Raw genomic sequence first — 49,038 nt, 5'->3', positions numbered from 1 at the left:
CGCCTACACCGCCAACGACCTGATGGTGTCGCTCGGCACGGTGACCCAGCGCACCGACGGCGCGGACGGCTCCGAGCTCCGCTTCGAGATGGAGCATCAGATGGCGCTCGCCGTCGTCCGCGTGCCCTCGACGGAATATACCTACTCCGAAACCGTCTCCGGCATCGAAACGAAAAAGAGCTACCGCCTCTACACCGGAATGAACACAGGGGGGGCTGCTGGCAGGAAAACAGCCATACGGCACGCCGCCTTGTGAATCCGCAACACGAAGCTAAACTCCTAAATGGTTATTATTACACAGCCGAATCTAAAAAGTGCTGGTTCAGCGTAACGACAGTCGGGCGAGGTGACGGCACCCCCGGCACCTACCGCCTCTACACCATCGACGGCGGATGTTACGGAACGCCCCCTCAAGGAAGGCGACTTCTACATGCGCGACGGCAGCGTGCTGCCCCAAGAGGCCGCCGAAGGCAGAGACCTGCCCTACGACGTGCAGAAGGACTGCCTCGGCGTAGTGTTCTGGGTGGGCGAGAACGAGGGGCGCCACTGGACGCAGACCAAGTACTTTTACGGCGACTACCTGCTGATGCGCGACCACCCGGAGTGCACGCGCGGCATGGCGGTGGCGCTGCGCGATGCCTCTCAAGGGGCGGCGTGGGCCACCGGAGAGGGGGCGGGTACGTACTTATACGACTGGGGCAAGGGTTTCAGCGGCTTCACCCACGCAGAGCAGGCTGATTGGGAGGCAATAGATGCCTCCGGTGCCGGCTATGGTTATTGTAGATCCCGTTTGATGAAACTGTACGGTGCCCATTATCCCGCCACCACTTTCCCGGCTTACAACCAGATAGACACGTATGCCGCCGCGCATCCCGCGCCGGACGGCAGCGGGTGGTTCTTTCCCGGCCAGAGAGAGCTTGCCATGATGTGCTACGGCATGACGGGCAATTTTTCGGAAAAACCGACAACCCGGCGGAATTTGCTCAACGGCTTGTTCCCGAAAGCCGGGGGAGAGGCATTCGATGGAAGATACTGGAGTAATTTCGAGGACGGAACTAATGCGTGGACTATTGATTTTGCGGGCAGCACGGCGTATGGCAATGAATCCAAATCCGATACCCATAAAGTGCGCGCCGTGATTGCCTTCTGAGCCGTGCGGCCTGCGGAAAATTCGAAGATAATAAATTATCACCCCCCGTCCGGCAAAGAAAGGAGGATATATGAACAGGACGGTGTTACTAAAAATGAGTATAAACTTTAATAATAAACAATTATGGCACAAAAAGACATTTTTGAAGGTTGGGCTACCCCCGTAAATTTACCAATACCTTTAGTAGCCGAGATTGCAGATCATACATTTGTATATTGCACAAATCAGAATTCATTTTTTAAGTGTTTTGGAAGTAGCGACAGATACGCTGAAGATGCAAAATGTTGTGTGACTTCCACTGGTAAAAAGGCATTTTGCAAAGCCGATAAATACAGATGTGGAATACCCGGATTACCCGATGGTCCCGGTATATCTTATCTGTCAACCGGAGTATGCCATCAGGCAGCGAATCGGTTCCTGTATGCTTCTGAAACATATACATCTTTCCCGATGGGAAAGGAGCGTCCACGCGGCTATTTTGCCACCTGCCTGATTTATGGTACATGGGGAAAGCTTTTTTCGGTCTTTCTTGCTACTCTATATGCGCAAGCCTACACGCGTTGTATGTTTGCCCACATGGGGCATACAGCCATACAAGGACTCGACCCTGATTCTTTGGATTATAAACTATTAGATTATTATCAGATGCAACATGTAACAGAAAATAATCCGAAGCATCCGGTTGCTGATGAATTGGAAATCGTAATCCGCCACACCTTAGGTATAGATGAACCGGCGGAGTTGAAACAAGCTCATGCCAGAATATTGGACGAGGTGGAAAATGCCTTGGCCGAGTATTCACTAACCGCTACCCCCGACGGAGAGCCATCTGTACGCTTATCGGCTGATGATGTTCACCGGTTGGTAGAGAGGGTAAACAATTATTCGCTCGAAATGCAGAAGGAAGTGAAGAAAGCATTGGGAGATGAAGCCTTTATTCAGTTGAACGGTGATGATAAGTTTTATCTGCCTGTCAATCCGGAAGTAGCTTTGAGCGCCTTAGGTGAATAAAAGTTTCTACTATTTTCACATGCCGCCGCTCTCGTGTTTTTTCAAGTTGGCGACAAGCCGTTCTCGAGTCAGCGACAAGACCACCCCGAGTCGGCGACAAGAGAAACCCGCTCCGGTGACGGCATGTATCGGTTCTCGATAATAATAACAATTAAAACAATTAGAATTATGCCATTTTGGAAAAAGATGCTTAATCAGAAACAAGCAGTTTATTACCCTCGCGCCATCGTGCAGGGTAAACCCGTTGAAACGGAGACCATTGCCAAAGACCTGGCAAAAATCTCCACAGTGAGTAATTCCGACGTTCAGGCCGTGCTGGGCGACATTGCAGGTGTGATGCACACCCGCATGGCGCAGGGCAAGAGCGTCCATATCAAGAATCTGGGATACTTCCGCTATGTGCTCGACACCACGGGCGTGAAGGATCTCAAGGACTTCAACTTCGAGAAACAGGTGAAGGCCGTGCGCGTGGAGTTTGTGCCCGAACGCACGCGCCTGAGCAGCGGTGCCTACACCCGCGCTCTGGTGGACAGTGAGCAGCTGGAGTGGATAGAACTATCGCCCAACACCGAAGACCAGGACCCGGCGCAAGGCGGTGGCAGCGGCGGTGACGGCGGCCTGGACGAGAATCCGCTGGGGTAGGACAGAAGAAGAGTCCGGAACCGCTCCGGACTCTTCTTCATTTTGCATTTATAACTTTGAGTTCAGATAAGAGCTGTATTCATTATTCAAAAATTCATCGGAATTCTTTAGGCTTACAATGTAATTTAGTTGGTTTTGCTCCTGAAGTTGGTCAAATACCTTTGCAAACGTTTGATCTTTTCTCAGTAAATCTTTAGAGATAAACGTCTTGAACATAAAAATACGTTCTTTCCGGCTAATGATGTCTCCGATTGCATATCCGTCTTGAAAACTTAATGCGCATTTATCTTCTCCCGTTCCTAAAACGAGCATAATGCCTATATAACTGTTTTTTATATATTGATTAATAAGCTCTTGCTTGTCAATTGCGTCACCCTTTAAAAACCTTGAATGATAGCGGGAGAAAAAATGAGGTGGAAAAACATAGATGTTATGCTCACGGGCAACAATATATTCGTAAACATAAGTTCCTTCTTCGGTTTGAACCTGGGTTACAGCAATACATGCAGCATCTGCGGCCAACTTTTTGGTTAGTGCATAGTAAAATATAGACCAATCATTATTTGTTTTCTTACTGAAGTAATGAATCGGATTGAATATCATTGGCAAATGAAGGCTTTTAATAATAGCCCTACGTATTTTTGAATCATAATTTCTTTTGAGATAAGGAACTATATTTCCAAATATATCATTTTGCATCTCCCTTCTAAGCGCGGAAGGGCTCATTGTCCTTGTTATCATTTTTTTAGTGATTGATATTGCGGGCACAAAGGTAAGCAAAACAAACTGTAATTAATAGATTAAAATGAATTTCAACTATAGGAACTTTTCTTATCTTTGTGTCGTTATGCGCCATAAAGCCATACGGATTAACTTAAAAAAACAGCAGGAGGACAGCAAATGGATCCATTGAAATACATAGTACCCGGCAGAAAGAGACTTCCCTACGGCATGATGAACTTCGCGGATATCCGCAAAGAAGATTATTATTATGTGGACAAAACCCACTTCATTCCCATGATAGAGGAGGCTGACCGCTTCTTCTTCTTTATCCGTCCGCGCCGCTTCGGCAAGAGCCTGACGCTGAACCTGCTGCAACACTACTACGACGTGCGCACCCGCAACAAGTTCGAAGAGCTCTTCGGCGACCTTTACATCGGGAAGCACCCCACGGCGAGCCGCAACAGCTATCTGGTGCTCTATCTCAACTTCTCCGGCATTAGCGGCCAACTGAATGACTACCGTAAAGGGCTGGACGCGCATTGCCAAATCTGTTTCGACTACTTCTGCGAGGTCTATGCCGACCTTCTGCCGGAAGGCATCAGAGAAAAACTGAACGAAAAGGATGGGGCTGTCAACCAGTTCGACTACCTCTATCATGAGTGCGAACGTGCCGGGCAGGACATCTATCTCTTCATCGACGAGTACGACCACTTCACCAACGCCATCTTCGCCGACCCCGAAAGCCTGCACCGCTATACCAACGAAACGCATGGCGAAGGTTACCTGCGTGCTTTCTTCAACAAGGTGAAAGCGGGAACTTACTCCAGTATCAAGCGTTGCTTCATCACCGGTGTAAGCCCCGTGACGATGGACGACCTCACCAGTGGATTCAACATCGGAACCAACTATTCCCTCACGCCGGAGTTCAACCAGATGATGGGATTCACGGAAGAGGAAGTGCGGGAAATGCTGACCTACTATTCAACCACCAGCCCCTTCAATCACACCGTTGACGAGTTGATAGAAATCATGAAGCCGTGGTATGACAACTATTGCTTCGCACAGGAGTGTTACGGTGAAACCACGATGTATAATTCAAACATGGTGCTCTACTTCGTTAAAAATTATATAATGCGTGGCAAGGCACCACAAAATATGGTGGAAGATAACATTCGCATCGACTACGAGAAACTGCGCATGCTCATTCGCAAGGACAAGGAGTTTGCCCACGATGCTTCCGTCATTCAGACGCTGGTGAGTCAGAGCTATATCACCGGTGAACTGAAGAGTGGCTTCCCCGCCTCCAGCATCACCAACCCCGACAACTTCGTGAGCTTGCTCTACTATTTCGGTATGCTCACCATCAGCGGAATGCATAGAGGAAAAACCAAACTGACCATCCCCAATCTGGTGGTTCAGGAGCAACTCTATACCTATCTTTTAAACACTTACAACGATGCAGACCTGAGTTTCAGCAGCTATGAAAAGAGTGAACTGGCAAGCCAACTCGCTTATGATGGCGACTGGCAAGCCTACTTCGGCTACATTGCCGACTGCCTGAAGACGTATGCCTCGCAACGCGACAAGCAGAAGGGCGAGTTCTTTGTTCACGGCTTCACCCTTGCCATGACCGCGCAGAACCGCTTCTACCGCCCCATCTCCGAACAGGATACGCAAGCGGGCTATGTAGACATCTTCCTCTGCCCGATGCTGGACATCTACTCCGACATGACGCACAGCTACATCGTGGAACTGAAATATGCCAAGTACAAAGACCCCGAAACCCTTGTGGAAAAACTCCGTCAGGAAGCCATCGCCCAAGCCAACCGCTACGCCGATACAGATACGGTGAAGCGTGCCATCGGCAACACCCAGTTGCACAAGATTGTGGTTGTATATAAAGGTATGGAAATGCGGGTGTGCGAAGAAGTTATTTAATCAGCCGTTATGGATCAGGTATTATTCCGAAATGAAGTGTATAGCGTAGTCGCCTCCATCCCTTCGGGGCGCGTACTGACATACGGGCAAATCGCCTATCTTGTAGGCCGCCCCCAGTGCTCCCGCATGGTGGGACAGGCTATGCACAATGCTTCCGAAGAGCGGAATCTCCCTTGCCACCGGGTGGTAAACAGCCAGGGAAGACTGGCTCCTTGCTGGACGGAACAACGCGAACTATTGGAAAAGGAAGGTGTCGCTTTCAGAAAAAACGGATGCGTCGACCTCAAGGCATGTGGCTGGGAAATACTGAAAGAATCTATTTCTTAGCAAAGATATTGATAATCAACGAGCAACTCGTCAGTAAAATACCTGTCCCTATCACTCCCGTCCAGCCGAAATATTGCCACGAAGTTCCGGCAAGGAAAGTTCCCGTGGAACCTCCGATGAAGTAAGTAGTCATAAAAATCGTATTGATGCGGTTGGAGGCTTGCGGACAAAGGGCGAATGCACTTGTCTGGTTGCTAAGCTGAATGCATTGCATCCCTATATCTATCAATAATATACCGGCTATGATGCCTACATAGCTGTATTGCCCCACATACAGGGTGATCCATGCACTGATAATCAGTGTACAACCTATGTAAGTAAGCCGTTTCACTCCGAGAATATGTATATATCTGCCGATGGACGATGCCGTCAGTGCTCCGGCTATGCCGCAAAGGCCTAACATACCTATGATATTGTTTCCCGCAAAGAAAGGTGCTTGCTCCATCTTGAAGGCCAGACAACTCCACATGGCAAGGAAGGAACCGAATGAAAAACCTGCACGTAGCGAAACGATGCGTAGTTGGGGGTATTTCCTGACTAAGGAGAACAGGGATTTCATCAAGCCGAAGTATGTCCCCTGGAAGTTGGAAGGGAGGTCCGGAAGTATCCTGATGATGACGATGAGGCAGACAATCATCAGTCCGGCGGCAACGAAGTAGATGAAACGCCAGCCCATGTATTCGCCTACGATACCGCTCACTACGCGCGAAGCCAGAATACCGGTCAGCAATCCCGAAAGGATGATGCCCACATTCTTCCCTTTGGTTTCGGGAGTGGAGTATTGCGCCGCAAGAGGCATGAACACTTGCGGAATGACGGAACATGCACCTGTCAGCAGGGAGGCAAAAAGTATCAGGTGGATATTGGGAGCCAGGGCAATGGTGAGCAGGGAGACCACCAGCACGGAGATATTCACAAGGATGATGTTCCTTCGGCGGTATAAGTCTCCCAATGGAATGATGAAAAGCAATCCGAGCGCATAGCCTATCTGCGAGAACATGGCTATCAGATTGGCGGTGAACTCGCTGATGTTCAGATCACGGCTGATACGGTTCAGTAAGGGTTGATTGTAGTATATGTTGGCCACCGTTACTCCTGAAATGATGGCGAGTGTCCAAAGTAAGGACGACGGTATTCCCTGATTTTCCTTTAGTTCTTGTTTCATGCCGCAAAGGTAACTATTTCATGAAAAACGAACGCATATATTATCAATGATTCATATAGAAAGGCATCAGGCGGTGATAGGCTTTCAGGTATTTCTTCAATCTGCTGATTTCTTTTTCCCCTATGCAGGGCATACGACGGACGTCCATATTATCCGTCAGGTCGTGAATCTTAACGGCAATCGCGAGGGGATTGGTAGCACATCTTCCGATGTATTCCTCGTAGTCTTCTTCATCGGATAGCTTCGTGACGCACCGCACGGCTTCGATGATTTCATCCGGGAAACCCTCTTTCTTCAGGTCTTCGCACGTCCATTCCGTGTCTTCCACCACGTCGTGGAGGATGCCAACAATCTTTTCTTTCAGATCACGTCCCATATTCATGACGCGGATGGGGTGGTGCAGGTACTCCTGTCCGTATTTATCTTTTTGTCCTTTATGAGCCTCGGTGGCGAGGGCGATGGCGTGAGAGAGAAGATGATTGTCCATAAGATTTTTTTTAGAAGTGTTCGATACAAAGTTACTGAAATCTGTTATTTAATATAGAGAGTCTTGTTATTTATTTATTCACCCAATAAAGGAAACAGATTATGAATATAGAACATTATCCCGAGAAAAAAGTTTTTCAGACAACGGTGGATGGGGAAACTGCCCGTCTGATGTATCATGTCACTGATGGTGCGCTGGATGTGCGCCATACGATTGTTCCCGATGAAATCAGCGGGAGAGGCATTGCCTCTGCTTTGGTAAAGGCGGCCTATGACTATGCTTTGGCCAACGGATTAGTGCCGGTGGCAACCTGCTCTTATGCCGTGGTTTGGCTGGAAAGACATCCCGAATATAATGGAAAGACAGGAAAGGATTATGCCGGAGAAGGGACGTGTGCACTTTAAATTAATTTTGCCGTCTTCGGATTTTTCTCTATCTTGCTTCCGTTTTTAATCATCATATAAAGAACAGATATGAAAAAATATATTGGAGCGCACGTAAGTGCAAGTGGTGGAGTAGAAATAGCTCCCGTTAATGCCCATGAGATAGGTGCGAATGCATTCGCCTTGTTCACAAAGAATCAACGGCAATGGGTAGCCAAACCGTTGACGGAGGAAAGCATCTGCGAGTTCAAGGGCAATTGTGAGAAATTCTCTTTTGATGCCCGCTATATCCTGCCCCATGATAGTTATCTGATTAATCTGGGGCATCCGGAAGAAGAAGGATTGGAGAAAAGCCGTGCCGCATTTCTGGATGAGATGCAACGTTGTGAGCAATTAGGCTTGCAACTCCTGAACTTCCATCCGGGAAGCCATCTCAATAAGATTTCGGTGGAGGAATGTTTGGATAAGGTTGCCGAGTCCATCAACATTACATTGAGCAAAACGAAAGGGGTACCGGCCGTTATTGAAAATACGGCAGGGCAGGGTAGCAATGTAGGTAATGAGTTTTGGCAATTGAAGCATATCATCGACCGGGTAGAAGATAAATCACGTGTAGGGGTATGCCTGGATACTTGCCACACCTATTCGGCAGGTTATGATATTGTAGGGGAATATGATAAAGTATTCCGTGAGTTCGACGAGGTGGTTGGCTTCAATTATTTGCGGGGCATTCACTTGAATGATACGAAGAAAGCGTTGGGTAGCCATGTAGACCGCCATGATAGCATCGGGAAAGGCTTGTTGGGGATTGATTTCTTCAAGCGTTTTATGAAAGACGAACGTTTCGACAACATGCCTGTTATTCTGGAAACACCGGATGAAACGCTTTGGGCGGAAGAAATAAAGTTGTTGCGTAGCTTTGAATAGCGTGTAGAATAATATAGATACGCGGACGACGCGGAATAAACGGACGAACACGGATTTTTCATTATGAACTAAAATCCGTGTTCGTCCGTTTATTCCGCGTCGTCCGCGTATCCTTTATTGATTCACCTTCACATTATCCCATTCAAACGATGAGATCACCGACTTATCGCAATCTCCATTCTTCGCCTTGATATTCAGATTCTCGAACTTGAAGTTCGATAATTTGTATTGTTCGGATGCACTTACGTTGAAGAATACATCACAATCGAAATCAATATTACGCATCGTCACATGGTCTGAGTAGGACATCGGAGCATCCTTCCGGTCCTTGAGGTCAAAGAATTGTGTCCACGGCTTGACGTAGAGGAAACTCTTGGCATTTCCTTTGATGTCTTCAACGAGGATATACTCGTAATTCTGAGGAGTGTCGGCACGCATTTTCAACCATAGCAAGCGGCTTGCCTGATTGATTGTGCAACGGCGGAGGATAATATTACGGTTATGAATAGATTCGCTACCACAAGTCAGTGCACTATGGCAGAAACCGTACGTACAATCTTCTATAATAATATTAGTGTTGCTTCCGTTGTTAGAATCCTTATCAGCCCAGGGGCCTTTTCCACCTTTAAGAGCAATAGCATCATCGTTTACAGAGAGATAGCAGTTCTTAACCAGCACATTATTGCATACATCAATATCTATGGCATCCGTGCTGGGTGCCTTAACAGGAGCAGCCGGAGAGAAAATATATAGGCCTAATAGCTTCACATTGTTACATTTGTAAATGTGTGTCGTCCAGAAAGGAGAGTTGATGAGGCGTACACCGGAAAGCTGTACATCATTGCTATTGGAAATGTGTACTAGGCGCGGACGCAACTCATCCATATTCGTGCATTTCGGAATAACGGTGCGGCGCAACCAGAAAGATTTCCAATAGCGTAGTCCGTTGCCATTGATGGTTCCCTTACCGGAAATGGTGAAACCATCTACTTTGTCGGCATTAACCAATGCGGCAAAGTATTTGAGTGATTGCCCCTCTATCCGGGTATTGATTATAGGGAAGTTGCTGATATCATCGCTACCTTTCAAAACAGCTCCTTCTTCCAGGTAAAGGTGCGTTTTAGGCTTGAAAAAGAGTGCACCGCTCAGATAAGTACCTTTCGGGATGATGATCACACCGCCATCTTTGGATGATGCCTGGTCGATAACCGCCTGAATTTTCTCTGTTTGAAGTAAGGTGCTGTCATTCACCACACCATGATCAGTAATCTTATATTTACCGCCAAGGGTTTCGATATTTACAATTTCGTTCTGTCTGAACCAGTCGGGAATAAGGGTACCATCGGGGAATTTCTCTTGTGCAAAGGATGGCAGGCAGAAAAGCAAACTACATACTAAAGTTACGAATTTCATGGTCTTTATCATTAATTGAGTTAATAGTGTCTGATCGGATAGATTTATCCGTTTGCAAAAATAGGGATTAAAATTCGGATATGATGGGAATGAAAAGGTTCAATTCCTAAGCTATTTGTCAGTTTATATAGGCTTTTTGACTCTCTCTTGTGGAAGGAGAAAAAGAGAAGAAGCAATCATCAGAAGTCAGCCTTTTCCGTGATACGGATGACCCGTCCGTCGGCGGGATGGGTAAATTCGATGGACTCGGCATGCAGGTAGAGGCGTTTATCCTTTCTCCCGTAAAGCTCGTCGCCTATGATGGGACAATGTAGACCTGACGGATGTGCGGCATGTACACGGAGCTGATGAGTGCGCCCTGTATGCGGATGAAAAGCTATGCGTGTGCATTTGTCCCTCCGCTCAAGAACCTGATAATAAGTGATGGCGGGTTTGCCATATTCCATGTCCACCACCTGCCGGGGGCGGTCCAGCGGATCCGGGCAAATGGGAAGCTCGATGGTTCCCTCGTCTTGGGGAATGATGCCGTCGAGCAGGGCTATATACATTTTTCGGATGGTGTGATTCTTGAACTGGGCTTGCACGTGTTGATGCACCTTTTTATTCTTGGCAACGATTAAAAGTCCCGATGTAGCCATGTCCAGCCGGTGCACAATCATCGGCCCGTCGGCTTCCGGATAGAGTTGCCTTGCCAGACTATATACGGACTCCTTTTCACCCTTACCGGGCACGGAGAGCATTCCGGAAGGCTTGTTGACTACCAATAACCATTCGTCTTCATAGACTATTTTTAATTTCCCGTAGCCCTGTTCCGGAAGTTGTAGCATAGGATTTTCTTCTACTTCCAACCCTTGAAGCATGTGTTGCAAGATAGGCTCGCACTTACCTTTACAAGCGGGATAATAATAACCATGATGGCGGATTTCGGCTTTGGGAGAGTTGCCCCACCAGAACTCTGCCATAGCAATGGGTTTCCAACCATGCAGATAGGCTTGTTGCAATAATTTAGGGGCGGCACATTCTCCGGCACCGGCGGGAGGAGTTTTGTGCACGGTTTGGCTGAATATATCACACAAGGTTTTCACCTCCTTCCGGTAGTTCAACATTCTGAATTGCCCGAATAATTGTTGTTGCAGCGTGGCGGAACGGCTTTTGCGTTCCACCTTCAACTCTTGAATTTGTTCTTCCCGGTTATTGATTTCCACTTGCAAAGCGGCTATCTTTTCTTTCCAGGAACGTTCCAGCCGTTTGTATTCCGCTTTTTGAAATTGGCTTTCGCGTATCAGGGCGGCTTCTTCTTCGGTAGTGAGTCCGGCTTCCTTTCTACGCAATTCTCTTTTCTCTTTCGCTTCTTTTAATTGTTGTTTGGCTATGTCCAGTGCTTCCCGGGCTTGTTGGTGGGTTCGGGTGAGCTCGGACAACAAAGAAGTGTATTCCTTGTCCTCTTCCAATTGCTTGATGCGCCGGTTGATGGCGGAGATGTTTTCCTCTTCGACTTTGAAGAAACCTTGCGGTTGCAACAAGTCATATACGGGCGGAACGAAGTAGGAGTGTTGGTTCTTCCCCGCCAATATGCCCGAAAACGCGGCCAGGTAACCAACCTCCCCATTTCCGATCTGCACCACCAGCACTCCGAACATCTTCCCCCGACTTAGTTCTTCTTTCCATTCATGTTGCCGGTTGAGATAGTGTTGCACCTCTTCCGCCGCCATCACGCATAATGGATGGGGAGTGTAGCAGAAAGGATAAGTAAACCTTTCCGGAAGTGGAGTATTTGCTATGGAAGTCTTGAAACGGTGCAACATAATGGCGCAAAGATACTCATTTCTTATAATAAGCGTATCATGGTGCCGTGCTTTCTGATTATATATTATCCGACGGAGAAAAGTTCTTCACTCTCATTATGGTAGGGTAGGGTGAAGGTGAACCGGCTTCCCTTTCCGGCCTCGGAGCTAACGGAGATTTTTCCACCCAGCTTTTCAGCTATGACCATGCTTATGGAAAGCCCCAGGCCGGTGCCTTGAACAAATTCGTCCTGCTTGTAGAAACGTTCGAATATCATCTGTTGTTCTTCTTTCGGAATGCCTTTTCCGCTATCTTCCACATAGATGGAGATTTTGTATTCCGAGAAATCAATTTCATATCCCAATTTGATATACCCTGATTGGGTGAATTTGGCGGCATTATTCAGGAAGTTGGTAATAATTTGACTTAACCGGTTCACATCCGTATGGATGAAGAAGGTGGCATCAGGCACTTCCTTTATGAATTCAATCTCCTTGGGTATCAATAGGGAATGAGTCATGTACATATTATCAATCCAACTATTCAGATTGCAAGTTGAAAAGGAGAAAGCCATTTTGCCAGACTCGATACGGGATAATTCCAATATGTCGTTTATGAGTTTTAGAAGAAGTTCACAATTGCTATTGATGGTATTTATAAAGTCCGCCTTCTCGTCATCGGACAAGTCGTCTTCACTGACCAGTAGGTTGGAGAAACCTACGATTGCATTGAGCGGTGTGCGTATTTCATGACTCATATTGGCAAGGAATGATTGTTTAAGCTCTGCTTCTATCGCCAGGTCTTTGGCCTTCATTAACTCTTCTTCTTTATCTTTGAAGTGCTGTATATTGGTAATCAGACCTATGATGGAGGCGGATTCTGACATTGTTTCCGTAGGATTGGCATAGCGTAGTTCATACCAGATGTAACCTTTACCATTAAAGTTATATCGGCATTGAGTATGTGTTTTGGAGTCCGGCTGGGTTTTTATGCGGTAGAAAGTAGCCAGGACGTCTGTCCGGTCTTCCGGGTGTATGGCTTCTGTCATTTCTTGTAAAGTGAAAGTTCGGAAAGGCATGTCCAGATGCTCAAAGAACTCTTTATCACATGAGAAAGTATTTGTGGATTCCACATATTTCCAGGTATAGATATCGCTTTTTTCGAGTAATAATGATAGCAATTCCTTTTCCCTGATTAATTCTCTTTGGGTGGCACGTTTCCGTTTGGACTCCCTGAAATAGAGGAACAACGGATATAGGATGAAAAAACAAATGGCGGAAGCGATCAGAAGTTTTTCCGCACTGATTTCCAATTTCGGGATATTGTTCGTCGGCACTTTTTGCGCATGCATTTTGGTGAATAGAACAAAGAGAATTAAAATGACGGATACCCTTTTGAGTACCCAATATCGTTTTTTCATAGAGTCATTTTTTTTGAGCTATATTATTTGTCATAAAAACACGTACGTATGTCCGTTACCAGTGGAGATCTTAAAGAAAATCCCATTCGCAAAGTTACACGATTATTTTGAATTCCCACACAAATGGATAAAAATGTGAGAATTAACTTCGTTTGTATCGTAACGCTGAATTTATGATGTCTTAAAAAAAGACTATATGAATGTAAATCTTATTTTTCCCTTTTATAGACTCATTTTTGATGTTCCGGATTTGTCAGGTAATAGCATTGATGGTCATATACATGTCCGTCATAAGTCACTTCGGCCTGATGAAGCGTACCCTCATGCACAAAGCCCTGGCGTTTCAATACTTGTTGAGAGCGCTCGTTATGGGGGTAACAGTTAGCGGTGATAAGACTTAGTTTTAGCGTGCCGAAACCGTAGTTTAGTACCGCTTTTACCGCCTCCGTCATATACCCTTTTCCCCATTGAGCCTCGTCGAGCCAATATCCCAGCATACGTACTTGCGGGTTTTCGCGTCTGGGGTCGGCGATGATGCCGATGGAGCCAATCAATTGCCCGTTGTCTTTCAGGGTAATGGCCCATACCCCTTTCTGGGATAAGAATACGGAACGAAGTACTTCCCGTGATTCCTCCAGGCTTGCGTGAGGTTGCCAACCCGCATTGTTCCCTATGTTGGGGTTTCGGCAACAGGCAAAGAGAGCCTCTGCATCGCTCTCCACGAAGGGGCGTAGTAGCAACCGTTCTGTTTCAATTGGGGCGTCGGGTTCTTCTGAAGTTTCTTCTTTCCGATAGACACATTCTACGCGGTTACCGTCAGGATCAAGAATGACGCTTTCGAAATAACCATCGCCTGAAGTGTGCGGTTCTCTGGCTATGGTATAACCGTCTGCCCGGAGTTGTTCAGTAGTCTTGAGCACATCTTCTTTGCTTTGAAAGGCAAGGGCAAAGTGGGTGAGCCCTAACCTGTTTTCTTCTATCAGAGTGTTTTGCACGTCCGTGCGGCTCATTAATTCTAATGACGGACCTTCATCAAAGTAGATGAAGTATGATTCGAAACCTTTCTTGGGGTTGATATATTTTTCGTTGCTCTTTCCGCTAAAATACCGGATATAGAAGTTCCTTAATTCCTCCAGGCGGAAGGTCCAGATGGCGATGTGATGTACTCTCATGATTCCTTTTTCATGCAAATATAGTGATAATTCCCTGTAAAATCGTACCTTTGTGCCGTAATAAAAAGAAATGATGACATTTAAACAGATGAATATTTCGGAGCCGGTGTGCCGTGCGCTCCTCGAAAAAAACTATTCTACCCCTACACTTATCCAAGAACAAGCTATACCCGAAGCCCTGACTGGGCGTGATTTGTTGGGACTGGCGCAAACCGGAACCGGCAAAACCGCCGCTTTCGCCGTACCCATCATCGAGCAATTGCTTGCCGCTCCTATGCCCCAACGCAAAGGTGCTCCGCGTAGCATCCGTGCGCTTATCCTGACTCCAACCCGGGAGTTGGCGATTCAGATTGATGAATCGTTGGCGGACTATACACGCTATACGACCTTGCGCCACACGGTTATCTTCGGCGGAGTGAAACAAAAGTCGCAAACCGATGAACTTCGTGCCGGGACGGACGTCCTGACGGCTACTCCCGGACGTTTGCTTGACCTGATATCGCAAGGCTTTATCCGCCTCGACGATGTTCGCCACTTCGTTCTTGATGAGGCCGACCGTATGCTCGACATGGGATTTATCCATGACGTCAAACGCCTCTTGCCCAAGCTCCCGCCCAAGAAGCAAACCCTTTTCTTCTCGGCCACCATGCCCGATAGTATCGACCGTCTTGCCAAGAGTTTGTTGCACAATCCGGCGCGTGTGGAAGTAACTCCGGCATCCAGTGTTGTGGAGATTATCAGCCAGTCCGTCTACCGGGTAGAGAAACCTCAGAAGAAAGAATTGTTGGCTCAATTGTTGCTCGGAGAGGCAGGCCATCAGGTGCTGGTTTTCTCCCGTACCAAGCATGGGGCGGATAACATTGCCCGCTACCTGTCTCGTCGTGGCATTGCTTGCGAAAGCATACATGGAGACAAGTCACAGAATGCCCGCCAACGTGCGTTGAGCAACTTTAAGGAAGGGCGCTCCAATGTGATTATTGCTACGGATATTGCTGCCCGGGGCATCGATATAAAAGGTCTGGACCTGGTTCTCAATTTTGATTTACCTGATGTTCCGGAGACCTACGTGCACCGTATCGGACGTACTGGACGTGCGGGTTGCGAAGGACGTGCCATTGCTTTTTGCTCAAGCGAAGAAGCCCCCATGTTACGTGAGATAGAGAAACTTACGGGTATAAAGCTGGTGCAACAAAAGCACAATTTACCTTCTTTGGGAGAGCCTGCCGCTTCTCCTACTACTTCTTCTGCTACCCAAAACGTTGCATCGAAATCGCAAAGCCGCACTCAGGGAGGAAAATCTCAGAACAATAGGAGGCGGGAGGACAGAAAGAGACCGGTCGAACCAACCGGAAGCACTCAAAAGGCGGTGGTATCTGCCGAAAAGCCCAAGCGAAATAATAACCGTCCCGAAAGACCTCGACCTGTCCAGCAATCCGGGCAGAAGAAGTCGGGTTCAGGGAAGCCGGAGCCGTCACCTAAAAGTTCGGCAAAGTTGCGTTCGCGCTACGAAAACTATGATTGAAAGTTGTATATGCTTTTGAAGTACTTGTAAAATAAAATAGGTTTCCCTTTATCTTACTTTGTGTGAAAAGGAAAATATTTAATATTTAAAAACTTGGTAAAAAATGCTCTATTGTCTTTAAAAGTTTGTATATTAGCGGCTTGAATGCTTGGAGGAAAAAACGAGAATTCGTTCCGAGTAGTCTAAACTTAAGGAACTAAAGACTATATGACCAAAAGCAAGGAAAGTTTAAGTGTATTTCTACTTCAGTTTTTAGAACGGTTGAATGACCATGAATCTATTGAAAGGAAAATCACGAAGTCGTTGATAGACATTTGTAATTACTATGGATTCAAGAAAGGGTTTGTTTATCAAACGGATGGCTTCCGCTATTTCTTTTTGAAGGAAACCATCGGAAATGAAGGTGGCACCCTGAGGTCTCGTTTTGAAATGGGAGAGATGACCACACAACATTCTGATCGTATAGAGGCTGGAAAGAAACCCTTTTATACACGTAAGGGTGGGAATATATCTTTGTCCGATATGGATATTTTGGATTTTTATGGAGTGGATTCTTTGCTAATCAGGCAATTCGAAGATTCCGAAGGCAAGATTATCGGATTTATCGGGTTTGCGGATAGGGAAGAAGCCTCGATACCTTTCGCCGAAGACGAGCTCCAGATGATTCATCTGATATTGGGCTCGCTCTCCAAGGAGATAGCGGTCAGGGAATATAAGGAAAGAGAAGTGCGGGCAAGCAACACGCTGGGTAGCATTATGAACAATATGGGAGTGGACATTTATGTGAACTCTTTCGATTCTCATGACATGCTATATGCCAATGCGTCTATGGCCGCCCCGTATGGCGGCATCAGGCATTTTGAGGGGAAGAAGTGCTGGCAAGCGCTCTACACCGATAAAACGGGTGAGTGTGAGTTCTGCCCTAAAAGGCACTTGATTGATGAAAACGGCCAGCCCACCAGGGTTTACTCCTGGGACTATCAACGCCCGTTCGACAAATGCTGGTTTCGCGTGTTCAGTGCCGCATTCCCCTGGATAGACGGACAGATGGCGCACGTCATCACCAGTGTCGACATCGACCATCAGAAAAAGATAGAAGAAGAATTAAGGATAGCCAAGGAGAAGGCGGAGAATCTGGACCGCCTGAAGTCGGCTTTCCTGGCCAATATGAGTCATGAAATCCGTACTCCGTTGAATGCGATTGTCGGTTTTGCAAGTATACTCGTTGAGGAGGAGGATAAAGAAGAACGTCAGGGGTATATTGAAATCATGCAGGAGAACACAGAGTTGCTCTTGCAATTGATATCCGATATTCTGGATTTGTCGAAGATAGAGGCGGGGACGCTCGACTTCAATATGGGGTATCTGAACATCAAAGACTTTTGTGAGGACATACTTCGTGGTTACGACATCAAGGAAGATAAACTTGTGCCGGTGTTGCTGGCTTCTAATTTGCCCGATTATCGTATTTATACGGACAAGAAGCGTTTGATGCAGGTTATCACAAACTTTATCAATAATGCCCTTAAGTTTACGAGCGAAGGGCAAATCACTCTCGAGTATCACTTTAAGGAGGATACCAATGAGATAGAATTCTCCGTAACAGATACGGGTATCGGTATTGCTCCGGATGCGGTGGGGCAGGTGTTCGACCGCTTTGTGAAACTTAATACTTTTTCCAAAGGCACCGGTCTGGGATTGTCCATCTGCCGGAGTATTATCGAGCATCTTGGCGGCACTATCGGGCTTGAGTCTGAGGTAGGCGTCGGTAGCCGTTTCTGGTTTACGCATCCTTGTGCCGAGTCGGCATAATCAAAACTATTATTCATGAACTAAAAAATTAGTAGGCCAATGAAGAACAAAACATGGAAATATTGGGTTGTTGCATCAGTTGCATTGTTGCTGGTAGGTTGTGGCGGCGGTGCAAAGAAACAAACTAATGAGGAAGCAAGTATGGATAGTACAACTATGACATGTGACGGTTTGAAAACCTTACAACTGGATGGAGTGAAGGTCACCTGGATACAGGATAATGCAAAAGAGCGTCTTATGGAGAGGACGCTTTTCGCCGATGCCAGTGATGAGCTGATAGATAGCTTGAAGTTGGCGGATGGGATACCTTCGTCTATGAGCACTTTTCTGGTAAAAACGGATGGTGTCCGGATTTTGTTTGATACGGGAATGGGAGCGCCGGATAGCCGTTTATTGTCGGGGTTGGCCTCTTTGGGAGTAACCCCCGCTGATATCAAGTATCTGTATCTCACCCACTTCCACGGTGACCACATCGGAGGGATGATGAAGGGAGATAGCATTGTCTTCCCTAATGCCGAGGTGTATGCATCGAAAGTGGAGTATGATGCCTGGCTCAAGATGCCTTCCGATAGGAATGCGCAAGTGGTGAAGACCATGAACGCTTATAAGGACCGTTTGCACCTGTTTGAATTTGGTGAAACCTTACCGGGGAATGTGGTTGCCATGAATGCGGAAGGGCACACTCCCGGCCATACGGTGTACCAGGCGGGCAAGCTATTGGTGATAGCCGATTTGATTCACGGAGCCGCTCTTCAATTGGAACATCCCGAAATCTGTGCTGCGTATGATATGGATAAGGATGCGGCGGTGAAGTCACGTAAACACTTCCTCCGGTATGCCAAGGAAAATGGATTGACAATGGCGGGAATGCATTTGCCGCCTCCGGGATTTAAATAGTATATCAAATATTGAAAGTGTCCCTCAAAGTTAGATACTATAACTTTTTGAGGGACACTTTTAGGTTAGAAAAACTGTGTAAAGTTGATTAATAAATAAGTTTGGTCTTTGGGCCGATATCTTTTGCCTCTGATATTGGAATAAGAGTAAAACCCCAATTATACTCTTTATCTGAATAAATGGTAGCATCGTCAGTTGGTCTTGCCCCCCAACTGTTATATCCGCCTACTCCCTGTTGTTTCCAGTCGAGGCAAATTTCAATGAAATTCCGTGGAGTAAGTTCATGTGCATGGGTCTGTTTGGGCAATACATCTTTGGCTTCCGTCTCATTCCTGTTGGCAATTTCTGTTGCCGAGAAGTTTTTCCATTGATAAGGAGCATCGGCTTCCTGAGAATCCAAATCTTCTACGGTGTAACGTAATGCATTGAACCCGATCAGGCTATCTGCCTGTATTAACAGCCCTTTGTTTTTTTTATTCATAATAGCCAGCCAGCGAGTATCTGTGTGATGCCCGTTTTCTTGCGGACGAACATAAGGATGATATAAATCATCTGCGTGGGTGCGATATAAGTTGACTAATGTCCCCTTAAAACGGTCACAATAGTTTTCTTCCGGCCCACGTCCGAAGTATTGAATATTTTGCATGGCAAGAGGAACCCGGAAACGTACTCCAATGCGAGGAACTTCCAGAATATTCCTTCTCTCCATATCCGATCTGGCCTGCGGACTATAAGTTGCCGTCAATTCAGCCTCAGATTTGCTTATCGTTGCCTCGTTCTGATGTATAGGAGTGAACCTGGCAGAAACATGGATGACTCCGTTTGGATAAACACGATAAGATACGATGTAGTTGTTGCCGGCAGGTAAGGCATAATTTACGGTAAGGGTTACAGAGTGTTTGCCTTTCTTGATATCATAAGCTTTCACACTGAAATTCTTGCTGGAGTCTTTCCATATTTGCAGACGCTTGGGGGCACCGTTTCCATAATCATTATCGTTGGGAGCTCTCCAGAAATTAGGTTGAATCCCGAAATTCTCACTGAAATATTCGGTGCCATCCACCTGATAACTTGTTGGAATACCCCTGACTTTATCGAACACGAACGTGAACCCGGGAGATGAGAGACTGATGGACTGCATCTGGTCATTAACCTGAATATCTGTATTTTTAGCCGGTATATAGGCTTTCTTCTTTGCAGAAACAGGCAGTTCAAACTGGTCGTAGGCGATGATATGATTGGCAGGAACCAATGGCTCTGCCTGTTTGGTTCTGACTTCAAAGTTTATGAAATACTCAACACCGGGCTCTGCCTTAAGCTTGCCTACCGGAAGAGTTATGGTTCTACTTTCCTGCGGGGCGAGTGAAAGGGGGAGTGTTGCTTTCTTTATTATTTTATGATTGGCTTTGATTTGATATTCTACCAGATACCTGGACAAATCAGTGAAGTAAAAGCGGTTGGTAATCCGTATTTCTCCTTTATCCAGATCTATGGCTTCAAAACCTACGTTCTGGTGAGTATATTTCACTTCCGCCATTCCCGGATGAGGTTTCTGGTCCGGACCGATGATGCCGTCAGCTACGAAATTGCCATCGGATGGGAGATTCGTACCATAATCACCTCCATACGTCCAGTATGGGTTACCCTTATCATCATAGGCAAGTAGAGAGTGGTCTATCCATTCCCACAAATACCCCCCTTGCAGATGCGGATATTTATATATCGCCTGCCACTGACCATATAAATCTCCCGTAGAGTTTCCCATGGCATGAGCATATTCCGACGGCACTACGGGACGGTCTGCACCTTCTTTGCCTATTTCCTCAAGCCAGGCGGCAGACGGGTATTGCGGCACATACATGTCGGTGTTCCATTCCCAAAGCGCCCGTTCATAGCATACCGGACGGTTCATTAGTTGCTTGGCTTTTTCTTTAAGAAACAGATAAGCCTGATAAAAGTTATATCCGTTTCCGGCCTCGTTGCCAAGCGACCAGATGGTGACGGACGGGTAATTCTTGTTTCTTTCGAACATATTCTCCACGCGATACAAATGATTGGCCAGCCATGCAGGATTATTTCCCAATGTTCCTCCTTTTTTGAGATTATAGTACATCCCGTGCGACTCTATGTTAGCTTCATCATAAACATACAATCCATACCGGTCGCACATTTCATAGAATTTACGGTCTTGCGGATAATGACTCAGGCGTACCGAGTTAATGCCGTTTTGTTTCATTAACTCGAAGTTCCTCTTCATCTCTGCGGGACTTACATAATGCCCGGTGTATTGACTCACTTCATGAATATTGACACCTTTCAATTTGATGGGCTGTCCGTTTACATAAAAGAGGTTCAGTTTCTTTCCATTGATTTCTATATCGCTTTCTTTAATTTCAATCCGGCGGAAGCCAACATGAAAAGGTATTACTTCTTCTTTCCCGTTGTGGGCTACGGCAATCAGTAACTTATATAAATTGGGATGTTCTGAAGTCCAGGTGGCTACATGGTCTATTTCAGTTCCGAAGTTTAGAGTTTGTCCTCCGGCAGGTATGTGGGCAGTCCGGGCAGAGGTACTTACCACCTTTCCTTTCGAATCCAGCAATTCATAGCGCACGGTTGCCGGAGACGGATTCTTCGATAGAGTATTCTTTACATCCACTTCCAGCTTGAAAATACCCTTTTCATATTTATCGTCAAGCGTAGAGATTACCCGGAAATCATTTACTGCCACGCGAGCCTGAGACCAAAGAAATACATCCCGCTCGATGCCACTGATTCGCCAAAAGTCCTGGCATTCCAGAAAGGAAGCGGTGCTCCATCGGTATATTTTAACCGACAGCACGTTATTTCCATCGCGAAGATACGGATTGATAAGGAATTCGGCCGGATTCTTGGAATCCTCGCTGTATCCTATTTCCTTGCCGTTGATATAAACATAGGTTGCTGACCGCGCTCCACCGATGTGCAGATAGATATCCCTGTCTTTCCAGTCCGACGGAATTTCTATATTCCGACGATACACACCCATAGGACTGTAGTCCGGCAAATGTGGTGGATTGGGATTCCTGGGTTGGAATTCATACCCATGATTAATGTAGATGGGGGAACCGAAACCCTGTACTTCCCAGTTGCCGGGAACTTTGATATCTGCCCATCCTGAGGTGTCCGTGTCTGCATCCGTGATGTTCTTCGGTGCGTTCCGGTCGTCTTCGATATAATAGAATTTCCAGGTGCCATTCAAGAGCTGATAGAACTTGCTTTGTTCATACTCTCCGGTCAGTGCGGCTGCCCGGTCATTATAGGTCATGAAGGTGGTGTGTGGTTTCTCTTTATTCACTTGCAGCACATTCATATCACGCCAATACGGTATCTTTTCGTTTTGAGAAGAAGCGGTATGCACTGCCGTGACGGATAGTGTTGTGAGTAGTAATAAACCTTTTATATTCATCATTTTATTCTAATGGATTTAATGGTTGTTTTATATATGCCTTGGACTTGCACATTTGAGGCTTCCAGTATGATGCGGGTCAGTTCATTGCCCCATACACGGGTTAAACGCGGGTCTTTGACTTCCAGTGTCTCAATGGTAGCGTTCAGTTGCAGTGGGTTATAGGTCAATTCTACAATTTCATTGTTACTATTGATCCGGATAGTTCCCGGTTGAATGATTTTTGCGTCACCCCATACGATGAAGTGCTGCCGATTGGGAACTGACGGGTTATCCAGTTGGAAATCGTCTTCAATATGCAGCGTGTTGGCTGCCAACCGATAAGTACGTTGCCATTTCTCTATGCCCGCTTTTGGGGGATATGCACCTGCTATGTCCATCGAGAAGGTTTTCTTATCAGGATTCGCTTCCACCTGTCTGGCTTTGTATGCCCGTCCATATTCTTGTTGCTGTCCATTGATTTGCGGCAGGTTATGGTAATCACTTTGCATGGTCCATATCGTATACCGGTCTTTACTGAAAGTCTTACCGGTGTAAGTCTCCACACCGATGTCTACAATGACAGGTTGGTTGTTTACATATAGATTGAATGTCCCTACATCGTTATGATTATGGCTCTCGTCATTGTACCCGGCTTTAGCTGCCAGAAACAGAGTCTTATTGGCGAGATAACAAAATTGAGTTTCCGGATAATAAGTATATGGAATGTGCGGATGGGCCGGAGGGTAAGAGCCTATTTCCCGGTCATAGCGGAAACTCTCAAGGGTACGTAACATATCCCTTTCAATAGTTACGGGGCGATAATGCTGTTTTTTGAGATAAGCGGAAAATTCTTTCAGCTCTTTACTATCCACTTTGTCGCCGTAACGGGCTATGAGATGATAATCCAACTGTTCTCTGGCAGATGCATCGGCAAAGTTTACCACCCAACCGTTTCCGACATAAGAACGCGAAATATATTCTCCCATATTTTTGATTATCGGATTGCTGAAAAGGGAAATCTTGCCATTGGTCGCATTGTATATCAGGTGCAGATAGTCGAATAGTTTTCCTGCGGAGTGTCCCCAATAGGACGGTCCCTCTTCGCAGGCACCATCGCTTTTGGTGTAGTTGATATATTTATCTACGGACACCATGCTGCGATATACGGCTTTTGCCAGTTTTTCCCGGTCGTTTTCCAACAACAGGAAGCATTGCAGGATATTCGAATTGCACCATGTGTTCCAATTATTCACGAAACCCTTGTCCCCGTCCACATTGAACGCCATCCACCAGAAACGGTCTTCTTTCATATAAGGTATAAGGATGCGCTCCCTGATTTCCTCGCGAAGCCGTTCGGAGAAATGGGGAGCGACTTTGTCGAATTCTTCATGCAGGAAATAATGAATCCAGGAAAGAGTAGCCGCTACATCAGTGGACACGAGTGCAAGCACATGGTCGTTTTTCACAGGAAAGGAGCCGCCTGCCCGTTGTGAAACCACGTGTGCCGAAATGGCCCAGGAAGTCATCTCGCAGATTTGGAACACCCCGTTCAACAACCCATCCACGAAACGTCCCTTTCCCTCCGCCAGTTCTGCCATGAACAGGCTGGTGATGGCATAGATGTTGGCATTGTAGATGTCCGCCATCTGATTACGGTTTCCGGTACGTGTATATTCCAGATAGTCTGTGGCTTTCACTAACTGCCATTGATAAGAGAGATATTTCTCTCCTTGCTCAATGCAATACGCTGCATTATCTCCCAGAAATGATGCCCAGCCCTCACGATTATTATAATCAGGATAAGGTATCCATTTCTGGTTGGGTACAAGCCATTCTGTGAGGGTCTGCACATTCGCTTGTTTCTGAAGCAAGTTGCGTTCCTGATATGCTTCTGCCGACAGGGTTATCAGCAGAAGCATACAGCATAAATAGATTTTAGGTCGCATATAAGTTATTGGGCGAATTTCAGTCCGTTAAGTTTGTTCCAGCCGCCACGGGTGAAGTCCGGTATTTCCACGGGGGCGCTGTTGTTATCCAATGAAATCTCCGTTAGCGGGATGAGGCAGCACCATTCTGCCAGGTCATATACGTCCATGTCCAGTGGCAAGCCGTTTTGCAGGCAGTAAATCAGGCGGTAATCCATGATGAAGTCCATGCCGCCGTGTCCTCCCACTTGTTTGGCTAACTCTTCGATGTCCTTCACGATGGGATGTTTGTATTTCTCCATCAGAGCCTCTTTCACTTCTTCGGGTACGAAGTCGTGTGCATTCAGGTTTTCGTGGTTGGCGGCAATTTCAGGATCAATCTCTCCGCCGTCGAGGGCATAACCGGAAACCGGATACTTATTGGCAAACCCTTTGGTTCCGGTGAGCTGATACATCCGGTTGTAGGGGCGTGGCGAGGTAACATTGTGTTCTATCAGGATGCTCTTTCCTTTTTCAGTGCCAATCAGCGTGCAGGTGTGTTCGCCATTGCGGAAATCAGTCACTTCTTCGCCTGTTTTTTCTTTGATGAACGCCGGGTTGCCTACCGCTTTAGTATCTATTGATACCAGATAATTCATTTTGTCGCCCCGATGGATGTTCATTGCCTGGCATACGGGCCCCAGTCCGTGGGTGGGATACACATCTCCGCGGTGTTTACGGTTATAGTCCATACGCCAGTTATTCCAGTATTGCTCCCAATAAGGTTGCAGACCATGAATATAGGCGCCTTCACCATGCAGAACTTCACCGAACAGCCCTTGCTGTGCCATGTTCAGCGTGGTCAGTTCAAAGAAGTCATATACGCAATTCTCCAGTTGCATGCAGTGCTTGCGTGTTTCTTCCGAGGTGTTGATGAGGCCCCAGATTTCGTCCATATTCATTGCGGCAGGCACTTCGATGGCCACATGCTTTCCGTCCTTCATGGCCTGTATTCCCATTTTAGCATGGCTCTTCCAGTCCGTAGCAATATAAATAAGGTCTACATTGGGCAAAGCGGTGATTTTTCTCCATACGGAAGTGTCTCCGTAGAATTCCTGCGCTTTGGGCAGGCCGCGTTCTTCCAGTATTTTATTGGCACGTTTTGTATTTTCCTGTTCCACATCGCACAAGGCTATGATTTCTACTCCCGGTATGTGAGTCATGCGACTCACCGCTCCGGGGCCTCGCATCCCCAATCCGATAAAGGCTACACGCACAATGGGAATAGGGGCGCAAGCTAACTCCAGCACATCAGTCTGTCCTGCCGGACGTTCGGGAGTGGGAGTGGGGATGACTCTGTTACATTCTTGGGTCTGGCAGCCGTATAAGCACAAGGCGGCTGCAACAATCATCAGAAGATACTTTTTCATGTTCATTTATTTTTTTAAGTTAATGCTTGCTGGTATTGATTTTTATCATTCCTGTTGTCTTCCAGTTCTATTACGATGACAAAAGGCTGGTCGGGCGTAAATCCTTTGGGAATGGCGATCTGATAGAGCAGGTCGTTTTTCTTATTTCTTCCGCCGTCGATGATGTCCATTTCCCGTTTATCTGCCAACAGATAAGCTTTCCTGATTTTGACGGTACCTTTGGGCACTTCAAATTTCACCCGGTTATTTATCGGACGGTTGAAGACCGTAAGATAGAGTTTATTCTCTTTTTGGGTGAAATATCCCCAACCTTGCGGTTTGAGCTCGGATGCAGTGCAGGCATAGATGGCTTCGTTGTTGGTTTTCATCCATTTTCCTATCTCTCCGGCAATCCGGGTTTCTTCCGGGCGGATATTTCCTTTGCTGTCGGGACCGAAGTTCAGCACGAAATTGCCATCCATCGATACAGACTTGACCAGCATCTCTATCAGGTCGTAAGCTGTCTTGACATATCCCTTCCACTCAGAGTGATATCCCCATTGGTTTTCGGGGATGGTCATTACGCAGTCCCAGTCGTTGCCATAGAGTTCTTCCTTTGAGTTGGGCAAATCACGTTCCCAGCCCTGTTCATAATCACCCATGAGGTCACCGTTAGAGTCAGTGCCGCGTTTACCGTAGTCGTCGGGGCGGAAGCGGCTTCCGATAATGAGATCGGGCTTGAGGATGCGCAGTTCTTTCTCAAGGTTATCGGCAAACTCAGCTTCTTGTTTCCAGGCAGCGTGCCAGGTACCATCGAACCAAAGCCCTTTCAGTGTAGGATAGTTGGTGACGAGTTCGAGCAACTGGTTGCGGGTGAACTGTTTGAACCGTTCGTTCGCCAGGCTGTCTTCGGGGTTGTTGATACTGCCCCGGAAGTCCGGGTGATGCCAGTCCATGATGGAGAAATAGAGAATAACGTCTATGCCTTCGCGGTTATAAGCGTCTACCACTTGCTTTACGATATCTTTCTTATACGGACTGTTTGCAATGGTGAAATCAGTGTATTTGCTGGGCCACATGCAAAAGCCATCGTGGTGTTTGGTGGTAAAAATCAGGTAACGGGCACCCATTTCCTTTGCCTGGCGTGCCCATTTGCGAGCATCGAAGGCTGTAGGGTTAAACTCATTGCAGAGGTTGTCATACTCTTCATTGGGCACGAGGTCCCAAGAACGTATTTGTTCGGCGGCATAGTCATAATACTGTCCTTTCCAGAATCCTCCGGGAATGGAATACAATCCCCAATGTATGAATTGTCCCAGTCCGTGCTCGCGCCAACGCTGCATTTCAGGGTCTGTGCGTTTACCGATGCGGTGGGCACCGTGTTTCAGCGGGATGGAGGAGCGCTTTTCCTGTGCGTGAATCTCGGCGGAAAAGCAGATACATAAGCCGATTAGAAATAATGTAATTTTCTTCATAATCCGGTGTGTTCTTTTTCTTTTATTAGTATGGTTTGATTTTCAGTTTCATTTTCAGGATGATAGTACCAGACGATGCAATCCTGAATTACGCTGTCTTTCTGTTGCACCTTCGCTTCCAGGATGTTTTCGCCGAGTGCCAGTTTCACATTATCAAAGATGAAATGAACGGAAGTGGTTCCTTGCCTGGGGCTTCCCGCTTTCTTCCCGTTGATGTAGAGAGCAGGTTCGCCCTGGTTGGAGTAGACGGTGACGGAAGTGTCGGCACGATAGCGGTTTCTGTTTCTCCGGCCGGTGATGTACACCACGGGGGCTTTACTCCAGTTGGCCTTGTACCAGTAGAAGGGATCTTTCCGGACTTTCCGGTCAAACGTAACCATCCCTTTCATGTTTCGGGCTTCGACTTCTCCCTGCGATGACATGGGGGTGCAGAAGTCGAACATGTTCCAAAGGTAAGAGGCTGCCAGATAAGGGCAGTTGGCTATATATCCCCATTGTTCCTCATGGAGGCGTGTGGCGAAAGCTTCGTTATACTTTCTGGTGAATCCGCAGCAGTCACCCGCATCCCCTGTTACTTCATTTTGCTGGTCGATGTTGGCTTCGGCGCCGTATTCCGCCAGCATGATGTGGTGTCCGGGGTAATTCCGTTCCAGACTTTCAAGCCAGGGCTTGAGGTCCTGCATTTTGCGTTCATACCATCCGAAGTAGCGGTTGATGCCCTGAATGTCCGCTTGCATATTGACGGGATGTCCGGCATCTCCGTAGCCGTTGACGCTTACGGTGTACCGTCCCGGGTCTTCCGACTTTGCCAGGTCGTGCAGTTCGGCGGTAAGTTCAGCGGTGTAGTTGTGGGGGATATATACTTCATTGTGCAGCCCCCATACGTAGATGGACGGATGATTGTAATTCTGGCGAATCAGTTCGACTAATTGCTGGCGGGCATTGCCGGCCTCTTGCATGGTGACACGGTTGACGAATGGAATCTCAGCCCACACCAGGAAGCCAATGCTGTCGCATCGGGCATAGACGTATTCCGCTTGCTGATAATGTGCCAGCCGAATAGTAGCAGCTCCTATTTCGCGGATAAGGGAGAGGTCTTCGTCATGATGTGCATTTGTCAGGGCACTTCCCACGCCTAAGCGGTCCTGATGGCGGCATACGCCGTACATCGGTACGTGCTTTCCGTTCAGATAGAGGCCGTCTCCCTGCCGTAGCTCTATGTGGCGCACGCCAAGCGGCTGCGTCACTTCATCTATGATTCGTCCTTGGCGGTCTGCCAGTTGTGTGACGACTTTATACAGATAGGGGTCTTCCAGTCCCTGCCATAAGTGCGGGCGTTGCAATGTGAGTGGTTGCTCAAATGCCTGGCGTCCCTGGGGGGAAAGGGCTATGTCGTTTTGTAGTTTACTTTTCACACGGCCGTCTGTTTCGTAGATAGTGGTGGTTAACCGCAAGTCCAGCGTGTGATTGTATTTGTTTTCAAGTTTGGTGAGTATGCGTATGTCGGCGGATTTCCGGCTGACTTGTTTCTGCGTGATATAAATGCCCGGTGAGGCGTGGTCGGTAATGGCGATATGGGCTTTTTCGGTAATGACGAGTGACCCCGGGCGGTAGATGCCGCCGTATACGCCGAACAGGTTGTGATTCACAGGTATTACGTCCGGGCGTGAAGCATTGTCGGCGCAAACCAGTATCTCGTTCGGCTTTCCGAAGTTCAACAGAGGAGATATTTCGATGGCAAAAGCGGAGTATCCCCCTTCGTGTTTCCCCGCCAATGTGCCGTTGACGTAAACGCTTGCCGTGCTTGCCACGCCTTCGAAGCGCAGAAAGATGCGACGGTCCTTCAGTGAAATGCCGGGGGTATAGGTTTTCCGGTAACAGGCTTCTCCGGCATAGAAGTTGTTTTTGTCTGTTTGCATATCCGTGGCGTTCCAGGTGTGCGGAACGTCTACGGTTTGCCACTTCTGATTGCTGAATCCCCCTGTGATGGACTCGTCCGGAGAAAAGGGACTGGCGGCTGCCAGTATCGGATTCTGTTCGAAAGGTCCCTGCCTGAACGACCAGTCTTTGTTGAAGGGGAGGACGATTCTGCCTCCCGGTGCGGATGCCGCCTGATTGTCGGTGTCCGACGGGCTGTCGAGGCGGATAACTTCTGTTCCAGCGAGCAATAAGGCACCGGGCCCATACACGGAGGTCATGTCACGGGTTACGGTTTTAGGGTCTGCACCGATAGGTTGCACCCATCCCAGCCGGCCATCTCCGTCTATGGCGGAGGTGAGTGCGCTCCATGCCCTGACGATGGTGGGGTAGAAGGTCTTTCTCTCCAGCAAACCGTGGTTTACGCCATAGGCAAGTGCATAGGTGATGAGGGAAGTGGCGCTTGTTTCCGGCGAAGGATAGGCTGCGGAGTCGAGCAGGCTGGCATGCCAGAAGCCATCAGCGCTTTGCAGCCGGGCAAGGCGGGTGCATAGCTGCGCGAACAAGGCTTCGTAGAAGGAGCGGTGCTCAGACGACCGAGGCAGTACTTTGAGGATATTCACGAGTCCGGCGGCTACCCAACCGTTTCCTCTGCCCCAGAATATTTTTGCTCCATTCTGTTCCGTTCGGTCGAAGTAGCTTCCATCGCGATAGAACAGGCTGTCTGCGGGACTGTACAGATGATTGCAGGTGTTTCGGAACTGTTGGTCCATGAAGTCGGTGTACTTGCTTTCCTTCGTGATTGCTGCCATCCGGGCGTAAACGGGCGGTGCCATGAACAGGGCATCGCACCAGGTCCACGCCTGTTTGTTCAGGTAGCTCATATCCGGTTTTGGCGGATTGGCGATGATGGCATCCAGACGTTGCCGGGTGTCTTCCATCATTTTTTTGTCCTGATAGCAGTCGTACATGGCAAGATAGAATTGCCCTATGCACAATTCGTCGGCATGATACATGCCGTATTGGGGATGATGGATGAAGTTGCGCGGAAGCTGCCAGTTCATCTGTTCTCCTTTCTCGCGAAGCCATTCGCGGTAGGGTTCCGGTTCCCGGGCTATTGAACTCCATTCGGCCAGTCCGAGGAAGAACGTGGCGTTTGTCCAGGCATCGATACCATAGTCGTGCAGATGGAAAGCGTTGCCTTTGGCGGAATAGTGGAAATCGGCCATTTGCCTGTCTGTTACATTTTGCAGCGTATGGCGTATTTCTGCCTTTGGGGGCAGCGCTTCTCCGCCTTGGGCAACGCACGGATATGGAGAACCTATTGATAATATAAGGGATAGGACGCCGGTGGTGATGCAATTTTTCATGTTAATATTCAGCATACATTAAAGTCGTTAATAAACAGTTTTTTCGATGCACAAAAATAAGAGGCGTGCATGCTTTTCATGTTGCTGAAATGACTATTTGTTTTGCTCTAATCGGCTGCAGGGATGTTTGTAGGGGCGAAATGGAAAGATTTTATGTTTTGTCTGGAAACGAAAGCGCAGGCATCCGAAAATGCTTGCGCTTCCGTTTAAAAATGCTTGCGCTTCCATTTTTAACTCCTTGCGCAAGCATTTTTCCGACGGTTTTATGGGGGATAAAACGCCTTGTCTTTGGTGTTTCCTTTCGGGGTGTTTCTGACGGAGGAGAGGTGGCAGGCGGTTTCTATTTATTGATTCCCTTTCTTCCTCTTTTCAGCGTGCCTTTTGGCAAATGCAGTAGGTGTTTCGTCAAATTCCTTTTTGAATGTCGCAGTGAAATAAGACTGGCTTTCGATGCCCACCTGTTCCATGATTTCGCGTATGGACATGTCTTCCTCCACCAATAGCCGGGCAGCTTTTCGCAGGCGATATTGCAGGATGAACTCAACGATTGACTTATTGGTCAGACTCTTCACTTTATTATAGAGTTTGGAACGACTGATAGATAGTTCGGAAGCGATATAATTGACATCCATCTCCGATTGGTCGATGTTTTTCTCTACCACTGCGATGAACTGTTTCAGAAACTCCCTGTCCTGGCGGCTGCCCGCAAGCTCGGATGTATCGGCAAAGTAGTTCTTGGCATAATATTCCTGCAACTTCCGGCGTGTATTGAAGATGTTCTGCACCGAGGCACGCAGCAACTTAGAGTCGACGGGTTTCTCGAAATAAAGGTCGGCTCCCGAGTCCACACCCTCCAGTTTACTTTCCAGTCCGGTTTTGGCTGTGAGCAGGACGAACGGGATATGTGAGAGGTTTATATCGTTTTTCACTTCACGGCATAGTGTGATGCCATCTTTCACGGGCATCATAATATCACTGATAACCAGGTCGAAAGGATCTTTCCGTAATGCCTCGGCCGCCAATGCACCGTTGGCTGCCTCGGTCACTTCATAGTCTGCGGCAAGCGATTCTGCAATCAGCCCTCTCAGGTCGTCGTTATCCTCTACCAGTAGGATGTGTTTCTTTTCCGAAAGCAGCTTTTCGCTCGACTCGTCCAGCTCTGTTATGGCAACGGGGGAATCCGCTTCCTCCGTCTTCCTGTCTTCAAGGGCGTAGAAATGGTTCGATTTGGATAAGGCAACCACTATGTCCGTGCCCGATTCGCGTTCGCTGTATATCGTCAGTACACCTTTGTGCAACAATACTAAACTTTTCACCAGCGCCAGCCCGATGCCTGTGCCCAGGTGTGCATCGGCTTGGTCCGTATTGACTTTATAGAAACGTTCGAAAACGCTGGCTATCGAATCTTTGGATATGCCGATACCCGTGTCGCGCACCACAATGAGGAAAGCATCTTCCGGAATGACATCTCCTTGAACTGTGAAGTGATTGGCGTGTGAGGAACGGAAGCTCTCCACGTCATTGTATGTTTCTATGGAGATATGCCCTCCTTGCCGGGTATATTTGAAGGCATTGTTCAGTAAGTTGAGCAAAATCTTTTCCAGTATGTGCTTATCCGCATGAATGGGTATGGGCAACTCGTCGCATTTCACTTCAAAAGTCATTTCCTTCTGTAATGCATAGTTGCGGAAGTCGTAGGCGATGGCATTCACCATATGGTTCACATCCAACGGGGTTACCTGTAAAGGCATCTTGCCGTTTTCGATGGTGCGGAAGTCCATCAGCTCATTTACCAGGTTGAGAAGGCGTTGGGCGTTGTTGTCCAGAATGCGGTAATAGTCCGTTCGCCATCCTGTCTCCTGAAGCTTCTCCAGCACTGCGATTATCAGGAAAAGCGGGGTGCGGAAGTCGTGGGAGATGTTGGTGAAGAAGCGCAGTTGCGACTGGTGAATCTCCTCTTTCTTCTGTTTGTCCACAGCTTCCATGTAGAGTTGCAGCTTCATCTGTTTGCGGATGTTGTAATGGCGCAGGACGAAAAAGAGGATGCTTCCTGCAATCAGCATATAAACAATATAGGCAGGCAGGCTCAGCCAGGGGGCGGGCAGGCGTTTGATCTGTATCGCGTAAGGTGTGGAATTCCATACCCCGTTATTGTTGGCTGCCATGACTTCAAAAGTGTATTTGCCCGCCGGCACTTTCGTGTAGGAGGCAAGGCGCCCTGTCCCGCTGACTTCTGTCCAGCGGTCATCATATCCGCGCAGGCGGTAGCGGAAGAGGTTTTTATTGGGATTGAGATAGTTGTCCGAGGTAAAAGTGAAGCCGAATGTGGACTGGTTATGATTCAGTACGATGCTTCGGGGAAACCAGGCTGTATCGTTCTTAGCATCTCCCCCGGTAGGAATAGCCGGAACATTGTCTATCAGAAGATTGAGGATAATCAGGTTAGGCTGGCGCATATTGCGGCTTAATAGTTTGGGATTGAGCTTTGTGAAACCGTTTGTTCCGCCGAAGTAGAGTTCGCCCGTGCGACTTTTGAATGTGGATAGCGGATAAAACACCTGTCCCTGGGCACCGTCTTGCTTATCGAAGCGCAGATACTCATTGGAGGCCGTCTCGTAGCGGAACAGACCGTTGTCCGTGCCCAGCCAGAGATTGTTTTCATCATCAGTGCACAGACTGAGTATGGAGTAGACATTCCGTTGCAGGATTTCATCATGTATCCGGAACTCTTTGGTGCGTGTATTGAATCTGATTAATCCTTGCCCGACCGTACCGATCCATAAATCGCCGTTTCCATCGAAGCAGGCTGACTGGCAATTGAGCAAGCGGTTGTCCACCGAGAAACTTTCTGCGTGTCTGGAAGCTATGTCGAACATGTAAAGTCTTTCGGATACCAGCCAGAGCCGGTTGTTGTTCAGGCAGAAGTCGTGTATAAATTCATTTTTCTCGGATAGCGTATAGTGGGTGAACTTCTTTCGTGCAAACGAGTAAAAGGATATTTTCAGTTTGTTCAGTTGGTAGGCAATCCACAATCCGTTTTCACCATCGAGGATGATTTTTCGCAGGTCGTTTGTGAGTAACGAGTTGTCATTTCCCGGTTCGTGGCGGAAGTGGGTAAATTGCCGGGTTCGTGTGTCATAGCAATCCAGTCCGCCCCTGAACATGGCAATCCACAACCGTTGTTCCGAATCGTAGACGATGGATTTTGTGTTATCATATGCCAGACTGTTTGGGCTGCCGTTGTTTTTCAGGTAGGTGAATTCGCCGGTTTGCTTGTTCATCCGGTTTATGCCGCCCCCTTCGGTGGCAATCAGCAGATGAGTGTCATCTTCGGCAAATCCGCTTATCAGATTGTGATTTAATGGGCTGACCAGAGGGGTGAAACTTTTCAGCCAGACATTTTCGTCGAGATTGACATAGCAAAGACCGCCGGAATATGTACCTATCCACATATTTTCTTGCCTGTCCTTTGTAATGCACCAGATGGAGTTGTTCGGCAGGCTGAACGGGTCGGTTTCGGAATGCATGTAGCGTGTGTATTGCCCGGTTTCAGGGTTGAGGATATATAATCCTTTTTGGGTGGCGATCCAGACGGAATGTTTTTTATCGATGCTAATCATTTTGGTCAGTACGTTTCCGCCATTGTCCAGGTGGAAGAAATCGTAGAATTGCTCTACCGCTGCCGTCGGGATGTCGATGCGGAACAAGCCCCGGTCGGTAATCAGTACCCATAGTTTATTCCGGTCACGTGCCATGCTTTGTATCTCCATTCCTTTCTCGAAAGAGTAAAAAAGGGAGTATTTGTCCGAGTCGTAGCTATACCGGTAGATGGCATGGGCTGTGCTGACGAATAAGCTTGCTTCATCTCCGGTGTAGGATGTGCTCCACGAAAGCGGTTTCTTCCCGTAAAGCGGGGTGTGCAGCGAACCGTCCGGATGGCGGAAACTGATTTCACCGTCTCTGGTCATCCAGAGGTTATCATGTGCGTCTATATGTAAGTTTGCGATGGCTTGTTCGTTGACCTTGCAGAATGTATCGGCTCTCTTTTCATATATATAGAGTCCGCTGTTCGTCCCGGCATATATGTTGCCTTTGTCGTCCGTGCTGATGCTGTTGAACTGGGGTGTTTGGCCTAAATTCCGGCTTGTATCGGAAGAAAACACTTTGTGATAATTCTTGTGTGTATATCCGTCAAAGCGGTAGAGGTCGTTGTCTATGATGAACCAGACCAGTCCATCTTTATTCTGCACGATGGAGTTGATTCCGTTGTAGTAAAAACCACCTTCGGGTGAGAACGTATGAAAGCGATAAGGTTGCTTTCCGGCAGTGTTGCCGGTGATGGATAATAGCATGAAAATCCATCCGATGATAAATAGCTGTCTGTTTTTCATAAGCGTATGATTCTATGCAAATATAGCAGATAAGGAAGTCTCCCCTATCAGTTTTTCTTCTTTTTTAAGTTTATAGTCATTAGAGCAAGATTAATCGCCATTAGAGCAAAGAAAGCAAGCCTTTGCAGTGGGAAAAGTGGGGTAGGGACTGTCCGTGATGGGGTTTGTTGAAGATGAAAAAATAGTGATATGCTGAAATGCGCAAAAAATATAATGGAACCGGCAAGCTGCATAGCCAATAAGTCGCTAAGTTTGCATCACCAATTTATGATCGATCATTTAATTAAATTACTAACAAACAAAAGGTGAAGAATAATACCTTGAAAAATCTATTGCTTATGAAACAATTTCTATTATTGTTGTTCTTCGGCGTTATATCTTTTACGGCCGGTGCGCAGGTAACTGTCAGCGGTGTAGTCACTGACGCAATGAATGAACCATTGCCGGGTATAACGGTTGCTGTGGAAAACACCGCTTCGGGAACTATTACAGATCAGGATGGTAAATATAATATTACCGTACCCGATAAGAATTCAACCCTCCTCTTTTCTTTTATAGGATTTGCGACACAAAAGATTACGGTGAATGGCCGTAGTGTGATAAATGTAACTCTTCTCGAAGATGTCGCTATGCTCGACGAGGTGGTAGTGGTGGGATATGGCACGCAAAAGAAAGTGAACGTGACCGGAGCCGTATCTTCTATAAACTTTGAAGACCAGGCTGTGTCCCGCCCCATAACAAGTGTATCCGCTTCGCTGGCCGGACTGAGTGCGGGTTTGTCTGTAAGTCAAGGCTCCGGACAACCCGGTTCGGATGGTGCGACGTTGCGTATCCGTGGTGTAGGTACACTGAATGATAACAGCCCCCTCATCCTGATAGACGGAATGATAGGCTCGATTGATGATGTGAATCCCAATGACATTGCTTCTATCTCCATCCTTAAGGACGGAGCTTCCGCGGCAATCTATGGTGCACGTGCCGGTGCGGGTGTAATTCTCATCACTACCAAGAACGGCAATAAGGAAGGGAAAACAACGATTACTTATTCGGGACGTGTATCGGTAATGAATCCTATGAACCTGCCGAAAACCGTAAACAACTATGCCGATTTCATGGAGTACACCAATGAGGCGAACTGGCAGAGCGGCGGAACAGGAACGACGTTCGATCCGGTCACCGACATACAGTTGTGGCGTGAAAAAGCTAAAGATCCCAACGGATTGAATGAGTATGGTTTTCCGAACTATGTGGCTTATCCTAACGTGAACTGGTTGGAGGAAGTGTATAATAAGAACAGCATCAAGCAAGAACACAACGTTTCTATTGCTGGGAACAGCAGTAATGCGCGTTATTTGTTGTCAATGGGTTATGTTGATAATCCGGGGTTGGTTGACTATTCTGGTATGGAGCGTTTCAATATGCGTGTGAATGTTGAATCGGATGTAACTAAATGGCTGACCGTCGGTGCCCGTCTTTACGGAAACAAGGACCGGATAGGACGTCTCGATTTTGACGGTAGCGGTTCGTATGCCATCAGCAATTGGTTGTTGTCTGCCATTCCCGGTTGTTATCCATATTATGATGGCAAGTATGGTGGCGTGGAGAGCATCAATGAAAACCCAAGTCCGATAAATCTTCGCGAACGTCTGGATGGTTATGCTAACGGTCAGAAGGAAAGAGTACGCCTGAATAGTACGGTGTATGCGAAGTTCCGGATTCTTGAAGGGCTTACTTACGATGTTAACCTGAATTATGACCGCTTGTGGCAGGAAACCAATAGCTGGGGCAATCCCCGTACCGGACTTAAATTCAGTTTCAGCCGGAATATGGAACTGAGTCCCGTAGTGGCTAACGACCAGTTATCAACCCCCCCCGGCCGTTATGATGTTTATTCTTACACATTGGAACATTTGTTGAACTTCTCAAGAACCTTTGCCAAATATCATGACGTGACGGCTTTGGCCGGTTATCAGGAATATTACTGGAAAGACTGGAGCAATGGCGGAACCCGCAAGGGATTGATTGACGAAAGCATTCATAATCTTTCTTCCGGCACCGAGGTGACAGATGCTTATGGCACAATGAAAGACCGTGCTTCGCGTGCTTTCTTCGGACGTCTGACGTACGCTTTCAAGTCCCGCTATCTTTTCGAGTTCAATATGCGTTATGATGGTCATTCGCGTTTTCACAAGGATTATCGCTGGGGTACTTTTCCTTCCGTATCGGCAGGTTGGCGCATCAGTGAAGAAGGCTTCATGGCGACTACCCGTGACTGGCTGGATAATTTAAAGTTGAGAGTTTCGTGGGGTAAGAACGGTAATTACGGTGGCTCTTCCGTAGGCGATTATGAATATCAGGGCGGATATACGGTGGTATCTTATCCTTTTGGCGATTCGCAATATGCAGGATTGGTGCAACGGGACATTGCTAATCCTTTGCTGAGCTGGGAGAGCACAAATACTACAAACTTCGGTCTGGAAGCAGGTTTTCTGAATAACCGGTTGACTTTTGAACTGGATGTCTTCCAGAAAAAGACGGATGGCATTCTTTATCAGATAACGATTCCTATTACGACAGGTGATAAGGTGGCGCCCCGTATGAATCTTGCCAAACTGGATAACAAGGGATATGAATTTACGGTGGGCTGGAGAGACAATATTGGTAAATTCAACTATGCAGTATCCGCTAACATGAGTTATTCCAAGAATGAGGTAACCAAGTATAAAGGTGCCCTGAAGCAGGGATGGGTAGAAGACGCCAACGGAAACAAAGTATGGCAGAGCAATCTCGGAGACGTTTCGCAGGGTGGTCACCAACGCGTGGTTGAAGGCAGAATGATGAATGAATACTTTTTGCGTACGGTCTATAAAGGAAGCGGTAATCATTTTAATACGGACGGCACGGTTAACCCCGGTGGAGGACCGAGCGACGGTATGATACGTACCGAAACTGATATGGAATGGGTGAAAGCAATGGCTGCCGCCGGCTACACTTTCCAGTCTTTCTCGAAGGAACAAATAGGACAACGCTCAGGCTTATACTACGGCGACTATATCTATGCTGACAACAATGGCGATAAAACCTTTGGTAATGATGCCGACCGTGCTTTCCTCGGTTCTTCAAATATACCGAAGTATGTATATGGCTTCCAGTTACAGGCTGAGTGGAAGGGTATCGACGTCTCAATGAACTTTGCCGGTGCGGCGGGATTCAAGTTGCTGATGAAGAAAGAGGGATATAATTCTACACTCTTCCAGTACGGTAGGGGTATGTCTGCCGACATAGCAGGCGATCATTACTTCTATGATCCGGAAAATCCGAATGATTCGCGTACCAATATTTATGCCAAATACGGTCGTATCACACAATCCACATCAAACAGCAATGTGCTTGATGCCCTGATGTCCGATCTCTATCTGTACAAGGGTGACTATCTGAAACTGAAAAACCTGACTATCGGTTATTCTTTACCGCAAAGATGGTTGAGTAAGATTAGCCTGGAGAAAGTGAGATTCTACTATTCCGGTGAAAACCTTTTCAGTATAGACTCTTTTCCTGGCGTTGACCCAGAACAAGGTGCCGCTCCCAAGTATCAACCTATCCGCCAACATGCTTTTGGTGTAAATGTAACATTCTAATAAAACTATTGTGATATGAAAAAAATACTAATAATATTCTGTGTCATAGCATCGCTCACCTCTTGCAAAAACGATTTGTTGGATACTTATCCGTACGATAAAGTCGGTAGCGAAAATATGTGGACCACCGAATCGCTGGCAGACCAGGGAGTAACCGGAATATATCAGGCTTTGAAACAAAACATGATTGCCGGAAAGATAGACCAATTGGAAGCTTTTGGTGTTTCGGGCAATAACGTATGGCTTTGGGGGTGGATTAACTGGGTTACTAACCGGGTTTCCGCTTCCGAGGGTATGTTCTCCAGTTATTGGCAGCAACATTACGAAATGATCAGCCGTGCGAATGATGCTATTGCCAATCTGGGAAAAGCTCCCCTGGCGGAAGCTAAATATAATCGCCTGGTGTGCGAAAGTAAGTTTCTGCGTGCTTATGCCTACTATCGCCTGAATATGGTGTTCGATGGTGTTCCTGTTTATTTGGAACCGACTCTTGCCGAAGGTTTTACTAAAGGGCGTGAGACGGCGGAAAATGTGTGGAAAGCTATTGTGGCGGATTTAACCGATTGCATTGATAATCCGGACTTTCCCGGTCGTTATGCGGCGGATAATGTTAATTACGGACGAGTGACCAAAGGCGCCGCTTACGCACTCCGCGGCAAGGTTTATCTTTGGATGAAAGAGTGGGCGAAAGCGGAAAGCGATCTTAAGAAAGTGGGAGAACTGGGTTATGAACTTTTCCAGGGAAACTTTGGTGACCTTTTCACAGAAGAGAATGAGAGATGCCCTGAGATGATTTTTTCTATGCAATGTATCCGTACACAAGGGTTGGGGAATAGCATAAGCCGTTACTACGGTTCGCATATCACTCATGGTTGGTGCATTGCAGATATTACTCCTAATACGGATTTCGTTAATTCTTATGAGTGGGCAGACGGAAAATCGTTCGACTGGGAAGATGTGCTACCGGATTATAATAGTATGACCCCCGAAGAACGTATCGTTTATTTCTTGCGTGACGACCTGACGGAAGCCGAAAAACAAGCATTAATCCCGGATAAGGACAAGAATCCAGAGCTTCACGAAAAGGTGACTTCCGCTATGAAAAGATATCTTCCCGGAGCCAACGAGGAGCGCATATTGAAAGCTTATACTAACCGTGATTCACGTATGAATGCCTCTGTCATTACTCCGTACTCTACCTTTAATGGTGCTGTAGGCGGTGTTCCGAACACTTATACATTGCGTTGGCCTTATCGTTCTTACGGTGCGCCCAACTATGATATTGAATCCAACACCAAGACCAGTTTCTATTATCTCTACCGGAAGTTTGTCGGTACAGGTAGTGACCCGTATCTTGACCGTGACAATTCGCCGATTGATGTTCCTCTGATCCGTTATGCTGATGTCCTGTTAGGATTGGCTGATGCGCTGAATGAACAGGGAAAAGTAGATGAAGCACTCATCTATATTAATAAGGTACGTCAACGTGCAAAAATAGCGGACTTGAAGCGTGGGGGGAATGAACCCACCAGTGTGAGCGGACAAGATGACTTGCGGAAACGCATCCGTAAAGAGTATCGTTGGGAGTTCTGCGGTGAAGCGATCAGTTATTTTGAAGAAATACGTTGTGGAACCTATAAGGAGGCTAAATTCTTCTCTGGTGCAGGGTTGAAGAATATTGACGGTAGCATAGGGCGGAGTGCGCCGGCTCAGCAATTTGCCTGGGGCGACCGTATGTTGAGATGGCCTATTCCACCGGCAGAAAGGGAACGTAACCCAAATCTGACACAAAATACAGGTTGGGAAAACTAAGTTGTCAATTGATTACTTAACACAATGGGGATGATTCAAAAGCGGAAAACTTCAATTTCCGGACTTTTGCTCATCCCCATAATTATGTTTCAAGGTTCTGTGTATTTTTGAAGGGGTTACGGAAGGGAGGCTTCACTTCTTTTTGAGCTTTCTTCACTCCCTTTTGACTTTTCCTCCGTTTTCGGACGCTTGGCGGGGGAATGCTTCTTCCCGTATTTGCGTTCTTTTTCCCAAGCGGCTTTTCTTGCTTCGTATGCTTCGTATTGCTTTTCTAAATAGTTATCGGCCATGATTTTATTGTTTTAATGAGAGATTGTTCATCGTTGGGTGGGCAATGAAAACTCTTGCCAGTCATATTCCTCTCCGTTTTCGTCGGCTACGGCAATGCGGAAGATGACTTCTCCCGTCTTTATCCGTTCTCCGGCGCTGATGTTGGCGGTGTATTTCACGCCTTCGCGGGGAGCGATTTGTTCTATCATGACGGATGGCGAGATATAGATGTGCTTCATGCCCGTGACTTCCGCCACTACCGGCACCGCGTTGAAAGCGGTCCTGTTTCCCTCGTTCATAATTTCGAAGATGACTTTGCAATTCTCACCCGCATTGATTACGTGGTCGCGGCTATCGTCAATGAAACGTATATTGCGTATCTTCAGGTTGTTGATGGCGGAGGGGCGCGCTTCCGATCGGGGATTATAGGTGGGCTGGGTTCTCTCTACCCGGTAGCTGTATTCTTCCGTTTGTTTGGGGGCGGTGGCGGCATTGGCAATGGCGGCTCCGGCAATGGTTCCCACAATAGTGCCGATGGCAGAACCACGGTAACCTCCTCTCCATCCTCGGTTGTTCTCGCCTATCAGCCCGCCGATGGCGCCTCCTACATTGCCTCCGATGGCGGCTCCCGCCAATACGGCGCCCGGGTCACCCGCCGCCATGCGGTTGGTGCTACATCCGCTACACAATATGGCTAATGCCAATATCCCTATAAAATGCATGCTAATCAGTTTCTTCATATCAAAATCCTATTTAGTATGTATATGCGCATTAGAACTCTGTAAAGGTATGGATAAAATTTTGTTTGCTGAAGTGCGGCTTCTTAATATTTTGATTGATTTAGCTTAAACTTGATTTTAGCAATACTCAAGGTTTTATTGTTCCAACGAATTCACCGACAATTCTGAATTCTTCAGAGTTTTCTTCATTGATGATTATAGGGTTATAATTAGCATTTTTGGGTTCAAGTACAATTTCTTCGTGTGTCCAATTTTCTGGCCCTTCTTGTTTCTTTTTACTATGGTATGTTTTGATCGAATAGCCTCCTGTATAGTCAGCATCATAAAAGTTGTAATGTTGTGCCAGTACTATTTTGCCTTGCCGGCTACCTGCGGGGTTAGCTCTGAAGACACAGTAGTCCCCATCATTTATGATTGGTTCCATAGAATGCCCTGTGGCCTGCACTATATACATATTTCGATTCAGCTTCCCTATGCCTTCCACTCTTATCCAGCCAAGTTCATCTACAATTTCCCCTTCTCCAAAATAGCCGCAGGCTGCTTTTATGGAATAAAGAGGAAGGAAATCTATATACTTGACGTCATCATTAATTTCCGGTTCTATGCGTATTTCTTTCCTCTCTTCATGCAGAGGTTGTAGTTGGTTCATGAAATGTTGGGATAACGCAGAATCGCAAAAATACACGTAGCAACCTTTCATACCTCTTGTCATTAAGGTTCTATAAGTGTTTTTTATAATCTCATCAGCATCTTGTAAAGCCTGTTTCTTATTTTCTTTTAGCAGAGACTTGAAACCTTTTACAGATTGGTCATGTTTGGAACGCTGGGTTACATCTGTGCTTACCTTGTTATTTTCATATCTCATATCTTTGCCAACAATGACCCCGATATAATCCAGTTCTAATCCTTGGCAGGTATGGATACATCCGATTTCATTGACCGAATTGCTCCCGATAATCCAGAGATTTTTATCAGAACTGAGATTCCATCTTTTCTTGAAATTGAACTCTGGTATTACTATGTCAAAAGCATCAGGGTCTTTTTTACTATTCCAGTCCCAGCAATAACCCGCTACGACTCTTGCACGATTGTTTATTTTATTCTTTACTTTTATTGTGTCGAGTAATTCATTGGGGTCAGAAAAAATTCTGAAATCATAATCTTCTGATGAAAGGTGAATGTTAGCGGTCTCTTTTATTTGCAACGTGTTGTCCAGCCAACTGAGGTATCCGTCCGACCCGTTACAACGGAATTGAGAACTTAATTTGGCATAATGTGCAATGGCGCCACAACTTTCCGCAACTTTCTCAATAGCCTTTTTGGAACCGATGTCTTTAATATGTACTCTTTGCCTGTCGTCAACAAAGAATACAGAGAATTTAGCGGCACGTATGATTTCAAGAATCTGGTTCTCGCCAAGGTTGCCGTATAGACCACTTTTAAGGTTTAACCGATGGGCTTCATCAATAATTAGAGCATCGAAAACATTTGCCGGCGCATCTATAAAGCTACCGCTTCCAACAAATAAATTATTGATAAAACTCTTTTGATAACTACCGCTGAGTTTTACGGTGTACACATCTCTCGGTGCTGCATTTTTGGATACATACTGGGCTACCAACCCTTCTTTGGTCAGTTGTATCAGAAGATTTACGGCCACAACACTTTTACCTGTGCCGGGTCCTCCTTCCACAATTAAGACATGTTTCTTCCCGCTTGCGGTATTCCGTGCCAGTTCTAATGCCGTTTCGTAAACAATCTTTTGATCGTCCAATAAAACAAACTCCTGATTGCCATGTAACATGGAGAGTAAAGTGTCTGCTAATTGCTTGGAAGGTCTCAACTTCCCTTTATCAATAAGCCAGATGATATCGTCTTTAGCTCCGAATTTGATGCGTTTCTTAATGAAATCTTGTAACTTCTGGGCATCAGATTTAAAGAACACAGGTGCCTTTTCAATGTATTCCCGATAGCATGCATTGGCTATGATATTATCTGATTGATAATTGTGTAAGAAGGCACATGGAGAAAGTTCTATTTGTTGTTCTCTGATTGTCTCATTATAGTTTGTCAGCATATAAGCATAAGACCATGCCTGATATGATGGGTGGGTAACTTCGCTTTCTCCGTGTTGGAACCGGGTTTGAACCACTCCGGACTTACTTGATAATTTGGCCTGTTCCCATTGCTTAAGTTCAATGATGACTATATTTCCTTTCTGATTCTCATCTAATCCGGAAATAATAAAATCGACTCGTTTAGAAGTTAATGGTATCTGGTATTCAATTGCAATGCTGGAAGTGTCCGGTATGTCTGGCGTATCAATGACCTTATACATATACATCATTGAATTTCTCCATGACCTCACCTCGTTTGGAGAAGTATGTCTTCCGAGATGTGCCATAAATGCATGATCTATTTCATCTGCAATGTTTCCGTTGAAGACATCTCTTATGAATCCTTTTTTAGAAGCATGGTAAACAATCATAGTTCAGTATATTTTTTAGCGTTTCCTTTTGACTTGTCTACTGGATATTTCTCCGCATTCTTTGCAAGTTTTGTCAATATGATTTCTTTAAGGTCTAAATCATATTTATGTGCTATAAGAAATGCATAATTCATTATATCGGCCAGTTCCTCTTTTACTTTATCAATATTGACTTCTTGGGCATTTTTCCAAAGAAAAGCCTCATTTAGTTCTGAAGCTTCTATCGAAAGTGCTAAGGCTAAATCTTTTCCATTATGGAATTGATCCCAATCTCTTTCTTGTGTGAATGAGACGATTCTTTCCATAATTTCTTGCATTTCGGATTTGTTAGTCTTCATGGGCTTTCTATTTTTGTGAAGAATATGTTATAACTTGATTGTGTGACAAAGGTATAAAAGAATTTTCTAAAAATAAGAAAAACCCCGTCACTTATTGTGTTTTCTCTCGAATAACTTTACCTTTGTTTCATTAACTCAAAACCGGTAAGTCATGAAATACAAATTATTAGTTCTTGATGTGGACGGAACCCTGCTCGATAGTGAAAAGAAAATCAGTAAGCGCACGTTGGCCGCCTTGTTGAAGGTGCAACAGATGGGCGTGCGTATCGTGCTGGCTTCCGGCAGACCGACGTATGGCCTTATGCCTATTGCCAAAACTCTGGAACTGGGCAATTACGGAGGCTTCATCCTCTCCTATAACGGCGGGCAGATTATCAATGCCCAAAACGGAGAACTCCTGTTTGAGCGCCGGATAAACCCTGAAATGTTGCCTTATCTTGAAAAGAAATCCCGCAAAAACGGATTTGCCATCTTTACTTATCACGAAGATACCCTTATCACCGATACACCCGAAAATGAGCACATACGCCGCGAAGCAGAACTGAATGGACTGAAGATTGTGACGGAAACGGAGTTCTCGATAGCGGTGGACTTTGCCCCATGCAAGTGCATGCTCGTCAGCGATGACGAAGAAGCGCTGGTGGGCTTGGAAAACCACTGGCGCCGGAGATTGAACGGAGCGCTCGACGTGTTTCGCTCAGAACCCTATTTCCTCGAAGTGGTGCCCTGCTCCATTGATAAATCCAATACGCTGGGCGCTTTGCTTGAGAAACTGGGTGTCAGTCCGGAAGAAGTCATCGCCATTGGCGACGGAGTTTGCGATGTCTCCATGATACAATCCGCCGGGCTGGGCATTGCCATGGGAAACGCACAAGACTCTGTAAAGGTTTGTGCCGACCGGATTACCGCATCCAATGACGAAGACGGAGTGGCCGAGGCGGTAGAAAAGGCCATCCTTGCCGAAATCCGCCCCACCGACGTACCCTTGGAACAACTCAACCAGCGTGCACGCCATGCTCTGATGGGAAATCTGGGCATACAATATACTTACGCTTCCGAAGACAGGGTAGAGGCCACCATGCCGGTGGACGAACGCACCCGCCAACCTTTCGGCATCCTGCACGGAGGAGCCAGCCTGGCACTGGCGGAGACGGTTGCCGGACTGGGCTCGATGATACTTTGCAAGCCGGACGAAATAGTGGTCGGCATGCAAGTCAGCGGAAATCATATTTCTTCGGCTCACGAAGGAGACACGGTAAGGGCGGTGGCGACTATCGTGCATAAAGGCCGTTCCTCACACGTCTGGAATGTAGATGTGTTCACTTCGACGGCTAAACTGGTATCTTCGGTACGCGTGGTGAATAGCATATTGAAAAAAGGATAGGGATGGACGAATTAGTCAATGGACAACAAGAACAATTTCAGGAGCTACCACCTGAACCCGGGAAGAAGAAAAGCACCGGGAAAATAGTAAAAAGAACTTTCGTAGGGGCTGGCTTGGCCTTGGCGGTCTACTTTGTGTACTCCATGTTTTGTGTGTTCATCTTGCCCGACCGCAACATTCAGCAAATCTACCTGGTGCCCGAAGATGCGGCGTTCATCATTCAATCGTCCGCTCCGATTGATGATTGGGGAAAGTTCAGCAGGAGCGCCACGTGGCAATGCTTGAAGAATGCGAAAGCTTTTGAAGAGGTTGCAAAGAACGTCGAGACGCTTGACGAGGTGGTCCGTAGTAATAAAATGTTATTGTCGCTGGTTGGCAAGCGGGATATGCTGATTTCAATCCATAAGGTGCGTGCTACCGACTGGGATTTCCTGATTGTGCTGGATATGCAGAAAGCCTCCAAGTTGGATTTATTGAAAAGCCAGCTTGAAACGGTGCTGGTGATGGCTGGCAATCAGGTGACTAACCGCATGCATAGTGGCATAAATATCCTTGAGATGCATAATCCCGATACGCAGGATATTTTTTATTGTGCCTTTGTGGACAATCACTTTATAGGTTCCTATACCTCTTGGTTGGTGGAGTCCGCCATCAATTCGCGCAATACGCCTAAAATAGGGCTCGACCCCTCTTTTGTGGAAGCCCGGAAGTTGGTTTCCGGCAAAGGACTTGTCCGGGTATTTGTCAACTACGAATATCTGCCCCAGTTCATGACTATTTATCTGGGAGCCGGGAACGAATATTTGGATCTGTTTAGTAAGTCCATGAGCTTTGGCGGACTTTATTTCGATACGGACAGACACCGGATGGAGGTGAAAGGCTACACCTTGTGCAAGGACACCGCCGACCCGTATGTGGCGGCTTTGTTGAATTCCGGTAAACATAAAATGAAAGCGCACGAAATTCTCTCCGCACGAACCGCCCTTTACACCAATATCGGCTTTAGTAATCCGTTGACTTTCATGAAGGAACTGGAAAATGCACTTTCCCTCCATGACAAGCAATTGTATGATTCTTATGAAAGCTCACGGAAGAAGATTGAAGGGCTGTTCGGCATATCTCTGGAAGAGAATTTCCTGAGTTGGATGTCGGGAGAGTTTGCCATCACGCAATCTGAGCCCGGCTTGCTGGGGCATGACCCCGAACTTATCCTGGCTATTGGGGCTAAGAACATGAAAGATGCCCGTGAAAACATGGAGTTTATTGAAAAGAAAATCAGGCGCCGCACCCCGCTCCGGATTAAAACGGTTGATTATAAAGGCTTCGATATCAATTATGTAGAGATGAAAGGCTTCTTCCGTTTGTTCTTCGGCGGGTTGTTTGATAAATTCGAGAAGCCATACTATACGTATGTGGACGATTATGTGGTGTTTAGCAATAAGGCTTCATCCCTGCTCTCGTTTGTGGAAGATTATGAGCAGAAGAATTTGTTGAAGGACAATCCGGGATTTAAGAAAGCGTTTTCGTATTTGAATTCAAGTTCCACGGTTTTCTTGTATACGGATGTGCAGAAGTTTTACTCTCAGTTGAAGCCGATGGTGAATGCGCTCACTTGGAAGCAAATGCAGGCTGATAAGGAGATTTTGTATTCGTTTCCCTACTGGACCATGCAGATTACGGGAGAGGGCCGGTCGGCCTCCCTGCGATATGTGATGGATTATAGTCCGTACACCCCCCAAGCGGTTACGGAGGTTGATGCCGATGAAGAAGATGAAGCAACGGGGGAAGACTCCATACTGAATGAAGAAGCTGATACCGAGAAGGAAATGATGAGCGAACTGGAGCGTTTCTACGTCGAGAAGTTTGAAGGCAATGTCCTGAGGGAATTCTATCCGGAGGGCGCGTTGAAGAGTGAAGCGGAAGTGAAGGAAGGGAAGCGTCACGGGCGCTACCGCGAATATTATGAGAATGGTAAATTGAAACTCCGCGGCAAGTATTCCAAAAACCAGCCTAAGGGGACATGGAAATATTATACGGAAGAAGGGGAGTTTGAAAGGAAGGAAAAATATTGATAAAACTATGTTAGCATATACCTATATCGAACACGGAAAGTTCGGACTATTAGAGAAGCCGGTTCCCCGGCTCGAAGACGCCGGGGACGCCATCGTCCGCGTGACGCTCGGTAGCATCTGCACCAGCGACCTGCACATCAAGCACGGTAGCGTGCCTCGCGCCGTGCCCGGAACAACGGTTGGGCACGAAATGGTGGGCATTGTAGAGCAAGTAGGCCCCGACGTCACCTCCGTCCGCCCCGGCGACAGGGTCACGGTGAACGTGGAAACCTTCTGCGGCAAGTGCTTCTTTTGCCGGCACGGCTATGTGAACAATTGCACCGACCCCCACGGCGGTTGGGCATTGGGATGCCGCATCGACGGCGGTCAGGCGGAATACGTGCGCGTGCCCTATGCCAACCAAGGCCTGAATCGCATACCGGACACGGTGAGCGACGAACAGGCCTTGTTTGTAGGCGATGTGCTTGCCACGGGCTTTTGGGCTACCCGTATCTCGGAGATTACCGAAGAAGACACGGTGCTCATCATCGGCGCCGGGCCTACGGGAATCTGCACCTTGCTCTGCGCCCTCTTGAAACACCCCAAACGCTTGATTATCTGCGAAAAATCCCCTGAACGGATTCGTTTTGTCCGCCAACACTATCCGCACGTGCTGGTGACCGCCCCGGAAGATTGCCGAGAGTTTGTCCGTAGAAATAGCGACCACGGCGGAGCGGACGTGGTGCTGGAAGTGGCCGGAACCGAAGATACTTTTCGTCTGGCATGGGAGTGCGCCCGCCCCAATGCCATTGTTACTATCGTGGCCCTTTACGACCGCCCTCAGATATTTCCCCTGCCCGACATGTACGGAAAGAACCTGACATTCAAGACCGGCGGAGTGGATGGGTGCGATTGCGCCGAAATCCTTCGCCTCATTGAAGAGGGAAAGATTGATACCACCCCGCTCATCACGCACCGATTCCCGTTGAATGAAATAGAAGAGGCTTACCGCATCTTTGAAAACAAGCTGGAGGGAGTGGGAAAGATAATTATTAATATTTGAAATTTAAAAAGAATGTCTATTATTGAAATATCCTCTTTGACGCATCCCGGAGTAGAAGTGTTCAGCACCCTCACCGAAGCCCAGTTGCGCAATCGCCTTGAGCCCGACAAGGGACTCTTTATAGCCGAAAGCCCGAAAGTCATCAACGTAGCTTTGAATGCCGGATATGAACCTCTGGCCTTCTTGTGCGAGCAGAAACACATCACCGGTGATGCGGCCGATATAATCAGGCGTTGCGGCAACGTGCCCGTCTATACGGGCGACAGGGAACTGCTTGCCACGCTCACCGGTTACGTTCTGACGCGCGGCGTGCTCTGTGCCATGCGCCGCCCCGTGCTTCGGAGCGTGGAAGAAATCTGCCGGGATGCCCGGCGCATCGTGGTCATCGACGGCGTGGTAGATTCCACCAACATTGGCGCCATCTTCCGCTCGGCGGCGGCACTGGGGATGGACGCCGTATTGCTGACACGTAACTCTTGCGACCCTTTGAACCGCCGTGCGGTCCGGGTGTCCATGGGTTCGGTTTTCTTTGTGCCGTGGACTTGGCTGGATGGCCCTCTCACCACTTTGTCGCGCTACGGCTT

33 protein-coding genes and 1 pseudogene are annotated in these 49,038 nt (G+C 47.1%); 17 read left to right on the top strand and 17 right to left on the bottom strand.

What is annotated here, in order from left to right; genetic code table 11:
* The 4 genes and pseudogenes from QZ135_RS14330 to QZ135_RS14315 all read left to right on the top strand — a co-directional run.
* Positions 1-256 (top strand): annotated as a pseudogene (locus tag QZ135_RS14330) (hypothetical protein); the annotation flags it as partial.
* A 174-nt stretch (positions 257-430) separates the two neighbouring features.
* Positions 431-1,150 (top strand): hypothetical protein, encoded by a 720-nt coding sequence (locus tag QZ135_RS14325; RefSeq protein WP_294610562.1) that lies wholly within the window; start codon positions 431-433, stop codon positions 1,148-1,150.
* Positions 1,151-1,273: 123 nt separating this feature from the next.
* Positions 1,274-2,161 (top strand): hypothetical protein, encoded by an 888-nt coding sequence (locus QZ135_RS14320; RefSeq protein ID WP_294610559.1) that lies wholly within the window; start codon positions 1,274-1,276, stop codon positions 2,159-2,161.
* Positions 2,162-2,329: 168 nt separating this feature from the next.
* A complete protein-coding gene (locus QZ135_RS14315) occupies positions 2,330-2,803 on the top strand; it encodes an HU family DNA-binding protein (RefSeq protein WP_294610556.1) in 474 nt (157 codons plus the stop codon).
* A 48-nt stretch (positions 2,804-2,851) separates the two neighbouring features.
* Here QZ135_RS14315 and QZ135_RS14310 read toward each other — a convergent pair whose 3' ends face one another.
* Positions 2,852-3,544 (bottom strand): hypothetical protein, encoded by a 693-nt coding sequence (locus QZ135_RS14310; protein WP_294610553.1) that lies wholly within the window; start codon positions 3,542-3,544, stop codon positions 2,852-2,854.
* A gap of 159 nt (positions 3,545-3,703) precedes the next feature.
* Between QZ135_RS14310 and QZ135_RS14305 the strand changes: the two genes are divergently transcribed.
* The gene (locus QZ135_RS14305) at positions 3,704-5,464 is read left to right on the top strand and encodes an AAA family ATPase (RefSeq protein ID WP_294610550.1); all 1,761 of its coding nucleotides are present in this window, start codon (positions 3,704-3,706) and stop codon (positions 5,462-5,464) included.
* Between the two features lie 9 nt (positions 5,465-5,473).
* On the top strand, positions 5,474-5,791 hold the full coding sequence (locus QZ135_RS14300; RefSeq protein WP_294610547.1) for a methylated-DNA--[protein]-cysteine S-methyltransferase: 318 nt from the start codon (positions 5,474-5,476) through the stop codon (positions 5,789-5,791).
* Here the strand turns inward: QZ135_RS14300 and QZ135_RS14295 are convergent.
* Together QZ135_RS14295 and QZ135_RS14290 are read right to left on the bottom strand one after the other, a co-directional pair.
* A complete protein-coding gene (locus QZ135_RS14295) occupies positions 5,781-6,956 on the bottom strand; it encodes an MFS transporter (protein ID WP_270418668.1) in 1,176 nt (391 codons plus the stop codon). The two genes, QZ135_RS14300 and QZ135_RS14295, sit on opposite strands and share 11 nt — an antisense overlap.
* A 43-nt stretch (positions 6,957-6,999) precedes the next feature.
* Positions 7,000-7,443, bottom strand: a complete 444-nt coding sequence (locus QZ135_RS14290; RefSeq protein ID WP_009128806.1) for an HD domain-containing protein — start codon at positions 7,441-7,443, stop codon at positions 7,000-7,002.
* 101 nt (positions 7,444-7,544) lie between these two features.
* Between QZ135_RS14290 and QZ135_RS14285 the strand changes: the two genes are divergently transcribed.
* Positions 7,545-7,847, top strand: coding sequence for a GNAT family N-acetyltransferase (locus QZ135_RS14285; protein ID WP_021967813.1), 303 nt, complete (start codon positions 7,545-7,547; stop codon positions 7,845-7,847).
* Between the two features lie 69 nt (positions 7,848-7,916).
* A complete protein-coding gene (gene nfo / locus QZ135_RS14280; protein WP_294610540.1) occupies positions 7,917-8,753 on the top strand; it encodes a deoxyribonuclease IV in 837 nt (278 codons plus the stop codon).
* A 114-nt stretch (positions 8,754-8,867) separates the two neighbouring features.
* On the opposite strand, the gene QZ135_RS14275 is transcribed toward nfo, so the two are convergent.
* From QZ135_RS14275 to QZ135_RS14260, 4 genes are all read right to left on the bottom strand, one after another.
* Positions 8,868-10,166, bottom strand: a complete 1,299-nt coding sequence (locus tag QZ135_RS14275) for a glycosyl hydrolase family 28 protein (protein ID WP_217713923.1) — start codon at positions 10,164-10,166, stop codon at positions 8,868-8,870.
* A gap of 179 nt (positions 10,167-10,345) precedes the next feature.
* On the bottom strand, positions 10,346-11,971 hold the full coding sequence (locus tag QZ135_RS14270) for an RluA family pseudouridine synthase (protein ID WP_294610537.1): 1,626 nt from the start codon (positions 11,969-11,971) through the stop codon (positions 10,346-10,348).
* 65 nt (positions 11,972-12,036) lie between these two features.
* On the bottom strand, positions 12,037-13,371 hold the full coding sequence (locus QZ135_RS14265) for a HAMP domain-containing sensor histidine kinase (RefSeq protein ID WP_294610534.1): 1,335 nt from the start codon (positions 13,369-13,371) through the stop codon (positions 12,037-12,039).
* 230 nt (positions 13,372-13,601) lie between these two features.
* Positions 13,602-14,543, bottom strand: a complete 942-nt coding sequence (locus tag QZ135_RS14260) for a GNAT family N-acetyltransferase (protein WP_294610531.1) — start codon at positions 14,541-14,543, stop codon at positions 13,602-13,604.
* A gap of 73 nt (positions 14,544-14,616) precedes the next feature.
* Between QZ135_RS14260 and QZ135_RS14255 the strand changes: the two genes are divergently transcribed.
* From QZ135_RS14255 to QZ135_RS14245, 3 genes are all read left to right on the top strand, one after another.
* Positions 14,617-16,065, top strand: coding sequence for a DEAD/DEAH box helicase (locus tag QZ135_RS14255; protein ID WP_294610568.1), 1,449 nt, complete (start codon positions 14,617-14,619; stop codon positions 16,063-16,065).
* Between the two features lie 207 nt (positions 16,066-16,272).
* Entirely contained in the window at positions 16,273-17,877 is a 1,605-nt protein-coding gene (locus tag QZ135_RS14250) for a HAMP domain-containing sensor histidine kinase (protein WP_294610528.1), read from the top strand.
* Between the two features lie 39 nt (positions 17,878-17,916).
* Complete coding sequence (locus QZ135_RS14245; protein ID WP_294610525.1) at positions 17,917-18,774, top strand: MBL fold metallo-hydrolase; 858 nt, start codon at positions 17,917-17,919, stop codon at positions 18,772-18,774.
* Between the two features lie 88 nt (positions 18,775-18,862).
* Here QZ135_RS14245 and QZ135_RS14240 read toward each other — a convergent pair whose 3' ends face one another.
* The 6 genes from QZ135_RS14240 to QZ135_RS14215 all read right to left on the bottom strand — a co-directional run bounded on the left by QZ135_RS14240 (position 18,863) and on the right by QZ135_RS14215 (position 34,670).
* On the bottom strand, positions 18,863-22,126 hold the full coding sequence (locus QZ135_RS14240; RefSeq protein WP_294610565.1) for a glycoside hydrolase family 2 TIM barrel-domain containing protein: 3,264 nt from the start codon (positions 22,124-22,126) through the stop codon (positions 18,863-18,865).
* Positions 22,127-22,221: 95 nt separating this feature from the next.
* Positions 22,222-24,150, bottom strand: a complete 1,929-nt coding sequence (locus QZ135_RS14235) for a heparinase II/III family protein (protein WP_294610522.1) — start codon at positions 24,148-24,150, stop codon at positions 22,222-22,224.
* A 5-nt stretch (positions 24,151-24,155) separates the two neighbouring features.
* Complete coding sequence (locus tag QZ135_RS14230) at positions 24,156-25,538, bottom strand: Gfo/Idh/MocA family oxidoreductase (RefSeq protein WP_294610519.1); 1,383 nt, start codon at positions 25,536-25,538, stop codon at positions 24,156-24,158.
* Positions 25,539-25,552: 14 nt separating this feature from the next.
* Positions 25,553-26,992 (bottom strand): alpha-L-fucosidase, encoded by a 1,440-nt coding sequence (locus tag QZ135_RS14225; RefSeq protein WP_294610515.1) that lies wholly within the window; start codon positions 26,990-26,992, stop codon positions 25,553-25,555.
* Positions 26,989-30,294 carry a glycoside hydrolase family 88 protein gene (locus QZ135_RS14220; protein WP_294610512.1) on the bottom strand — a complete coding sequence of 1,102 codons (3,306 nt, stop codon included), beginning with the start codon at positions 30,292-30,294 and terminating at the stop codon, positions 26,989-26,991. Before QZ135_RS14220 ends, QZ135_RS14225 begins: the two co-directional genes overlap by 4 nt.
* A gap of 329 nt (positions 30,295-30,623) precedes the next feature.
* Entirely contained in the window at positions 30,624-34,670 is a 4,047-nt protein-coding gene (locus QZ135_RS14215; protein ID WP_294610509.1) for a hybrid sensor histidine kinase/response regulator transcription factor, read from the bottom strand.
* Between the two features lie 338 nt (positions 34,671-35,008).
* Between QZ135_RS14215 and QZ135_RS14210 the strand changes: the two genes are divergently transcribed.
* Positions 35,009-38,308, top strand: a complete 3,300-nt coding sequence (locus QZ135_RS14210) for a TonB-dependent receptor (RefSeq protein WP_294610505.1) — start codon at positions 35,009-35,011, stop codon at positions 38,306-38,308.
* A gap of 15 nt (positions 38,309-38,323) precedes the next feature.
* On the top strand, positions 38,324-40,120 hold the full coding sequence (locus tag QZ135_RS14205) for a RagB/SusD family nutrient uptake outer membrane protein (protein WP_117987364.1): 1,797 nt from the start codon (positions 38,324-38,326) through the stop codon (positions 40,118-40,120).
* Positions 40,121-40,236: 116 nt separating this feature from the next.
* Here QZ135_RS14205 and QZ135_RS14200 read toward each other — a convergent pair whose 3' ends face one another.
* From QZ135_RS14200 to QZ135_RS14185, 4 genes are all read right to left on the bottom strand, one after another.
* Complete coding sequence (locus QZ135_RS14200; RefSeq protein WP_294610502.1) at positions 40,237-40,410, bottom strand: hypothetical protein; 174 nt, start codon at positions 40,408-40,410, stop codon at positions 40,237-40,239.
* A gap of 27 nt (positions 40,411-40,437) precedes the next feature.
* A complete protein-coding gene (locus QZ135_RS14195) occupies positions 40,438-41,130 on the bottom strand; it encodes a glycine zipper family protein (RefSeq protein ID WP_294610500.1) in 693 nt (230 codons plus the stop codon).
* 127 nt (positions 41,131-41,257) lie between these two features.
* The gene (locus QZ135_RS14190; RefSeq protein WP_294610497.1) at positions 41,258-43,618 is read right to left on the bottom strand and encodes a DNA/RNA helicase domain-containing protein; all 2,361 of its coding nucleotides are present in this window, start codon (positions 43,616-43,618) and stop codon (positions 41,258-41,260) included.
* A complete protein-coding gene (locus QZ135_RS14185) occupies positions 43,615-43,956 on the bottom strand; it encodes a nucleotide pyrophosphohydrolase (RefSeq protein WP_025832847.1) in 342 nt (113 codons plus the stop codon). Before QZ135_RS14185 ends, QZ135_RS14190 begins: the two co-directional genes overlap by 4 nt.
* 151 nt (positions 43,957-44,107) lie before the next feature.
* Here QZ135_RS14185 and QZ135_RS14180 point away from each other — a divergent pair, with 151 nt between their 5' ends.
* From QZ135_RS14180 to QZ135_RS14165, 4 genes are all read left to right on the top strand, one after another.
* Positions 44,108-45,340 carry a Cof-type HAD-IIB family hydrolase gene (locus QZ135_RS14180; protein WP_294610493.1) on the top strand — a complete coding sequence of 411 codons (1,233 nt, stop codon included), beginning with the start codon at positions 44,108-44,110 and terminating at the stop codon, positions 45,338-45,340.
* Between the two features lie 2 nt (positions 45,341-45,342).
* Positions 45,343-47,412 carry a DUF3352 domain-containing protein gene (locus QZ135_RS14175; RefSeq protein ID WP_294610490.1) on the top strand — a complete coding sequence of 690 codons (2,070 nt, stop codon included), beginning with the start codon at positions 45,343-45,345 and terminating at the stop codon, positions 47,410-47,412.
* Between the two features lie 7 nt (positions 47,413-47,419).
* Positions 47,420-48,454, top strand: coding sequence for an alcohol dehydrogenase (locus tag QZ135_RS14170; protein ID WP_294610487.1), 1,035 nt, complete (start codon positions 47,420-47,422; stop codon positions 48,452-48,454).
* A 12-nt stretch (positions 48,455-48,466) separates the two neighbouring features.
* A partial coding sequence (locus QZ135_RS14165; RefSeq protein ID WP_294610484.1) for a TrmH family RNA methyltransferase occupies positions 48,467-49,038 on the top strand: 572 nt, incomplete at its 3' end.

It is taken from the genome of uncultured Bacteroides sp. (assembly GCF_905207245.1).
Classification (GTDB): domain Bacteria; phylum Bacteroidota; class Bacteroidia; order Bacteroidales; family Bacteroidaceae; genus Bacteroides.
This window is presented reverse-complemented; position numbering and strand designations above follow the sequence as displayed.

Excerpts from the sequence above, each read along its gene's own strand:
- QZ135_RS14325 (WP_294610562.1), top strand. The coding sequence starts at position 431 with ATGCGCGACGGCAGCGTGCTGCCCCAAGAGGCCGCCGAAGGCAGAGAC.
- QZ135_RS14320 (WP_294610559.1), top strand. The coding sequence starts at position 1,274 with ATGGCACAAAAAGACATTTTTGAAGGTTGGGCTACCCCCGTAAATTTA.
- QZ135_RS14315 (WP_294610556.1), top strand. The coding sequence starts at position 2,330 with ATGCCATTTTGGAAAAAGATGCTTAATCAGAAACAAGCAGTTTATTAC.
- QZ135_RS14310 (WP_294610553.1), bottom strand. The coding sequence starts at position 3,544 with ATGATAACAAGGACAATGAGCCCTTCCGCGCTTAGAAGGGAGATGCAA.
- QZ135_RS14305 (WP_294610550.1), top strand. The coding sequence starts at position 3,704 with ATGGATCCATTGAAATACATAGTACCCGGCAGAAAGAGACTTCCCTAC.
- QZ135_RS14300 (WP_294610547.1), top strand. The coding sequence starts at position 5,474 with ATGGATCAGGTATTATTCCGAAATGAAGTGTATAGCGTAGTCGCCTCC.
- QZ135_RS14295 (WP_270418668.1), bottom strand. The coding sequence starts at position 6,956 with ATGAAACAAGAACTAAAGGAAAATCAGGGAATACCGTCGTCCTTACTT.
- QZ135_RS14290 (WP_009128806.1), bottom strand. The coding sequence starts at position 7,443 with ATGGACAATCATCTTCTCTCTCACGCCATCGCCCTCGCCACCGAGGCT.
- QZ135_RS14285 (WP_021967813.1), top strand. The coding sequence starts at position 7,545 with ATGAATATAGAACATTATCCCGAGAAAAAAGTTTTTCAGACAACGGTG.
- nfo (WP_294610540.1), top strand. The coding sequence starts at position 7,917 with ATGAAAAAATATATTGGAGCGCACGTAAGTGCAAGTGGTGGAGTAGAA.
- QZ135_RS14275 (WP_217713923.1), bottom strand. The coding sequence starts at position 10,166 with ATGAAATTCGTAACTTTAGTATGTAGTTTGCTTTTCTGCCTGCCATCC.
- QZ135_RS14270 (WP_294610537.1), bottom strand. The coding sequence starts at position 11,971 with ATGTTGCACCGTTTCAAGACTTCCATAGCAAATACTCCACTTCCGGAA.
- QZ135_RS14265 (WP_294610534.1), bottom strand. The coding sequence starts at position 13,371 with ATGAAAAAACGATATTGGGTACTCAAAAGGGTATCCGTCATTTTAATT.
- QZ135_RS14260 (WP_294610531.1), bottom strand. The coding sequence starts at position 14,543 with ATGAGAGTACATCACATCGCCATCTGGACCTTCCGCCTGGAGGAATTA.
- QZ135_RS14255 (WP_294610568.1), top strand. The coding sequence starts at position 14,617 with ATGACATTTAAACAGATGAATATTTCGGAGCCGGTGTGCCGTGCGCTC.
- QZ135_RS14250 (WP_294610528.1), top strand. The coding sequence starts at position 16,273 with ATGACCAAAAGCAAGGAAAGTTTAAGTGTATTTCTACTTCAGTTTTTA.
- QZ135_RS14245 (WP_294610525.1), top strand. The coding sequence starts at position 17,917 with ATGAAGAACAAAACATGGAAATATTGGGTTGTTGCATCAGTTGCATTG.
- QZ135_RS14240 (WP_294610565.1), bottom strand. The coding sequence starts at position 22,126 with ATGAATGTGCTGCAAGTGAATAAAGAGAAACCACACACCACCTTCATG.
- QZ135_RS14235 (WP_294610522.1), bottom strand. The coding sequence starts at position 24,150 with ATGCGACCTAAAATCTATTTATGCTGTATGCTTCTGCTGATAACCCTG.
- QZ135_RS14230 (WP_294610519.1), bottom strand. The coding sequence starts at position 25,538 with ATGAAAAAGTATCTTCTGATGATTGTTGCAGCCGCCTTGTGCTTATAC.
- QZ135_RS14225 (WP_294610515.1), bottom strand. The coding sequence starts at position 26,992 with ATGAAGAAAATTACATTATTTCTAATCGGCTTATGTATCTGCTTTTCC.
- QZ135_RS14220 (WP_294610512.1), bottom strand. The coding sequence starts at position 30,294 with ATGCTGAATATTAACATGAAAAATTGCATCACCACCGGCGTCCTATCC.
- QZ135_RS14215 (WP_294610509.1), bottom strand. The coding sequence starts at position 34,670 with ATGAAAAACAGACAGCTATTTATCATCGGATGGATTTTCATGCTATTA.
- QZ135_RS14210 (WP_294610505.1), top strand. The coding sequence starts at position 35,009 with ATGAAACAATTTCTATTATTGTTGTTCTTCGGCGTTATATCTTTTACG.
- QZ135_RS14205 (WP_117987364.1), top strand. The coding sequence starts at position 38,324 with ATGAAAAAAATACTAATAATATTCTGTGTCATAGCATCGCTCACCTCT.
- QZ135_RS14200 (WP_294610502.1), bottom strand. The coding sequence starts at position 40,410 with ATGGCCGATAACTATTTAGAAAAGCAATACGAAGCATACGAAGCAAGA.
- QZ135_RS14195 (WP_294610500.1), bottom strand. The coding sequence starts at position 41,130 with ATGAAGAAACTGATTAGCATGCATTTTATAGGGATATTGGCATTAGCC.
- QZ135_RS14190 (WP_294610497.1), bottom strand. The coding sequence starts at position 43,618 with ATGATTGTTTACCATGCTTCTAAAAAAGGATTCATAAGAGATGTCTTC.
- QZ135_RS14185 (WP_025832847.1), bottom strand. The coding sequence starts at position 43,956 with ATGAAGACTAACAAATCCGAAATGCAAGAAATTATGGAAAGAATCGTC.
- QZ135_RS14180 (WP_294610493.1), top strand. The coding sequence starts at position 44,108 with ATGAAATACAAATTATTAGTTCTTGATGTGGACGGAACCCTGCTCGAT.
- QZ135_RS14175 (WP_294610490.1), top strand. The coding sequence starts at position 45,343 with ATGGACGAATTAGTCAATGGACAACAAGAACAATTTCAGGAGCTACCA.
- QZ135_RS14170 (WP_294610487.1), top strand. The coding sequence starts at position 47,420 with ATGTTAGCATATACCTATATCGAACACGGAAAGTTCGGACTATTAGAG.